The 40,643-nt window shown below is 68.0% G+C and carries 56 protein-coding genes; 22 read left to right on the top strand and 34 right to left on the bottom strand.

Annotated features, from left to right (window positions below):
* Positions 1–80: 80 nt before the first annotated feature.
* The 5 genes from OL599_RS22860 to OL599_RS22840 form a co-directional block, all read right to left on the bottom strand.
* Positions 81–1,889: a P-loop NTPase family protein gene (locus tag OL599_RS22860; RefSeq protein ID WP_264716356.1), complete on the bottom strand. Its 1,809-nt coding sequence runs from the start codon at positions 1,887–1,889 to the stop codon at positions 81–83.
* A complete protein-coding gene (locus OL599_RS22855; protein WP_264716355.1) occupies positions 1,886–2,446 on the bottom strand; it encodes a hypothetical protein in 561 nt (186 codons plus the stop codon). The genes OL599_RS22860 and OL599_RS22855 overlap by 4 nt, the downstream gene beginning before the upstream one ends.
* A 134-nt stretch (positions 2,447–2,580) precedes the next feature.
* Complete coding sequence (locus tag OL599_RS22850; protein WP_264716354.1) at positions 2,581–2,793, bottom strand: hypothetical protein; 213 nt, start codon at positions 2,791–2,793, stop codon at positions 2,581–2,583.
* Entirely contained in the window at positions 2,790–3,038 is a 249-nt protein-coding gene (locus OL599_RS22845) for a hypothetical protein (protein WP_264716353.1), read from the bottom strand. The genes OL599_RS22850 and OL599_RS22845 overlap by 4 nt, the downstream gene beginning before the upstream one ends.
* Positions 3,035–3,259 (bottom strand): helix-turn-helix domain-containing protein, encoded by a 225-nt coding sequence (locus tag OL599_RS22840; RefSeq protein ID WP_264716352.1) that lies wholly within the window; start codon positions 3,257–3,259, stop codon positions 3,035–3,037. The genes OL599_RS22845 and OL599_RS22840 overlap by 4 nt, the downstream gene beginning before the upstream one ends.
* Positions 3,260–3,342: 83 nt before the next feature.
* Here OL599_RS22840 and OL599_RS22835 point away from each other — a divergent pair, with 83 nt between their 5' ends.
* From OL599_RS22835 to OL599_RS22730, 22 genes are all read left to right on the top strand, one after another.
* Positions 3,343–3,714: a helix-turn-helix domain-containing protein gene (locus OL599_RS22835; protein WP_264716351.1), complete on the top strand. Its 372-nt coding sequence runs from the start codon at positions 3,343–3,345 to the stop codon at positions 3,712–3,714.
* Positions 3,715–3,792: 78 nt separating this feature from the next.
* Complete coding sequence (locus OL599_RS22830; RefSeq protein WP_264716350.1) at positions 3,793–4,125, top strand: hypothetical protein; 333 nt, start codon at positions 3,793–3,795, stop codon at positions 4,123–4,125.
* Complete coding sequence (locus OL599_RS22825) at positions 4,125–4,352, top strand: hypothetical protein (protein WP_264716349.1); 228 nt, start codon at positions 4,125–4,127, stop codon at positions 4,350–4,352. Before OL599_RS22830 ends, OL599_RS22825 begins: the two co-directional genes overlap by 1 nt.
* Entirely contained in the window at positions 4,336–4,569 is a 234-nt protein-coding gene (locus tag OL599_RS22820) for a hypothetical protein (RefSeq protein WP_264716348.1), read from the top strand. The genes OL599_RS22825 and OL599_RS22820 overlap by 17 nt, the downstream gene beginning before the upstream one ends.
* Positions 4,570–4,586: 17 nt before the next feature.
* Positions 4,587–5,228: a hypothetical protein gene (locus OL599_RS22815; RefSeq protein WP_264716347.1), complete on the top strand. Its 642-nt coding sequence runs from the start codon at positions 4,587–4,589 to the stop codon at positions 5,226–5,228.
* Positions 5,225–5,509: a hypothetical protein gene (locus OL599_RS22810; RefSeq protein WP_264716346.1), complete on the top strand. Its 285-nt coding sequence runs from the start codon at positions 5,225–5,227 to the stop codon at positions 5,507–5,509. Before OL599_RS22815 ends, OL599_RS22810 begins: the two co-directional genes overlap by 4 nt.
* Before the next feature lie 29 nt (positions 5,510–5,538).
* Positions 5,539–5,808, top strand: coding sequence for a hypothetical protein (locus OL599_RS22805; protein ID WP_264716345.1), 270 nt, complete (start codon positions 5,539–5,541; stop codon positions 5,806–5,808).
* On the top strand, positions 5,801–6,067 hold the full coding sequence (locus tag OL599_RS22800) for a hypothetical protein (RefSeq protein WP_264716343.1): 267 nt from the start codon (positions 5,801–5,803) through the stop codon (positions 6,065–6,067). The genes OL599_RS22805 and OL599_RS22800 overlap by 8 nt, the downstream gene beginning before the upstream one ends.
* A 64-nt stretch (positions 6,068–6,131) precedes the next feature.
* Positions 6,132–7,775, top strand: a complete 1,644-nt coding sequence (locus OL599_RS22795; protein ID WP_264716342.1) for a ParB/RepB/Spo0J family partition protein — start codon at positions 6,132–6,134, stop codon at positions 7,773–7,775.
* A 157-nt stretch (positions 7,776–7,932) separates the two neighbouring features.
* Positions 7,933–8,247 carry a hypothetical protein gene (locus tag OL599_RS22790; RefSeq protein ID WP_264716341.1) on the top strand — a complete coding sequence of 105 codons (315 nt, stop codon included), beginning with the start codon at positions 7,933–7,935 and terminating at the stop codon, positions 8,245–8,247.
* Between the two features lie 198 nt (positions 8,248–8,445).
* Positions 8,446–8,748, top strand: a complete 303-nt coding sequence (locus OL599_RS22785; protein WP_264716340.1) for a hypothetical protein — start codon at positions 8,446–8,448, stop codon at positions 8,746–8,748.
* Positions 8,738–8,971, top strand: a complete 234-nt coding sequence (locus tag OL599_RS22780; protein WP_264716339.1) for a hypothetical protein — start codon at positions 8,738–8,740, stop codon at positions 8,969–8,971. Before OL599_RS22785 ends, OL599_RS22780 begins: the two co-directional genes overlap by 11 nt.
* The gene (locus OL599_RS22775) at positions 8,946–9,308 is read left to right on the top strand and encodes a hypothetical protein (protein ID WP_264716338.1); all 363 of its coding nucleotides are present in this window, start codon (positions 8,946–8,948) and stop codon (positions 9,306–9,308) included. The genes OL599_RS22780 and OL599_RS22775 overlap by 26 nt, the downstream gene beginning before the upstream one ends.
* 178 nt (positions 9,309–9,486) lie before the next feature.
* Positions 9,487–9,720, top strand: coding sequence for a hypothetical protein (locus tag OL599_RS22770; protein WP_264716337.1), 234 nt, complete (start codon positions 9,487–9,489; stop codon positions 9,718–9,720).
* Positions 9,717–10,043: a hypothetical protein gene (locus tag OL599_RS22765; RefSeq protein ID WP_264716336.1), complete on the top strand. Its 327-nt coding sequence runs from the start codon at positions 9,717–9,719 to the stop codon at positions 10,041–10,043. The genes OL599_RS22770 and OL599_RS22765 overlap by 4 nt, the downstream gene beginning before the upstream one ends.
* Before the next feature lie 33 nt (positions 10,044–10,076).
* Complete coding sequence (locus OL599_RS22760; RefSeq protein WP_264716335.1) at positions 10,077–10,343, top strand: hypothetical protein; 267 nt, start codon at positions 10,077–10,079, stop codon at positions 10,341–10,343.
* A 193-nt stretch (positions 10,344–10,536) separates the two neighbouring features.
* Positions 10,537–11,010 carry a helix-turn-helix domain-containing protein gene (locus OL599_RS22755; protein WP_264716334.1) on the top strand — a complete coding sequence of 158 codons (474 nt, stop codon included), beginning with the start codon at positions 10,537–10,539 and terminating at the stop codon, positions 11,008–11,010.
* Positions 11,011–11,083: 73 nt separating this feature from the next.
* Positions 11,084–11,731, top strand: coding sequence for a ParA family protein (locus OL599_RS22750; RefSeq protein WP_264716333.1), 648 nt, complete (start codon positions 11,084–11,086; stop codon positions 11,729–11,731).
* Positions 11,728–12,000, top strand: a complete 273-nt coding sequence (locus tag OL599_RS22745; protein WP_264716332.1) for a ribbon-helix-helix domain-containing protein — start codon at positions 11,728–11,730, stop codon at positions 11,998–12,000. Before OL599_RS22750 ends, OL599_RS22745 begins: the two co-directional genes overlap by 4 nt.
* Positions 12,001–12,382: 382 nt before the next feature.
* Positions 12,383–12,919: a hypothetical protein gene (locus OL599_RS22740; RefSeq protein WP_264716331.1), complete on the top strand. Its 537-nt coding sequence runs from the start codon at positions 12,383–12,385 to the stop codon at positions 12,917–12,919.
* A gap of 75 nt (positions 12,920–12,994) precedes the next feature.
* Positions 12,995–13,291, top strand: a complete 297-nt coding sequence (locus OL599_RS22735; RefSeq protein ID WP_264716330.1) for a hypothetical protein — start codon at positions 12,995–12,997, stop codon at positions 13,289–13,291.
* Positions 13,288–14,067 (top strand): glycosyltransferase family 2 protein, encoded by a 780-nt coding sequence (locus tag OL599_RS22730; protein ID WP_264716328.1) that lies wholly within the window; start codon positions 13,288–13,290, stop codon positions 14,065–14,067. Before OL599_RS22735 ends, OL599_RS22730 begins: the two co-directional genes overlap by 4 nt.
* 105 nt (positions 14,068–14,172) lie before the next feature.
* Here OL599_RS22730 and OL599_RS22725 read toward each other — a convergent pair whose 3' ends face one another.
* The 29 genes from OL599_RS22725 to OL599_RS22585 all read right to left on the bottom strand — a co-directional run bounded on the left by OL599_RS22725 (position 14,173) and on the right by OL599_RS22585 (position 40,612).
* The gene (locus OL599_RS22725; protein WP_264716327.1) at positions 14,173–14,421 is read right to left on the bottom strand and encodes a hypothetical protein; all 249 of its coding nucleotides are present in this window, start codon (positions 14,419–14,421) and stop codon (positions 14,173–14,175) included.
* 114 nt (positions 14,422–14,535) lie between these two features.
* Entirely contained in the window at positions 14,536–15,108 is a 573-nt protein-coding gene (locus OL599_RS22720) for a hypothetical protein (RefSeq protein ID WP_264716325.1), read from the bottom strand.
* A 31-nt stretch (positions 15,109–15,139) separates the two neighbouring features.
* Entirely contained in the window at positions 15,140–15,664 is a 525-nt protein-coding gene (locus tag OL599_RS22715; RefSeq protein WP_264716324.1) for a glycosyl hydrolase 108 family protein, read from the bottom strand.
* Between the two features lie 195 nt (positions 15,665–15,859).
* Positions 15,860–16,147 carry a hypothetical protein gene (locus OL599_RS22710; RefSeq protein ID WP_264716323.1) on the bottom strand — a complete coding sequence of 96 codons (288 nt, stop codon included), beginning with the start codon at positions 16,145–16,147 and terminating at the stop codon, positions 15,860–15,862.
* 5 nt (positions 16,148–16,152) lie between these two features.
* A complete protein-coding gene (locus OL599_RS22705) occupies positions 16,153–17,127 on the bottom strand; it encodes a hypothetical protein (protein ID WP_264716322.1) in 975 nt (324 codons plus the stop codon).
* A gap of 434 nt (positions 17,128–17,561) precedes the next feature.
* Positions 17,562–17,903 (bottom strand): phage fiber-tail adaptor protein, encoded by a 342-nt coding sequence (locus OL599_RS22700; protein WP_264716321.1) that lies wholly within the window; start codon positions 17,901–17,903, stop codon positions 17,562–17,564.
* A 43-nt stretch (positions 17,904–17,946) separates the two neighbouring features.
* Positions 17,947–20,844: a right-handed parallel beta-helix repeat-containing protein gene (locus OL599_RS22695; protein WP_264716320.1), complete on the bottom strand. Its 2,898-nt coding sequence runs from the start codon at positions 20,842–20,844 to the stop codon at positions 17,947–17,949.
* Complete coding sequence (locus OL599_RS22690; protein ID WP_264716319.1) at positions 20,832–21,125, bottom strand: hypothetical protein; 294 nt, start codon at positions 21,123–21,125, stop codon at positions 20,832–20,834. The genes OL599_RS22695 and OL599_RS22690 overlap by 13 nt, the downstream gene beginning before the upstream one ends.
* A gap of 30 nt (positions 21,126–21,155) precedes the next feature.
* Positions 21,156–21,395 (bottom strand): hypothetical protein, encoded by a 240-nt coding sequence (locus tag OL599_RS22685; RefSeq protein ID WP_264716318.1) that lies wholly within the window; start codon positions 21,393–21,395, stop codon positions 21,156–21,158.
* Positions 21,395–21,616, bottom strand: coding sequence for a hypothetical protein (locus tag OL599_RS22680; protein WP_264716317.1), 222 nt, complete (start codon positions 21,614–21,616; stop codon positions 21,395–21,397). Before OL599_RS22680 ends, OL599_RS22685 begins: the two co-directional genes overlap by 1 nt.
* Positions 21,613–24,012, bottom strand: coding sequence for a phage tail protein (locus OL599_RS22675; RefSeq protein WP_264716316.1), 2,400 nt, complete (start codon positions 24,010–24,012; stop codon positions 21,613–21,615). The genes OL599_RS22680 and OL599_RS22675 overlap by 4 nt, the downstream gene beginning before the upstream one ends.
* Positions 24,012–24,443, bottom strand: coding sequence for a DUF6950 family protein (locus tag OL599_RS22670; RefSeq protein WP_264716315.1), 432 nt, complete (start codon positions 24,441–24,443; stop codon positions 24,012–24,014). Before OL599_RS22670 ends, OL599_RS22675 begins: the two co-directional genes overlap by 1 nt.
* Positions 24,443–25,039 carry a hypothetical protein gene (locus OL599_RS22665; protein WP_264716314.1) on the bottom strand — a complete coding sequence of 199 codons (597 nt, stop codon included), beginning with the start codon at positions 25,037–25,039 and terminating at the stop codon, positions 24,443–24,445. Before OL599_RS22665 ends, OL599_RS22670 begins: the two co-directional genes overlap by 1 nt.
* On the bottom strand, positions 25,036–25,692 hold the full coding sequence (locus OL599_RS22660; RefSeq protein ID WP_264716313.1) for a hypothetical protein: 657 nt from the start codon (positions 25,690–25,692) through the stop codon (positions 25,036–25,038). The genes OL599_RS22665 and OL599_RS22660 overlap by 4 nt, the downstream gene beginning before the upstream one ends.
* Complete coding sequence (locus tag OL599_RS22655; RefSeq protein ID WP_264716312.1) at positions 25,689–28,910, bottom strand: tape measure protein; 3,222 nt, start codon at positions 28,908–28,910, stop codon at positions 25,689–25,691. Before OL599_RS22655 ends, OL599_RS22660 begins: the two co-directional genes overlap by 4 nt.
* Before the next feature lies 1 nt (position 28,911).
* Entirely contained in the window at positions 28,912–29,613 is a 702-nt protein-coding gene (locus tag OL599_RS22650) for a DUF6441 family protein (RefSeq protein ID WP_264716311.1), read from the bottom strand.
* A complete protein-coding gene (locus tag OL599_RS22645) occupies positions 29,603–29,779 on the bottom strand; it encodes a DUF7697 family protein (protein WP_264716310.1) in 177 nt (58 codons plus the stop codon). The genes OL599_RS22650 and OL599_RS22645 overlap by 11 nt, the downstream gene beginning before the upstream one ends.
* A 44-nt stretch (positions 29,780–29,823) precedes the next feature.
* On the bottom strand, positions 29,824–30,333 hold the full coding sequence (locus tag OL599_RS22640; protein ID WP_264716309.1) for a hypothetical protein: 510 nt from the start codon (positions 30,331–30,333) through the stop codon (positions 29,824–29,826).
* On the bottom strand, positions 30,333–31,283 hold the full coding sequence (locus OL599_RS22635; protein WP_264716308.1) for a phage tail tube protein: 951 nt from the start codon (positions 31,281–31,283) through the stop codon (positions 30,333–30,335). The genes OL599_RS22640 and OL599_RS22635 overlap by 1 nt, the downstream gene beginning before the upstream one ends.
* Positions 31,284–31,294: 11 nt before the next feature.
* Entirely contained in the window at positions 31,295–31,714 is a 420-nt protein-coding gene (locus OL599_RS22630) for a hypothetical protein (protein ID WP_264716307.1), read from the bottom strand.
* Positions 31,711–32,037 (bottom strand): head-tail joining protein, encoded by a 327-nt coding sequence (locus OL599_RS22625; protein WP_264716306.1) that lies wholly within the window; start codon positions 32,035–32,037, stop codon positions 31,711–31,713. Before OL599_RS22625 ends, OL599_RS22630 begins: the two co-directional genes overlap by 4 nt.
* Position 32,038: 1 nt before the next feature.
* Complete coding sequence (locus tag OL599_RS22620; protein ID WP_264716305.1) at positions 32,039–32,809, bottom strand: hypothetical protein; 771 nt, start codon at positions 32,807–32,809, stop codon at positions 32,039–32,041.
* Between the two features lie 13 nt (positions 32,810–32,822).
* Positions 32,823–33,164, bottom strand: coding sequence for a DUF2190 family protein (locus tag OL599_RS22615; protein WP_264716304.1), 342 nt, complete (start codon positions 33,162–33,164; stop codon positions 32,823–32,825).
* 77 nt (positions 33,165–33,241) lie between these two features.
* Positions 33,242–35,164: a phage major capsid protein gene (locus tag OL599_RS22610; RefSeq protein ID WP_264716303.1), complete on the bottom strand. Its 1,923-nt coding sequence runs from the start codon at positions 35,162–35,164 to the stop codon at positions 33,242–33,244.
* Between the two features lie 35 nt (positions 35,165–35,199).
* Entirely contained in the window at positions 35,200–36,726 is a 1,527-nt protein-coding gene (locus tag OL599_RS22605; protein WP_264716302.1) for a phage portal protein, read from the bottom strand.
* Positions 36,723–36,953: a phage head-tail joining protein gene (locus OL599_RS22600; RefSeq protein ID WP_264716301.1), complete on the bottom strand. Its 231-nt coding sequence runs from the start codon at positions 36,951–36,953 to the stop codon at positions 36,723–36,725. The genes OL599_RS22605 and OL599_RS22600 overlap by 4 nt, the downstream gene beginning before the upstream one ends.
* 9 nt (positions 36,954–36,962) lie before the next feature.
* On the bottom strand, positions 36,963–39,002 hold the full coding sequence (locus OL599_RS22595) for a phage terminase large subunit family protein (RefSeq protein ID WP_264716300.1): 2,040 nt from the start codon (positions 39,000–39,002) through the stop codon (positions 36,963–36,965).
* Positions 38,989–39,525, bottom strand: coding sequence for a hypothetical protein (locus OL599_RS22590; RefSeq protein ID WP_264716299.1), 537 nt, complete (start codon positions 39,523–39,525; stop codon positions 38,989–38,991). The genes OL599_RS22595 and OL599_RS22590 overlap by 14 nt, the downstream gene beginning before the upstream one ends.
* Before the next feature lie 340 nt (positions 39,526–39,865).
* On the bottom strand, positions 39,866–40,612 hold the full coding sequence (locus OL599_RS22585; RefSeq protein WP_264716297.1) for a hypothetical protein: 747 nt from the start codon (positions 40,610–40,612) through the stop codon (positions 39,866–39,868).
* Positions 40,613–40,643 lie beyond the last annotated feature (31 nt).

Here is a 40,643-nt window from a genome sequence, read left to right as displayed (position 1 = left end):
CTGTCCGGTCCCTTTCCCGTCAATGGGTTAGGGCGGGACAAAAGCCGGACGAACCGGACGGGCGCGGGCGCATCAATGGGTTAGAAGACGGCATCGGCGTCATCCGGAGGAGGCGGTTCGCCTTCGCCGAAGGCCGGCAAAGCGTCCGACGGCACGACGATGCAGCGCGGCTTGAACTGCCCACCGAAGAAAATCGGCCCCATCGGCTCGGAGGCGCCAGGTAGACGCGCCAGGTCAAAGCCCCAGCGCCGACCCGCCCATTGCGTTCCGCGAAAGATCGCCTCGAGGCGCGGATGGGCGTTCGCGACGTAGAGGCAGGGCGGACCCGCGGCTTTCTTCGGATAGGGTGCCAACATCAGCCCGTGGTCGACGAGCTGGCGGCGCGCGTCGTCGCCAGCCTCGCGCGCCCCACGTTCCACCAGCCGGCCGAGTGTCGGACGCTCTCCGGAATTCATCACTTCTGCAGAACTGGACAGCAGATGTTGCAGACACTGGTACGGTCCCGCGACCGCCGCCTGTTCCTGGCGGGTGACGATCAGCCAGGCGACCGCATCGACCTCCGCACAGGCGCGGGCGGCGTCGAGCGGGCGATCGTCGATCATCATCGCGCGCGCGGCCACGATAGTTCCGAGCTGGTCGGCGAGCCGCGGCTCGCAGCCGCGGCCGAGCAGATCATCGCGCACCAGGCGCAGGTTACCGCGCATGCGCGGCAGGCCCTCAAGCGCGCGACCCCACAGATCTGCGGCATGCTCGCGCGCCCATACGATCAAATCATCGGGCGCGACTCGCACCACCGAGTCGTCTGGGCGCGGGCGCAGCTCGAGTCGCGTCAGCCGCGATTCGTCTTGCGGCAGTAGCGGCGGCGGCAGCACCGACCCGAAAACGGCGCAGGATATGACCTCGAAACGCTGCGCGTGACCGTCGTTGCCGGTCTTGATCACCACCGCGCCATCACCCGAGCTGGCGCGGCGAAACAGGCCGATCACGCGCTGCAGGCGGCCGAGCGCCTCCGGGTCCTCGTCCGCCTCGTCGAGGATGAGCGGGCCCGAGCGGCCATCGGCCTCGCGCCGGAGGCCAGGCTCGGAATAATCGTTGACCAGCACTGCCATCGGTGAAAGCGCGGCGTAGTAGCGCAGCAACGTCGACTTGCCGGACCCGGGCGGGCCGATCAGCAGGCCGTGCGGCCGCCAGTCGATCGCCGCGCCCAGCAGGCCGGCCACCCACAGCCCGAAAAACACGCGCGCCGCTTCCTCGTGTTCCCAATGCCAAGACCGCATGTGCAGCTCGACCTGGCGCGCGCGGCCAGCATCGCAGGCTTCACCAGGCGGGGTGATCGGCGCATCCGCAGGCCACAGCGCGCCGGCGTCGCGAAAGCCCGCCTTGCGTTCCTCCCGCGTGTCCGGCCACAGGATATGGTCGCCGCAATGCACGACGATGCGGCCGTCGGCGAGCCAGACGCCGACGGCCCGCTTACGCGCCGACCGGTCGAACAGCGGCAGGTCGTGGCAGGCTCGCACCAGCCAGGCGCCGGCGTTGCGGGCCGAGAACCAGTTTGTCGGATGCCCCTCTCGGTCGTACTGCACGAAATTGCCCAGCAGCCAGCCGGGATTGCCGCCGAACAGCGACACGATTTCCGACGACTGGCCGAGCGATTTGGCCGCGAACTTGCGCAGCTGGCCCGCCGTATCGAAAAAAAAGTATTGTCCGTCGCGGTGGCCAAGAGGCACGACGGGACACTCGCCGCTGACCAGCCAGGCGGCTGGGTGATCGTGGTCACCGCCGCCGCCATCAGCTGGTGGCGGCGATGCGGCCGGCGCCGCGGCGGCCTTGCGCCGGCTTTTCTCGGCACGCTCCGCTTCCTTGAACGGCACGATTTTCGGCGACGTCATGCGGCCTCGCTTCGGTCGCTGTCGGCGACAAAAATCGGCGGCGCCGCAGGATGCGGCCGCTCGATCAGTTTTTTCAGGGCGCGGGCATGCGCGACGTCGCTGCCCACCACACCGGACTGGCAGCGCAGCAGGGCGGCCTGGTGCGCGCCGGTGTCGGCGCCGATCAGCACCAGGCCGCGGCAGAAATCGCCGAGCCAGTCACGCACGTTGCGATGGATGCGCATCGGCACGGCACGATCCTCGCCCCATTCCGGCGGGTCGCCGAGTACGTCGGCGAATCCCGTCAGGCGCAGCGGCGGCTTGGTCAGGCTGATATCGACGGCGAGGCAATCGACGATCGACCCACCGAAGATGGCGACCGGTATGGCGCGCTCCGCAGCGGACGGCAGCAGGTGCAGCTGGCGCATCGCGTCGCCTGGTTCCTGCGGATCATAGAGGCCGACGGCATCGAAGCGCGGCACCGGACCCTGCCGCACCGCGATCACCCAGCGCCAGGCGCCGAGCGGTGCGCGGTGCGGATGCGGATGCGGCTGCCAGTAGCCAGGGCCGTCAGCCATGACGGGCAGAAGGCCGATCACAAGGCGTGCCATCCCAGCGATGCGGCCCCACGGGACCACCGCCTGCCAATCGAACCGCGTCGGCACCAGGCGCGATGCGGCCTGAAAAACATCGGCGGCGTAGCCGGCTGACGTCATGCCTCGGCGACAACCGGCGCGCGTGCGCGCTTCCGGGCGCGCGGGGCGGTGCGCGTGCCGAGCGGCAGCGACGAGGGCAGCAGGGGCGCGGTCGGCAGGCCGCTGGGCGTCGGCCACCCGCTTGTATATCCCCCGCTGCTGCGCACCTGCGCCAGCAGGAGCGCCGCGTTACTGCCGGGCGGCCAGTCCGGTCGATAGCGGGTTTTCATGGGCGCGCACCTCCGGAGGAACGGACAACACGATTTATTTCCTCGAAATCGCCACAAAATCGGGACAGGATCGCCCGATTAACGATGGATTCACGACGATGAGAGGGTTTTTGATCGCCATCGGATGGCCGTTCACGCTCGCCGGACTCGGCGGTGCGGCTGACCAGATCAACCGTGAGCGGCACCGCCGCACCTTGCGGCGAATGGCGCGAGGGCTCGAACGACAGAGGCCCGCGCGCGATCACGCCGCCTCCGCCAGCACGCGCACGAGTGCGTAGTCGCGGTAATCCGCCGGTCGCCAGTCAATACCAGCCTCAACCGCGAGGGCCCACAGCGCCAGCACCCGGCCCGCCGGGATCTGGTCGCTGGCGATCCAGTTGCAGACGGCCGCCGCTGACACGCCAAGCCGGCGGGCCACTGCAGCGCCGCCGCCCAGCCGGGCAATGAGGTCGCGGGTCGAGATCATCCCGCGAGGATATTCAGCCGGCCTTAATGCCGTCAATCGTGGAGTTTAATACCATGGCACGACACGCTGCGGGATGGTGCGACATGGACGCAAAGCACCCCGACCCGATCATGTCGCACGTATTGGCAGGATTCGGCGCGCGGCTGCGCGATGCGCGCGTGGCAGCCGGATACAACAACCAAGCGGCTTTTGCGCGGTTACTTGGAATTTCCGCCTACCGCTACAATAATTGGGAACAAGAGCGTCACCCTCCGCCGCCCGCTTACCTTGCCATACTTAAGCAAAGGTTTGGCATCGGCGCGGACTGGATACTATCTGGCGATTACGATGCGCTGTCTTCTCGGACGCGCGACGCTTTGATGCAGAACGTTATTAAACCGCCTGGTCCGATGCGAGTCGGTGACGACACCGACGCACCGGCCAGCGTGCGCACCATACCATCGCCAGACGTATAGGATGGCTGAACATCTGCATTGACGACATTAAGCCCAGCTGAATAGGCTGGCGGCCTCACCCTTCAGGGAGGCCGCCGGATGCCCCGTCTCACCCCGCCCGCCGCCGAGCCAGACGCGGGCGCGCCGATCGTCGCGCGCGAGCTCGACGCGCTCAGGGACGCGCTGCTCGACATCGCCCACGCCTACCCGAACGAGCACGCCGACGCCGTGTTGATCGCGGCCGATCGGCTCGATCGGATCGCCGCGGATCTGCTGACCCAGCCCGAGCGGGTGATCTCGGTCCTGCCCGCCATCCACCCACGCCACGAGGCCGCCGCGACCGAGCTGCGCCTCGCCGCCGCGGCCCTGCGCGCCCTGGTGCCGACGCGCCAGCTCGAGGATGACCGAGCCCCGGCGCAGGACGGCGCGTAGTGGCATTTCCTTCCGTCGCAGGCCCGGCCACGGACCTGCTGTACCGCGAGGCGCGCCCGGCGCGCGTCGTGTTCGTGCGTGGACGCGGGCGGCCGGCGCTGCTGCTCGGTCACTGGACCGATGTCCGCGGCCGACCGATCTGGGCCGACGTCGTGACCGGCTCGACCTTTGTCAATCCCGATGATGTCGCAGAAATCGAGGACAGCCAACATGCTGATCACGTCTAGGACCGTGCCGCCGCGGCCGGTTTTTGTTGCTGACCCGGCGCGGGGCGGCGTGACCGTCGGGTTCGCCCGCATGACGTGCCTGTTTAGTCTCGCCGATCACGACTATGCCGCCGGCGTCGAGCTCGACAGCGGCGCCTGGCGCCGCGTGGATCTGGCGTGGGTGCATGAACTGACGCAGGTCGGCGACGTGCTGCGCCGGCAGGCGGTGCCGGCATGAGGGACATTGCGCCCTGGATGCAGACCGTCAGCGGCCAGGCATTTGATCTGGTGTATCCGCGCGCCGACATGGTCCGCCTGATGGATATCGCCGCCGGCCTGTCCCGGCTGCCGCGCTTTTGCGGGCAGACCACGGGGCCGGTCGCCTGGAACGTCGCGGAGCATTCGCTGCTGGTCGAGCGTCTCGTCGAGATCGCCGGCGGATCGGCCGAGCTGCGCCTTGCTGCACTGATCCATGATGCCCACGAGGCATACATTGGCGACGTGATATCGCCGCTGAAATCGGCGATTCGCATCCTACTCGATATCGAGGGCCGAGCCGTTTTCGATCCGATCGCGGAGATCTCCGCGCGCATCTCCGGCGCGGTGCATGCCGCCTTTGCCGTGCCTTGGCCGCTGTCCGAGGCATACGCAGTGGCGATCAAGCGCGCCGACCTGCAGGCCCTGCGGATAGAACACGAACGGTTCCAAGGCCCGGCGCCGCACCCGTGGACCGATCTGCCGGATGCGCCGGAGATCGGTGACCTGGCGCCGCAAAACGAGACATTCAGCCGCGAACGGTGGAATCGTCGCGTGCTCACGCTGCTGGCGCAGCGCGCCGGGCCGTATCCGCACTTCGCACTGCTGTCCGTCCTGGACGCCGAGGCACCGCCAGGATGACGGACACACCGATCACCGACACCGGCGACCTGCTCGAGCACGTGCGCGCCGGCGACGTGCTGACCTGCACCAGCGGCGCCTGGTCGCTGGTCAAGGCGCAGCGGTCCGTCACCAAGGAAGCGGTCTGGCCGCTGCTGTTCCAGTCCCGCAAGAGCCGGACACCGGACACACCGCCGGGACGCCTGGTGCCATCCGGCGACGCCCTGCCCGGCTTCCCCCCGCAAATGTCGCAGTCCTGGCGCTGGAAGCCAGGGAGCGTGCGTCCGGCGCGCACGAAATGACGCGCCCCGCAACCACCAGGAGCCCACCCATGGACCGAGCCACACAGGCGGACATCGCGGACATGATCGGCGACGCCAATCCGGCCGCGATGGTCGAGCTCGCCGACGCGATCGCCGGAGCGCTGCTGCTGTCGGGCACGCAGCCGAAGGCGGTCACGCTGTGCGCCCTCGCCGGCACTCTCGCCGATACGCTACGCGCGGAATCGACGGACCCCGAGGCGCATGAGCGTGACCTCGCCGTGTTCATCGAGCTGGTGCGCATGAGCATCGCGGCGCCGGAGGTGGTCGGACATGCCTGATCCGATCGGGACACTGCAGGGCGTGCCGCCCTACTACGCCGACCAGGCGGACAGCGGCACATGGTCCGTCAAAGACCAGCTCGGCGCGATCGCGTGGCGCGGCGAGGACGGGCGGGCCGGCCTGATCGGCCGCGACGACGCGGAAATGATCATCCGCTCGCACGGACACACGCCAGGGCCGGCACGGCCGAGCCAAGCCTACGGCCTGGCGCACGGCAAGCCGAAGCGGGCGAAGAAGGCGAAGACGGCCGCGCGATAGCGCCGGCCCCTCCCCTTCCCGGCTGACACCATCACCACCGACTGCAACAGGGAGAGCGAGAATCATGCCGATGATTGCCATCGACGACATCGACCCGCCAATCGAAAGCGTTCGCAAGCGCCCACCGACCCGGGAGGCCGAGGCGCAGCTCGAAGACAGCATCCGCCATCGCGGCGTGCTGCAGCCAATCCTGGTGCGCAAGGCCGGCAACCGTTACGTGACCGTCGCCGGCAGTCGCCGCCTGGCCGCGGCGCGGGCCGTCGGCCTCAGCCACATCCCGGCCGCGGTCAGCGAATACCTCGCGACATTCGACGCCGCCGACCAGGCCGTCGAGAACATGGTGCGGGCGCCCCTCGAGCCGATCGACCAGTGGCGCGCGATCGTGCGGCTGCAGGATCAGGGCTACACGCTGCAGCAGGCCGCGCAATGCCTTGGCCTGTCCGACCGACGCACCCGCCAGCTCGACAAGCTCGGCCGGCTGCATCCCGACGTGCTGGCGCAGCTCGAGCGGCATGGCATGCCGGACGACCCGCAAGAGACGATCTATGTCATCGCCATGGTGCCGCCGGAGGTGCAGGCCAAGGCACTGCGGGACGTCCTGAAAGCGGGTCATCAGGCCCTCGACGACGAGCCAGACTGGTGGCGTGTCACCACGCTATGCACCACTGGACGGATCTCGCGCGAGGACGCCATTTTCGACGCCGATAAGGCAGGGATCGTGTTCGAGGAGGATCTGTTCGCCCAGCCCGGCGATCACTACCAGTTCACGACGCGCGACGTTGCCGGCTTCATCGCCGCGCAGAAGGCGGCGCTGGAAGCGGAGGCGAAAAAGGCGAAGAAGCGCCTGCAGATCGGCAAATGGGACCCCCGCGGTAATTCGGTCGTGCTGCCGGCCGGCTGGGTCCGCACACATGGCGACCACGAGAAGCCGCGGAAGGACGAAGCGATCTTCGCAGTCGTTGCCGAGTCCGGATATTCTCCGGGCCGGGTCGCGCGCGTGCTCGCGCGGAAGGTGGCGGCGAAGGACGCCCATGCGGACGCGCCGGCGACGGCCGACGAGGCCGACGACGACACGGACTTTGCCGATCCCGAACCCACGGCACCCGAACCCGCGCCGCCGCGCGATCCGATCAGCCGCGCCGGGCATGCGGCGATCGCCAGCGCCAAGACCGAGGCGTTGCGCCAGCACATCATCGCCACCGTGCGCAGGGGGATGCTGCGCACGGATGAGCTGCTCACGCTGCTGGTGCTAGCACTCGGCGCCCGCACGGTGCGGGTCAGCGCCGAGGCCCACAAATACGACGCCACCGGCATGCGCGACCTGGCGTTGCGCCTGGTGCCGCGGGACAACGTCGACGGCATCCTGCCGGAGCCGGAGAACATCGCCGAGATCGCGGCCGAAGCGCTCGCACGTCTGCTGCTGATCACCACCGCGGACGACGAGCGCCACGACCACGTGCCGGAATGGATCGGCCAGGCGATCGGCGCCGACGCCGCCCTGCCCCGCTTCGACACCCCGGAATTTCTCGCCCAGGTATCGACCGCCGAGCTGAGGCGCGTTGCCATGGAAGCCGGCATCAAGGCGCCGGCGAAGGCCGGCGACCTGCGCGCCCGTCTGGCCGGCAATCTGCCCGACTGGCGCCCCTGCCGCTTCGGCGCGCCCGCCCCGAAGGCGGACGTCCGGATCGAGGAGGAGGAGGATGCTTGACCAGCTCGACCTGTTCTCCGCCCCGCCGGCGGCCGCAACCAGGCCGGCGCCGGCTGCACCGGCACCAGCGCCAGCGCGGTCCGATCCGCTTGCCCTGCTGCCGCCACGTCCGATCCACTGGCAGCGCCTACTCGAGCGCGCCGGCGACGTTCCGGTCGTGCTGCTCGTGTCGACGAATTGGACTGGCGTGATTGCGGAAACCGTGTCGTCGCCGGCCACCGGACGTGTCGGCCTGATCGCCGCTGATGGAAGGATCCAGACATATCCGCCAGACTCGGTTGCGGTGCGGTGCGTCTTCCTGACGCCCGCAACCGCACGCGCGATCGCCGAGCGCACCGAGCTGACCGTGCTCTGCGGCGGATCGATAAGCGTGCAGCTTGCTTTCGCAGCACCGGGTGCAGGAGACGCGAAGGCGATCATCGCCGAATGGCTCGATGGCATCGAGGTCGCGGCGGAGAGCATCAATGGCTGACCAGAAAACCCCCCGCTACATCGCCATACCGTCCAAAGCCTGGCTGTCCGCGCACTACACGCCCGAGAGCCTTCCGACTTGCACGGTGTGGGAAAGCGACCCCACCCCAAAGCCCACCGGGCTCCTTGATGCGTCGGGGACGCCGCTCTACCGCGTGGAAGAGCGCGGGCCGCTTGGGTTCCGGGGGAGGGGAAGTCGATGAGCGCTCAGCACGACGCATCGAACACCACGGCCGAGCCTCGCGGGCTTCGCTTCTGGCGTTGGGTCCGTGCCAGGGCAGAGGCAAAAATTCGAGAGCACCATATGCGCACGTTCAAGCACGACCGGCGCTGCGCGAACTGCGGGCAATGGGGCGCGATCGTCGGGATGGACTGGGCGAACATCCGCGAAATCGACCCGATGCATGAAGGGCTGACGTGCCTCGGCTGCGGGCACGAAACGAAGTGGTTCGTGCACAGTATGGTGCCCATTATCGCGGAGGATGTGAGGCATGTCGGCTGACCAGAAAACCACCAACGTGAACGCGCAGTTCGAGGCGGACATGCCGTTTTTGCGACTCCGCATATGCCAGACCGATGTCATCAAGGCAGCCAAGCGTTTTGATGCATGCATGACGGAATTCGCAGGTGACCTGGCAGCCTGCCACGAATACCAAGGCGCACTGTTCAGTGCCGTAGAACGGCTTCGCAGAGAAGAAGATGCAATCAATGCCCGCGTCAACTGAAACCAAAGCCGAGCCGGCCACCTATTTGAAGCCGAAGCACGGTTGGACCTGCTTCCATTGCGGCGAGACGTTCACCACGCCGGGTTCTGCCCGCGATCACTTCGGCGCCGATCCGCTGGCCGAGGCGGGTTGTCAGATCAAGGCTGGCGAGGAGCGCGGGCTGCTAATGGCACTCCGTCGCGCTGAGAAGGAACTGGAACGCTACCGGGCCGAGGACAGCGCCGCGGACCGGCAATTCCATGCCATGCGGGCCGCCCATGCACGGGCGCTGATCCGTGCCGAGGAGGCCGGTTATGAGAAGGGCTTGAAGGACGGGAGATCGCTCGATGTCGCGTGAACACACCACGAAGTGCAGCTGCGGGTGCATCTACAGCAAATCGATGCACCAGCCCTACCCGCGGAAATGCATAAACTGCGGCACGCCAGAAGCGCCACGCGAGCCGATCGGAGAGCCTCCGCACCAGGGCACGAGCGGCAAGCCGCCGGGGGCCGCTCCGGCGCCGGCCACGATGCCGATGCAGATTGCCAGCTACCGCCGCGAGCCCGGTCGCTTACCCCTGTGCATCGCGGAGAAGGCTTACGAAGTCTACTCGGCCTTGCACGGCGATCGGCAGTCGCTTTCCCGCCTTGGCGAACGGGGGGGATTTTCTGCCGGAGAGGTCATCGCGTTCCTCTACGCGCGACAGTTCCCGCGGCCGCAATGGTCCGACCGGGTGCATGAGGCGTTCCGAGGCATGGTGGCGTCGTGACCGTCGATCGGAAAACCACGATGCCCAAGGTCGATCTGCCGCCAGAAACGCAGGGGTTGCGGCTGTGCAAGGTGATCCACGGGCGCCTCGCGATGTGCGAGGGAGTTCGATTCCCCGGCGGCGCTCCAGCGGTCGATACCGTCCTGCGCCGCGCCGCGATCTCGGGCAGGGTCGGGCCCGTCGGCGAAACAGGAGACTATTGGGCCGATCTGCTGGATGCGAACGGCGATTGGTTCGACACGGTCGCTCTGGGCCGCGACGCTTGGAATAGCCTGAAAAATCACTGGATGCGGTGCAAGGTGGAGAGTGCGGATGGTCGATAATCAAACCGCCCATCGCAAGCGCACCTCCGCCGCATGACGTCCCTGCAGCTCGGCCTGCCCGGCCTGGACCAGCCACCCCTGACCGACGTCGTGCTCGCCGACATCATCCGGGCGGCCGAGCACGAGCGGGGGATCTACCGACCAGGCGGCAGCCGGCACGCGCTGCTCGGCCTGGTGCTGCACCTGGCGCACGAGCTGCAGCGGGCCAGGCTGAATGCCATGGACGCGGCGCCGACCGGCGAGGCATGCTTGCCGGCCGCGCATCGAGTCTGCGCGGATGATGGAGTCACCATGACCTAAACAGCAGAGAGGCCGCCCGAAGGCGGCCCCCATGTCCGGCAGAGCCGGGGATGATCGTGTCTGGTAAACCGATCCTCCCCTCTCTCAGCGATTTTTGCAAGCGGCGTCTTGCATGGGGGATTTGCGCCCTTTTTCCGGCCGGCCTCTCCGCATGGGGAGATCGACGATGCTTGAGTCCGACCACCTGTTCGCCGTGAAGTTGCGCATCCGCCAGGAATGGCAAGCGGGCAATCTTACGCGCACCGAGAAAGACGCCCTGCTCGCCCTGGTCTGCTACGACGGCCCGGCCGGCCTGTTTCCGTCCGACGCCACGGTCGCCGGCCTGGCGTCCTGTTCGGACCGCACCGTGCGGCGCGCGAGGGCCAAGGCCCGCACGCTCGGCCTGCTGACCTGGTCGCACACGTCCCAGCTCGTGCGCGGCCGCCGGCGCCAGGGTCCGAACCAGTATGAGGCCCGCGTGCCGGCCGAGCCGGTGCGGCCGGCACCAGGCGGACAGGCAGGCCGACGAATCAAGAAAGTAAGAAAGAAAGAGCCGAGGACGATCCTGGCGCTGCTGCCACTGGAGGCCGCGCGGGCGGCATTGGCCGCATCCGTCGAGCGCCGACAGCACGCAATCGTCGCTGCATGGCAGGCGCGGCGCCCACATGTCGGCATGTTGACGCGATGACAGGCTGACGATCCTTGTTTCCGACATGTCCGCGTGTCATCGTGCCGGCAATACAACACGAGGGATATCCAGCATGCTGACAGTTGCGGTCGTCAGCCAGAAAGGCGGGGCCGGAAAGTCAACGCTCGCCCTGCATCTGGCGGCTGAGGGTGCGGCGCGCGGCGTGCAGACGCTGCTCATCGATCTGGACCCGCAGGGCAACCTTGCGGGATGGGGCACGCGCCGCGGCGACCTGCCGCCGGACGTGACCGCCGAGCATCCTGCGAACCTGGACCAGACGCTCGCCGGCGCCCAGGAGGACGGTTACGGCCTGGTCGTGCTCGACACCGCGCCGCACGCCGACCGGGCCTCGCTGCGCGCTGCGAAGGCAGCCGACCTGATTCTGGTGCCGTGCCGACCGGCCACGTTCGACCTCGAGGCGATCCGCGCGACGCTGGACGTGTGCGAGCTGGTCAAGCGCCCGGGCATCGTGATCCTCAATGCGGCGCCGATCCGCTCGCGCGTGGTCGACGAGGCACGAGCAGCAGTGACAGGGCAGGGCGGCACGGTGATGCAGATCGTGATCCGCCAGCGCGTGGCTTTCCAGCACTGCCTGATCGACGGCCGGGTCGCGTCCGAGTTCGAGCCGGGCGGCGCGGCCGCCGCCGAAATCACTGCCCTCTATGACGACGTGATGACACGTCTACATGCCGACGCGACGACAAGGACGCCCGCCCTATGACCATTCGCCCTCGCCCCACGCTGACCATGCCGCCGGCCACCCGCGCGGCCGAGCCACCGGCCGCCGCTCCCGAGGCCGCCCCGGCGCGGCCGGCGAAGCCCCCCGCACGCGCCGGCAAGGTGCAGCTCGCCGGCTACATCGACCGCGACGCCAAGCGCCAGCTCGACATCTTCGCCGCGCGCGAGGGGCGCACGATGCAGGATATCGTCGAGGAGATGGTCGATTTGTTCGCGCATCAGCACCAGCTCACCCGGCTGGTGCGGGAGTAGGGTAGATGGCGCCCTGTCCAATGTCAGACGTCACTAACAGCCGCCCGTATGAGCATGATGTCGGAGCTTTTGGACAGCCTAGATCACCGCCTGAAACTGGCGGTTTCCTGCGGCTCTTGGCGTCATTCGGTCGTGCGGGTCGCCACCAAGCACGCCGCAGTGACGTTGAAAGCATCGGGAATTCGGGGGCCGGGCAAATCGCCCGACATGCGGGCGGACCCGCTGCTGTTGCTTCCGATACGGCTCGATCACGCCGGAAACTCAAAGGGTTAGGTCGTTCGTCACTGGTCGGTCGAGGCACCGTTCACAGCGTGGCGAAGGGGATTACAAAGGCAATAACGAACCGGCGTCCTCGCGGTTTTTCAGGGGCAGGAGACAGACCATGGCGAACCATCCGAACCGCAGCAGCCGCACCGCCGGCAGCGCTTTCATCCCCCAGCGCCTGATCGAGCTGTCCGATCTGCTCCGCCGGGCCGATCTCGGCAATTTCGACGCGGCGCATCCCCGCGAACACGAGGCCGCCTGGCGTCGGGCATTTCTTCCGCTGTTCGACGCCACCGCAGCGCAGGGAATCCCCGGCCACTGTCGCCCTCTCGGTGCGGAGGCGCTCGGTGTAGTGCTGGACGTGTGCCAGATCACGGCGGACGCAGTGCCCGAATGGGCATCGCTGAGCGGGACCCAATTGGAAATCACCCTGCCGGGCGAAAGCGACGGTGACGCGCTCGTTATTGTCCTGGCACGCGAGGATGGCGGCTGGAATGCGGCCGAGGCATGGACGCAGCCCAGTGAAGCGCGGCACCTGAGCGCGATCGTGCAGATAGCGGCGGGCGCACGCTACCGCGTCGCTCGCCGCACCGAGTGGAAGCGCGGGGAACCGCAGCACGAGCTGCTAGCCCTGCCGCTCGCCGCGCAGTTCTAAAAGCACACCTAAACCTCGGTTTACCCGCGCCAGATAGCAGCACTACACCAACACCCCGACATAGATGAGACAGACATGCCGACACACAGAGACCAGATTCTTGCCCTTCTGCGCCTAGCCCTGGAGCCCGGCGGCGCGACGCTGCACAGCGTCATGAAGATCGGCCCTGTCGCGGCGGTTGCACTCGGCCTCGATCCCTCGCCTGAGGCCTCGTGGATCACGAATCCCGGTGCGCCTGTGGCGGACGCGCACATCATCGCCGCGGCCGAACGGCTATTGGCAGCTACAGATCTCGCCGGGCGGGATGCCGATGCGGAAATCGACTGGAACCCACCGCAGATCCACGTCGACGTGGACGGCAATCCGACGTGAGGACCGCGGTCGTCGCCGTCGTGAAAGACGAGGAGCGATATATCGCCGAGTGGATCGCCTATCAGTTTGCGATCCGCTTTGACGCCGTAATCCTACTCGACAACAAGTCGACCGACGGGACCAAGGCTGCCGCTGAGCGCTTCAAGCAGCATTTCGACGTGCGCGTGTTCGACTGGACCCTGACGACGCCGGACTACCAGCGGAAGGGATATGAATTCGCCCTCGAGCTGTTCCGCAACGAATTTGCCTGGATGGCATGTCTCGACGCGGATGAATTTCTGGTGCTGGACCGGCCGCTCGGCGACATGCTCGCGCGACATAGTGACGCCGCCGCTATCGCGGTGCCGTGGGCAATGTTCGGATCGTCCGGACATGCTGAGCGGCCGGCCGGCCTGGTGATCGAGTCCTACACGCAGCGCGCACCCGCGACGTTCGGCCCGAACCGCCACATCAAGTCGATTGTGCGTCCGAAACAAGTTCGGACGTGCCGCGTATCGCACTGGTTCGAGGTTGACGGACCCTACGTGGACCTCGCCGGGCGGGCGATTGTGGATGTGAAGGCCCGTCTGGATGATGCTCCGGACTACGCGGCGGGCCAGCTCAACCACTATTTCACCCGGTCGAGGGCAGACTGGGATGCGAAGCTCGCGCGTGGATACCATGACCTGCAGCGCCAGCCGCAGGAGTTCGATTTCTACGACCGGAACGACGTGCGCGACGACAGTGCAGCTCGTTGGGCGCCGAAGGTGCGTGAGCTGCTCGCCACTGTTTTCTAAGACGCAAAACAGCAGCGCCGCCGGCGCCCAGCAGGGCACCGGCGGCGCTTGGACGTCTGGATGGTGAAGGAAGGTGCCGCCACTCGCGGCGGCCGCCTGGCGGGCCTATTTGGCCTGGCAGGCGCGCACCTGGTCGCGCAGGCCGGCGGCGTCGACCACCACGCGCGGCCAGACGGCCGAGGACGGGGCGGCGGCCAGCTCGTCGGCCAGGCGCTGCCGATCCGCGGGCGGGTAGTCCCTCAGCACCAGGCTGTCACAGGACCCCGCCACCGCGCAGCCGGTCAGCCAGGGCAGCAGGATCGCCAGGAGCGGCAGCGATCGCGTCCGCCACCCGGCGTGCGGCGGCTTGGTCACTGGCGAGATCCGCGGTGCGCACGGCCGCGGCGCCCGCCCGCCAGCCGCAGTACCACACCGCCGCCAGGCCACCGAGCACGGCACCGATGAGCGCGACATAGGACCAGGCGCCCATCACGCCGCCGCCGCGGCAGCCGGCGCCTCGGCAGCGGCCAGCCCGGCGGTGGCAGGCGACAGCATCGGCATCGGCGCGATCGTGACCGCAGGATCGACGCCCAGCAGGCGGCCCAGCTCGGCCTGGACCATGGCCTCGATCCGGTCCGGTGTGACGCCCAGCGCGCGCAATGTGTCGGGGAATGCGGCGGTCACGTAGCTGACCCCCTTCGCCACCGCGACGTTGTGGATCTGCGCATCGGCGATGGTAGCGCCGGCGGCGGCGATGAATCCGTACGCGATGCCGGCGCCGCGCTGCGCCGCCCCCGTGATGAGTGTCACCGCAGCCTCATGCTGGTCGATCTTGAACCGCTGCAGCAGAGCGCGCGCCAGGATCGCGGCCACAGCCAGCAGGACGGGCTGGACGAGCTGCAGCACGGCGTCGACCAGCGGGCCGAACGGACCCGTCGTCGGCGACGCGACGCCAGCCGGCGCGAGCTGCGCCAGCGCCGGCGACACCAGCGCCACAGCCGGGCCGAATATCACCACGCATGCCAGGATGGCAGGCGCGCACAGACGAGATGCAAAACGCATCAGACGACTCCGGTTATTTGATTGTTGGTGACTAGGCACGAAAGGCGGCGCGGGCGGCCGCCGCGAGGCGGCGGGACCATCCGAGCCCGAAGATCGGGAACGTGTCGGCACGCGCGTATCGGACCGCACGACGCGCCACCAGCTCGACCGCCAGGTCGTCGAGCTGGTTGCCTTTGCGGCGCACAGCCGCGACCGTCACCGGGCCAACCACGCCATCGGCCGGCACGCCGACGGCATCCTGCAGGTCGCGCGACGCGGCGCCGACGCCCTGGTTGACCGCGCCGTCGCCGACCACCAGCGCCACGGGCGGCGGCAGATCGTCGCCGGCGATCCGGCGCCAGTAGTCGACGCGATAGATCGCCGCGATCTGCCCGTCGGTCAGGCCAGCGATATCGAGGGTCGGATAGGCGGCCGCGGAAATGCCGCGCCTCGAGCCGCGCAGCAGGCCGGCGCCGACACGGCCTCCGGTCCAGTTTCCCCGATCTGACGGCGTGAGATCGAGGCGGCTTCCCTCGTGCGCGAAGACAAACGCCAGAAAAATATCAAATGCAGACACGGCGCACGCTCCATGAACCCTGTATATTCGCTCGGCGTTTGCATTCACGGTAAGTCATGAATAAATCACGATGCAGGAATCGACCCACGGTTATTGAGGAAAGTCTGCGCAATAACGGGATCATGTCTTGTTATGAACGGTGAGGTTCAATCTTTTATTGTGATTATTGCGGAGAGAGCGCTTCGCGCCGCACGATCAATGCGAGCGGAATATGTTGATCCCCAGCGCCACCGCGGCGACTGCGGCGCCAAATGCACTGAACAGCCAGTGCAGCACGGACCCAGATCCCGCCTTTTCGCCAGACCTGGCGGACGCATCCCGCGCGATCGCGATCTCCAGCCTTTGCACTGCCTGCAGCGTGTCGCGCGTCAATCCCTTCAACTCGTCCAGCGCCTCACGGTCGAGCGCGCGCTGCGTCTCGAGGCGCGTCAGGCGGATGTCGAGGCCGTCCAGCTTCGCCCGCAGATCGACCGCGTCCTGCATCGCGGCTACCACTCGAGCGCCACGCCGTAACCGTCGCCACCCCTGCCGCCGGGGCCGCCGCCCGTGGACCCGGCGCCGCCGCCACCGCCGCCGCCGCATGGCGATTGCCCAGCACCCCCGGCCCCACCGGCGCCGGCGGCATTGCCGCCGCCACCGCCGCCACCCACCCCTGGCAGGCCAAAGGGCCAGGTGGATGCTGCGAACGTGCCGCCAGGGGCACCCGTCGCGGCGCCGCCGCTCGTGCCGGTTGGGCCGTTCAGGCCGCCGCCCCCACCAGTCTGCGCAACGCCCACATTCCACCCGCCGCCGGCGCCGCCGCCAGTGCAGGAGAATATAAAGCCGCCTCCATTGCTTCCTGCCCCCGTCGCCGACGACCCGCCGCCAGATGCCCCAAGCCCGAAGCCAGAATTGACGTTGCTCTGACCGGCGGCCCCAATGCCGCCGGTCAGAGCAAAGTTGCCCGCGCTGCCGATCGATGCGCCGTTCGAGCTACCAGCTGAAACGTTCGCCGCAGAACTATTTCCGCCAGCAGACACCGCGCCATTTGCGCCGAACCCGCCGCCACCGCCGCCATACACCGTGAGCAGCGAGCCGATCGACGTCGCCCCGCCAGCGCCGCCATTGGCGCCAGGCGCGCCCGCAGCTCCTCCGACGCCGATCGTGACCGCCTGCGGACCAGAGACCTGCGACGGCAGCACCCACACGCACCGGGCCCCACCGGCGCCGCCGCCACCGCCACCGCTACCCGACTGGCTGCCGGATAGTGTCGGACCGCCAGCGCCACCGCCGGCGCCGCCAGCGGCGCAGAGCTGCGCGACGCGCGTCGTTGGCGCCATCGTCCATACGCCGGACGACCCAAATTCCGTGACTTTCGCCGCGTATGGAACAGGCCCGATATGCGCCGGCGCCGGCGCCAGGAAGCTGAGGACAAGCCCGGCGACGAGCGCGCCGCGCATCAGCAGCGGCCGAAGCGCCCGCATCAGTTGTACTCCACATATAACGGCGATGCGGCGGCCGACGCGACACAGTTGAGCGGACCGGACGGGAGCCAGCCGGTGCCGCCACCCCAGGACGCGGACTGGCCCGGCTGCAGCAGGAAACTACCCGCCGCATTCAACGCCGCCGGCCCGCTGAACGTGCAAGCGATGGCGGCGGCGGCCGAGACGTTCTGAACCTGCAGATGCGTTCTCGCGAGAGAACCCGCGAGACATTGTGCGGACGCGATGCCAACGCTGCAGCCGGCAATCGTGCCGGCTGTGTTTGGAGGTCTCACCGTCACATAGGCCGGGTCGGAGGGCACCGCTCCTGCGGCCCACACCCCGGTCGGAACCGGGAGTAGGCACAGCAGAGCGATCGCGGCCAGAGCTCGCCGCGCACGAGCACAGATTTTCATGGTCTGTCTTTTCCCCCGCCGTCAGGGCACAGAGATGGGCACGTAGATCCGCCACGTTTGCTGCTCGGTGCGCAGCGCGGTCGCATAGGTGACGGCCACCGCATAATCCTGGCCCTCCACCCCGTCGGTCAGGATCACGACGACGCCGGTCGAGGTGACCTTCGGCTCCGACACCCGCAGGCCACCGGACACCGCCGGAACGACCGTGACTGATGCCGTCTGCAACGGATCGGCGTCGACCTCTGCGACCCAGGCCGTAAGATCCAGCTCCACACGACGACGTGCAATGCGTGGCTTATCCGCGAATCGCTGGATCTGCGGCGTGATGATGCGGCCCAGCGGGCGCAAGAAAGCGGTTGTCATGTGGCCTCCGTGTTGTGTGGCGAGAGGCGGAGAGCGGCGACTCTCAGCTGCTGGTACTGTAGACAGGCGTCCAGTCGGTGTTGGTGACGTGGCCGTTGCCGGTGGTCAGCCGCAGCCATCCCATCAGGATCTTGCCACCCGCGGCGGTGACCGCCGAGTTGGCGACAAACTGACCAACGATCCAATATCCGGTCGTCGGCTGCGCGCTCGCTGTGTGGACGCGCGCTTGCAACATCTGCCCAAACGCCGCGCTGGTCGGGTCGCTTTCCTCGATGATGTAGTCCCAGCCTACACCTGCCGCGTATGTGGTCCCGACGCCCTGGTTCGAGGCGCTGTAGCCAATGGCCGCCGGGCGGCCATAGACGAGATTTCCGATCGCCGTGTATGTGCCAGATCCCGTGATCGGCGCGACCATGTGGCGGAAGTGGTTGCGCGCGATCAGGAGACCCGACGTACCGTTAAGCACGATCCCTGTAGGACCGCTTGACAGCCAGGTATTCGAGCCAGCAGGGGAGCGGGCCGCGCTGGTGAAATAAGGGTCGGCCTCGATGATGTTGCCCTCGACCAGTATGCGCTGCTGCGTGGCGATGTTCACCGGGAACGCTATGCCGGCATTACCGAACCCAACGATGGTGTTGTTGCGGATTTTTAAGCCGTCAAGCGCCAGGTCCTGAATATTCGGGTCGAACTGGATGCCGTTGCTGCCCGCATCGACAATGGATTCGCCCGTCGACATTCCGATCTGGATAATATTGTCCGAAATCTCCGAATTGCGCATCGCGCCGGCAATATAGATTCCCGCCATATTCAAGAAGCGATTGGTGACGGCCGTCTTAAACGAACCATATTGCCCGGCCTCGCGGGTGGTGCCGTATCCCCACTGGCTGAGAGAAGTAACGTCCGGGAGTGTCCGCGTCAGCTTGTTCCCGCGCACGGTGATCCAGTAGGCGCCAGGAGATGGCATGTTGGCGCCGATATTCTGCGGGTAGACGTTTTGCGTGTTGAACTGACGCGTGCGATGGAATTGACCGGGTCCGTTCGAGCCCCATAGCGGCGTGAAGGTTCCGGGTGCGGCCGGGCCCGTGTAGGCCCACACGACGTCACCATCTACGATCCCGGTTCCCGTTCCGGTCGGACCACCGGACGAGGCTGTGAAAGCCTTGATGACGACGGCCTGGTAGCTATTTGCGCCTTGGGTGATCTTATCGCCGAGATAGTAACGGTCGCCGGTTACATAGGCCTGGTTCCCGATCCCGGACACCCATATCCATGTAATGTTTCCATCGACCAGAGACGTGCCGCTTCCGCCGACAAAGAACGTCGCGGGAGATGCCTGCGCGCCGAGCGCGCTGACGCTTTTGACGATGTAGGCGTTGCCGCCGTTGCTGGCGGTCTGGCCGTAAAATGTCTGCTTACTAGCGACCCAAGGCGGGATCGGCGTGCCTGGAGCGGAAATGCCGGGATCGGTCCAGGCCGGGCCGAGATAGGTCCACGCCGTCGTGCCGTCCACGATCCCGTTATTCCGCAGAGTCGCGACCGGTCCATTGCCGCTAGACGCCGACGTGCCATTGGCGAACGCCAGATACAAATTCTGGCCGGCGCTATTGTTCGTCGAGACGATCGTGCCAGCGGTGTACGGAGTGCTCTGCGCCCATGCCGGGAATACCGCAGTGCCCGCCTGCTTCGCAGACCCGAAGATTTTAATGTAGGACGTGAGCGGAACGCCGCCCGGGGCCGTGTTGAGAACCGGAGCAAGCGAGTAGATATCTTCAACGATGTTGTCGGCGATATCGACCCCATAGACCGGGCTGTTGCCGCCACCCTGCCCGAATGCGACGGTGATCCCGGTATTCATGCGCTGCAGCTTATTGCCGCGGATCGACGCGCTGCGGGCACCGTTGATTTTGATTCCCCCGGTCCCGTCCGTGACGCGGTTGTTTGTAATGATGACGTTCGTGCGGACCGGAGCGGCGTCGCCATCGCCTTCGCTGGCCGAAATGGAGTCATCGCCGGACTGCTCGATCTGGTTGCCGTCGATCAAGACATTCGACGAGTTCCACACTGCGATGCTGTCGAGATTGGACCGCGCGACACGATTGTCCCGCACGCGGATATTGTTGCTCCCGTCCTTGCTGATCAGCAGTGACACGTTGTTGCTGTCCAGAAATTCGCAGCCGTAGACGTCGATGTTGGTAGACGCCTGGATATTAACCAGCGTCGCCTTTAGCGGCACCACCAGATTGTTGCCGGACGCCACGACGCCCTGCGGGCGCCGGCCTTGGAACGTGATCCCGGAGACGCGGATATTGGTGCGCTGCGGATTGGCGATCACCCCAATGGAGTTGAGAGTTCCGTTGGTGTCGTCGATATCGATGATCGTCTTGCCCGCACCCGCGCCGCGCAGATGGACATTGGATTTCAGGATGATGTTCTGGACCGACACGTCAACATGATACTTGCCGGCCGGCAGGTAGACCTCGCCGCCGAACGGCATGGCGTTGGCGGCGGTAATGGCCGCATTGATGGTCGTCGCAGCCAGCGTGGTGCCGTTGTTGATCGAAGGGCTGAGGTTCAGCACGTTGATGACATCGCCGGCCATCGCCGCAGTGGTCCGCGCGACGCCACCCGGAGCCGTGACAGTGCTTGTCGAGACATCCGCCCCCGGCTGGATCGGAATGTATCCCAGCGCCCCGGTGATCATGCCGCTCGTCAACGCCGACGGCAGCACATCGCCCAGCACGAGCGAGAGAGGCGCCTTGCGCGTGGTGCCGGGCGATCCCTGGATTACCCACAGGGAGTCTGCGCCAGCCACCGACGAAGCGGCCGGCAAGCCGTTCGCGGTGATCCCTCCAGTAACAGTCAACGACTGAAACGTGGGGGACTGCGCCCGCGCGCCCGCCGCGAACGATAGCGCAGCCACGAAGACGATCAGGCGATGCACGGCACGCCTCCATTGTTCCAGAGCTGCCCAGGCATCAGACCGTCCGGTGCCGTTGGCAGATTCGACAAAGTCACTGAGCCGACGAAGGCGGTGTCGCCGGCGGTGACCGGCAGCGTGCGGGCGAGGAGCGGCGCCACCAGCTGCGCGAGCAGCTGCAGCGGCACGCCGCGCGTGACGTATCCCCCGTCGCCGTCATACTGATCGACGGCGATCAGGTCGCTTTCCCCGACCGAGCCGGCGAGCGGCAGCTGCGAGGGGCTGTTCGAGACAGTGCCAGCCATGGTGCCTCTTCGAGTGATCTGGGATTAGGGTCAGGCCGCGGTCAGCGTGCCGTCCTGCAGGACCCAGGCGCCGCCGGCGCGCAATATAACGAGCTGATCCGAAGTAATCGCGACGACGCCCGGAAGAGCGAGATGGGTTGCCAGGGCGGCGGGCTGGACGATGCCGTAGGCGGTCACCAGGCCGGAGCCTTCGATCTGCGCCCAGCAGGGCGGCGGCGGGGGTGGCGGCGGGTCCGCCGGCGGGGTCGGCAGAGGCGGGAACGCCGGCATCAGCGCTTGGCCACCAGGGCCACGAGCCGACGCAAATTGATGCCAGCGCCGGACAGTAGAAACGGGTCCTTGACCTGCAGCTTATAAACATAGGTGGACCCGCCGGCCGGCGTGTCGACGATACTGTCCGTGATGCTGGCCGACCCGCCCTGCGAATTTATAACGGTTTCCTGGCCGCCTCCGGGCGACACGCGCACGACGCGTACAAGTAGGGTGCTCATCCTGGACCCTCTCCACCTTCGCCACCGCCGCCAGCCTCGAGAGTGCCCCCGTTCCAGACCTCGAGGCTGGCCTTCATGTCCAACATCACCTTGCCGGCAACGGGCACGAACACACTCAGCGTCAGCGCATCCTCCCAAGTGTCTATCGCCGTCGCCACCTGGCGGGTGGTGCTGGTGGCGACCGGCATATCGGACAGGGCGTCGATGACGATGTCCGCGGTGGCGGCTTGCTGGGCGGTCACGAAGCCCACGAATGTGGCGTCACCCCTGTTGCCGCTGGTGTCACGCGGAATCACGGCGACGCCCCGGCTGATATAGTCGCCGCTACCGAGTTTCACGACCGCGCCGCCGCCCTTGCTTTCCCCGACGTAGTAATAGGTGCCGGTATAGGGTGCCGGGATTTCGTAGATCTCGATCGCGTCCAGATCGGCATCGGGCGGCTTGATCCACGACACGCTGTAGCCACCCAGGATGCTCGTGACCGTCGCCCCTGTGGGGCTGGCCGGCGCGCCGGACTTGCCGGCGCCTGCGGTGCTGGCGATGCTGGACCAGGGCCCGCGCACCAGGCCGGCGATGCCCCGGCAGCGGACCTGATAGGTGGCGCCGACGATCACCGGCATGATTGTGTGTTGCGTGGCTGGCAACGGCACCAGCGCGGACAGCCAGACCACATCCGTGGATTTCTTCCACTGGATCTCGACTGCGGTGATGAATGGATGCGCCGGCGCGATGAAGCTGACGACGATATCCGGCACCACGGTGCCATCGTTGTTGATGCCGAATCCCGTCGCGAGCGTCGGGGTGGCGACGGCGGGCAGCACCAGCGGGGATACCAGGTCGGTGGACTGGCTGAGGATCGGCGGCTGTGCGTCCACAGCGTTCCATGTGTAGGCCGCCGCGTCCTCGCTATGCATCACCGCAGTGACTTCGCATTTCACCGGATCGTATTTCCACGAGGCGACGCGGAACACCATGTTGGTCCAGCCGACATCCGGCAGCGTGACGCTCACCGTGTCCCATGCGGCAATGCGCAGGGCGCCGTATTTGAGCGGCGCCGTCATCTGGATCTGGCCGGCCCGCGATGTCAGCAACTTCAGCCGCGCCAGGCGCTGGGCGTGATAGGCGTCGATCGCGAAGGGCAGCTCGATGCTCGCCGGAACCACCTCGCCATCCTCCGCCACAAGGTCCGCCACCTGGACCTGCGGGAATGCCACCGCGGACCAGAGCTGCGCCGGATCGATATAGGTGCCGTGGACCGTGTTGAACTGGCTCCGGATCGGGTTTTTGGTCAGGATAGCTACCTTACCCGCGAAATCCGACGGCCCCAGCGCGACGGTCGGCGCGTCGTACGCGCCGACATGCAGGCGATACCTGCCCATGACATAGGTCAGCGCGCCGGCGCAGGACGAGAGCAGCTGCTCCATGATCTGCAGCGGCGCCTGGTCCAGCGTGAAGGACCCGTCGATGGTGTAGCGCGGCTGGTAGACCGTGCCGGCGACGTCGATGGCAACGCTCTCGTCGCAAAGGTTCGCTGCCGCGATCCAGTAGTCGAGGTCGATCTCGTCCAGCGTGGCGCCAAGGCCATCCGACGACATCAGGTAGTCGAGGATGCAGAGCGCGGCATTGTTGCGGAAGGCCGTGCTGCCGTCGCGCGGATCATATACCTTCTTGCCGCGCACCTGCGCACGCAGCGACTGGAAGCCGCCCGGGAAACAGTCCTGCGAATAGGTCACGCGGGCATAGATGTAGGGCAGGCCTAGCAGTTTGTAATTTGCATTCCAGCGCGCCGGCAACTCAGCGGACAGGTCTGGATCGGCGGCGACCTGGGTGCCGTCGTAGCAACTGAACCGCGCGTAGCCATCACGGTCCGACCCGGACGGAAATCCTGATGTCGAGACGTTAGCGACGTTGACAGGCCCAGATCCGGAGTTCGCCTGGACCAGCGCAAAAACCTGCGCGTAGCGGCCGGCACTGCCGACGCCGCCGATCGCGGCGTTGACGTCGATCACGTAGTTGTTGAGGTGCACCGTGTCGATGGCGGCGATGGCATGGCCGGCGAGGGGAACGACCAGGTGGATGTACTCGTTGTTGGCGCCGGAGCTGTCCATGAACACCACCGGCCCGCTCACCAGCGACGTGCCGTAGATGATGCGCTTCGGCGCCACGCCGCTTCGCAACGTTTGTTTGCGGTCGCGGGCGACGTCCGGCACGGATGCCTTTGGCGTGCTGACCGGAAACAACATCGACAGGCCCAGCGCCACGATTGACCCGGTGACAGCGCCGATGGCCACCGCCGCGAACGACGTCATGGATGCGGCAATGCCGATCTCGACGGCCAATGCGGCGCCGCCCCAGGAGGCGATCGCGGCAGCCACGGCGACGATGAGCTGGGGCATCAGACCGCCCAGGCGCGGCGAATCATCGCGCGCTTGACGAAATGAAGGCCATCCGCGCCAGGGACCGCGACATGGACGTCCGTCACGACACCGAGCAGCATCTGGTTGCCGACCTCGACCAGCACGACGTCGCCGCGCTGCGCGTAGCCTGGCGGGCAGTCCGGCAGGCCGGCGGCGGCGAAAGTGGCGCACGCAAGCTGCTCCAGGCCGCCATGCGGCGCGAGCATCGCCTCGTATTCGTCCTCGGACGCATAGGACCCACGCAGGCTCGCAAGCGGGTCGATGCCGGCCAGCATCTGCACGGCGTCGCAGGCCAGCGTGCCGCAGTCCTGCTGCCCCCAGGCGAACGGGATTTCGCGCCGCGAATCAATGAAGCGGTGGAGGCGCTCGGGCCAGTCCGCGGGGCGAACATATCGCGACGGGACGCGCATCAGCCGTGCCGCCGCGCGAAGTCGCGGAACCATTCGGAGGCAGGCCAGTTGATCTCGACGTTCTCCATCGCGGTGGCGTAGGACAGGCCGAGGTCCCCGGGATGCACGCGCTGCTGCTCCTCGTCGGAGAACAGACGGGTGCGCTGGCGTTCCCAGTCCGCGAGCCTGTTGGTAACGGCGACCGTGCAGGTGGCGAAGGTCTTGTCCAGCTCGACCGCCATCGTGTCCATGCGCCCGCGAAAGATGCAGATCGGATCTGCGATCGGCTTCATCGTGTCCGGGTCCAGCGGCACCTCCCATATCGTGGCCGGACGGCCCTGGTAGTCGGCCGACAGCGCGATGGCGATGGCGTCGCGCGGGATGCCGGCGAGCTGGATCGTCATGGAGTAGGCCTGCAGATCGGCGCCCTCCTCCGCCGTGCTGATGCGGCCGAGCGCGCCCACGCCGGTGAATGTGTGGCCGAGCACCTCAATGTCGAACGGGGTGCCGGCCATGCGCACGACACCGAGATCGTAATCGAGCTCGACGGCCACGGCGCGGGTCACGACCTCGCCGGAGACGGCGGCGAGGACGCCGGAGGTCAGGTTGCGGGTCATACCAGTGCCTCGATGATTTCCAGGCTGACCGAGGCGCGGGCGCCGCCGCTCGCGGCCATCTGGCCGAAATCGCCCTGGTCGTCGGACGCCAACATCCACACCGCTTTCGGCGCGGCGCATTCGATTGCGACGCCGCTGGCCGGCGGCGTGCGCAGCGGCGGCGCGATTGATAGTGTGGCCGCTCCGCTGCCATTCGACGACACGTCCGCCAGAACCTGGTGCAGGCGGTCACGCCCCGCCGGATCGACGAAGCTGCAGAAGTCGCCCGCCTTGAACAGCGCCGTGCTGGCGGTCCAGCCGGCGGTGACCAGGGTGGCGCCGCTCTGCCCACCGCCCGAAACCACCGGCGCGCCGAGGCTGAGGACAGGCGTGGGGCTGCGCCGCCACGTCATTGGGTGGGTGTAGCGGAACCGGCCGGCACGGCCGCCCAGGCGCGTCACGAACGCCTGCAGGACGCGCCAGACGTCCGGCGGCATGGGCGGCCACGTCAGCACCGCATGCCATTTCGCGCCGGGCATGGCGATGGTCTGCACCGAGCCGTCGAACGGCGACTCACTCGACTGCGTCGCGGCCATCAGGCGCAGCGTGGCCGAGCTGGGCAGGCGCTGCAGGCCGTTCGGCATCGGTAGGCTGGGGAAGGTGACGATGGTCATCCGCGGCGCCGCCCCACCTGGCGCGCTACGGTGCCGCCGCGCTCGATCTCCGCCAGCAGCTCGGCGCGCGAGCGGGCAGATGCCATGGAGACCATCTGGGCGATCTGCTCAGGACTGGAGCTGCTATTGGCCACGTGCACGTTGGTGTCGCCCTGAACGATGGTGAGGCCGCCGCCACCCTGCATCGCCACCGGGATGCGCCTGCCGTCCGGCAGCGGCACATAGGCCTCCGGGCGGTCGCCCTCGCCGAACATGGCGAGCTGCGGCCGGTCCGCGACACCGCCGCCGGCATAGCGATGCAGCGGCAGTGCGCCGCGCGAGGTCATGATCCCGCCATCGGCGAACGCGGCGACCCGGCCGAGCGTGCCGACGTGGATGGCGCCCGCGGCCGGCGCCGCATTGCCCCCAGCGGCCAGCACATTCGTCAGCTGCTCCCTGACCGTTTCGCGCACGAGATCGACGATCTGCGGCGCGCTGCCGTCGCGGTCAGCAAGATGCACGTGGGTGTCGCCCTGGACGATCGTGGTGGCACCGGCACCCTGCATCGCCACCGGGATGCGTCTGCCGTCCGGCAGCGGCACGTAAGCCTCCGGGCGGTCGCCCTCGCCGAACATCGCCAGTTGCGGCCGGTCCGCGACACCGCCGCCGGCATAGCGGCGTAGTGGCAGCGGACCATGCTCGGTCATGATCCCGCCATCCGCGAACGCGGCAACCCGGCCGAGCGTGCCGACGTGGATGGCGCCCGCGGCCGGCGCCGCATTGCCCCCAGCGGCCAGCACATTCGTCAGCTGCTCCATGACCGTCTCGCGCACGAGATGGACGATCTGCGGCGCCTTGGCGCTGCCCTCAGCCACGTGCACGTGGGTGTCGCCCTGGACGATCGTGGTGGCACCACCCCCCTGCATCGCCACCGGGATACGCCTGCCGTCCGGCAGCGGCACATAGGCCTCCGGGCGGTCGCCCTCGCCGTACAGCGCCAGCTGCGGCCGGTCCGCGACGCCGCCGCCGGCATAGCGATGCAAAGGCAGTGCGCCGCGCGAGGTCATGATCCCGCCGTTTGCGAACGGGACGATGCTGCCGAGCGTGCCGATGCCCGGGCCGCCGATACTTCCAACGTAGGGCGTGGACACGCCGGCGCCGAGGCTGAACGATCCGGACGCGGGGCCCACGCCGGGGCCGAAGAAAGCATTGAACGCACTGCCGAGCAGGCCCTTGATGCCGCCCGCGCCAGCCAGCGCGCTGGTCAGCGGGCCCGTGACCGCCTCGCGCATGATCAGCCGCGCCAGGTCACGCTCGAGGCCCTGCAGCACGTCGCTGAATTTCTTGCCGCTGGCGATCGCGTCCTCGAAACCCGAGGTGGCACGGGCGAAAAACTGATCGAAGGACTGCGTGGAGGATTTCGCCTTGTCGTCGATCTTCTCCAGCGTGCCGTAGAAGTTCTTGTAGGCCGTGTCGGTAAGGGCCGAGACGCGCTCAGGCGAAAGGCCCAGCGGGCCGCCTTCGCGGTCGATGGTGCGGGCGTAGAGATCCTGCGCGGCATTGAGCTTTTCGATTTCCTCGCGCAGCTTGGCCGCCGCCGCGGCGGCCGGGTCCAGCGCGGTCTCGATCTGGCGGGCGGCGGCTTCCTGGTGCTCGGTGATCCGGTCCAGGATCGACTGCACATCCTTGTTGCCGAGGCCGAAATCGGGGTCATGGCCGGAGCCAGCGAGTTTGGCGATGGCATCGCTGTAGGATTTGTCAGCAAGATCCTTAAGGCGGGTGAATTCCGCCGGGTCGATGGCGCCGGCGCCCTTCGACTCCGTGAGCGTCTTGATCCGCTCTTCATGTTCCTTCTGCAGCTTGTAGCGCTGGTCGAGCGCGTCCCGCAGCTTCTCGGTTTCTTCTGTGAGGCGGGATTTGGTCGCGGTCGCGCGGCGTGTCTGCGCCTGCTCCTGTTCCGCCGAAACCTTATCGATCTGCCCCTGCACTTCAGTGATCAGCGTGGCGGAAATGGCGGCCCGCTGCGCGACCAGCGCGTCGACCTCGCGCTTTACCGTCTGGACCGCCGGATCCTTCTCGCTGTCCTGAAACACCGAGGTGAACCGCAGATCGTTCAGATTTCGCTTGGTGAATGCGATCCTGGCGTCCAGCGTGGCGAGGTCGCTCAGCGCCTTAGTCTGCTGCTCGGTCGCGGTCCTGAAGCCAAGAAACTGCCGCCACGCGTCCATGGCGCGCGCGACCTGGTCGAAATTGGCGGCGATCTTGCCGGAAATGTCCCAAGCGCGATCCAACTGGGCAAGGAACTGCTCGCCAGCCGCCGCGGCCGCTTTCTGCGAGCGGGCGATGTTCGACGGCATCTTCTCAAACTGCTTGTCGACGTCTTGCACGACGCGAAGCAGCGCGGGGAAGACGGTGTCGGCGGTGAGCCGGCCTTCCTCGCCCATCTTGCGCAAGTTGCCGATGGACGTGCCAAGCTGGGCCGCCAGCGCGGCGCCGAGCTGCGGCATGTCTTCCAGGGTCGCCCGCAGATCCTGGCCCTGCAGGCGGCCGGCGGCGAGGCCTTGCGCCAGCTGCCGCGTGCCGTTGACCAGCTCGGTGGTGGACAGGCCCGAGATGATGCCGAATTTCTGGATGCCGGCGACCAGCTGCACCACCTGGTCGCTGGTGGCGCCGACATCCTTGGCCGCGACGGCGAACCGCGTGAACGACTCGGCGCTGTCCTGCACGCTGATGCCGGTCTGGCGCGACACCAGCAGCAACTTCTCATAGACGGCGGTCGCCAGCGTCGCGGTGCCGGTGGCAGCTTCCAGACGGGCCGAGATCAGCTTGTACGCGTCGCCGGCTTCCGGGATCGCGACCACCGCCTGCTTCAGCGTTTCGGTCAGTTTCTCCAGAGCCAGCGTGCCTGCCTTGATGCCGACACCAAACACGCCGCCTGTAAGGAACGCGCTGGCGAGGCTGCCTACAGGCCCCTGAGCGTTCTGCGTCGCCGCGGCGAGGCGCTGCATCACACCTGGCGCGTCCGCACCTTTCTCCTTCACGTCGCGCAACGCGTTGGCAGCGCCGGTGACCTTGGCCTGTGCGGCGTCCATCGCCGAGGCGAGCTGCGGCGACGAGCGCGTCAGCGTCTGGATCACCCGCTCGGCGTCGCCGCCCTGGCCGGCGATCGCGCGCAGATCGGCACTGAACTGCCCGAAGCCATCGGCCGAGAGGCGGAAGCTGAAAGTTTTCTGAGCCATCTCAGGCGTCCAGGATCTCGGCGGCGCGCGCGGCCAGATCCGGCATCCGGTCGGCCCAGGTGTTCAGCACGTCGTCCAGGCTCAAGATCTTCGGCATGCGCGCGACGGACACCAGGAGGAATTGCGGGATCAGCGAAGATGCAAGTTGACGGCTGAAGGAACGGCGTGCGCGGCTGTTGCGCGACCAGCGCGCGCCGGTGCTGTAGGCGTCAATCTTGCTGGCTAGGATGCCGATCTTGGCGCCGCCCAGGCTGGTACCGGAGGCGGCACGATCATATCCGGCGGCCGGGATGAAGATGAGCCGTCCGCCCCAGAACGACGAATTCGGGCCGACCAGCCGCCGGTCGAAACCGCGGAAATCATGCAGCGGGATGGCCAGCGCGCGGCCGCGCTTCGGTGTGACGACGGCGCCGGTGGCAAAGGCGGACAGAAACCGATCGGCGCTGTCGCCGGCGGCGAATACGGTGGCGGCGGCGCTGGGCGAGTGTGCGGGCGGCCTCGGGTAGACGGTGCTGCGGACGGCGTTGACGGCGCGGCCGAAGCGGTAGCCGCTGCCCTGCAGCTGCTTGCGCAGATCGGTTTTCGCCCCTTCCGCCGCGGCGGCGACGCCGACGGCGACCGCCTTCGACAACGTGGTGCCGACGGCGCCGATGGCGGTTGCGAGGTCGCCACCGGACCGCGTGATGCGGAAGCTATGCGCCATCGCCGTTCGCCCCTCTCCGTTCTTCCGTGCCAGCCGCCATGCCGGCGTGGAAGGCGCTCAGCAGTTGCGCCGCGACGGGCGCGGGAACGCCGCCGGCGGCGGCGATCGCGACGGCGGCGGCGATGTCCAGCTCGAGGCCCGCGAAGCCGCCACGCAGGCAGGCCATGGCCGCATCCCACACCACCCAGCCCTGCTCGGTATGCGGCTCTGTCAGGCGTCCCGGGCATTCGGCGCAGTCAGACCGGCAGCCGCTGCAGTATTGGCGCCCACGCCCGAAGCACCATTCGGCATGGGCGCCGATCCGTTTCCCTCCGCGGCGACCTCAGCCTGCAGGCGCTGGTATTTGACCAGGAAGTCCAGGCCGAGGGCGGAACGGCCGAACAGCGCCGCATTGTCCTTCGTGCACGGGGCCGGCCTGTCGCTGCCGTCCGCGGCACCCACGCCCTCCCAGTCCAGGATGCCGTGGCGGGCGAGGCCGGCGGCGGTGAGCTCGTCCACCAGGCCGCGCCGGACGTCGTCGTCGACGACGTCCGGCAGGTCGTCGGCCGGCATGCCGGCGGCCAGGCGGTCGGCGTGCTCGCGGACGATGTCCAGCATCTTGCGGTTGGCGTAGGCGGTGGCGGCGCTGATGACGGCGCTGCCGAGCGGGCGCACCTGCACCCGCACGCCCATCTGCAGCGTGAGCCAGTAGGGCTCGGTCGGGATGTGCAACGAGAACATCAGGTGTGCGTCATCGTTACGGTGAAGGCCGCGGCGGCGGTGGCGTCGTATGCGGCCTTGATGTTGATGGTCTGCTCGATGCCGCCGGGACCCGCGATCGGGACCGAGGGCGTCTCGATAAAGCAGCGTGGGAAGTTGAAACTCAGCAGGTATCCGCCGGTGAGCGGCCATTGCAGCGACAGCGTATGCGGCGCGTTCGCCAGCGCCGCCGTTGTCATGCTGCGGCTGTCGTAGCGCAGCGACAGCTTGCCATCGAGCTTCAGCTCGCCGGCATCGTAGCCGGCCGGCGCGCCCGTCGTGTCGCCGCGGACGGTGCGGACTTCCTCCAGATTGTTGCTGATGGACAGGGTGCCGCCGGTGACGTTGGCCACTGCCGTGCTGTCAAGCAGGACCGACGCGGACTTGTTGAGCAGGCGCCCGTATGTGGCGCGGGTTGGCGTGCCGCCGATACTGGCATTCGCGACCGGCTGCTGCGTCAGCGCCGCGAGGCCGACCGTCATGGTCGCGGTGCCGGATGGCGCGATATCGATGCCGAGCGTGTCGGCGAAGACGCCGTCGAATTCGTAGAAATCGACGGTGTCAAGCAGGCCTTTCTCGAACGTGGCCGACGGCAGGGCGCCGCCGGCAGTCCAGGTGTCCGTCTTGGTCGTGGTGCCGGTGGTGACCTTCGTGCCGAACAGCAGCGTGAGCCAGAAATCGATGTTGCCGGTCTCCAGCGGCACTTTCGCGTTGCCTTTCAGCGTCAGCGCATCGGGAAACGGGTCCATCGGGTTGCGGCCGATGCCATAGGACAGCACCGGATCCTCGACCTGCGGCTGCTGCGCGGACATGTCGAAGCTGTAGCAGGGCAGCTGCGCATAGGCGCCGGTGGCCTTGGTGCCGACGGTGGTCTCGGCCTTGGCCAGCAGCTGCAGGCGAGTGCCACGCGCGCGCGCGGGAATGAGGGCCATTTCGGGTTCCTTCAGGACAGGACTGTGTCTGTTGAGACGTAGCTCAGCGCGACGGAGAACCGGGCGGACTTGGCCGCGCCGTCGATCTCGGCCGGCTGGAAGGTGGGCGCGCCAGGCTCGGCCCAGTCGACGACGCCGCCGAGGGTGCGATCCACGGCGATCAGGCCGGCGATCCGCTGCAGCAGCGCGTCCATGGCGGCGTCGCGAGCATATTCATCCGCAGCCGCGACCGAGACGACGACCTCGGCGTGCTGCTCGATCTCCCAGGCCAACGGGGACAGCAGGGGCGTGTCGGTCGAATCGCCCTCGCTGACCTCGATCAACCCCTCCGGCACCATCTCGCGCGCCAGATCCGTCCCGCGCCAGACCTCAGCGCCGGTCTGGCGCAGCAGGTCCGCCAGGGCGGAGATCGCGGCCTCGCGCTTGCTCATGCGCGCCGCACCGTGGCCGTCCAGGTCAGGCCTTCGTGGTCGAGATTCGCTTCCAGGACCACCACCAGCTCGGGACCCGGGCGGGTCGGATCGTAGAGAGTGAGCGTGTCGGCCTTCGCCAGCGCCGGGGCGTCGATACGGCGGATCGAGAGGTCCTCGCCGTGCTGCTTCACCGGTTGGAACGCGTCGAACCGTGCCTCGCGCGTCACGCGCGTGACGCGGATCGAGGTCGCCGGACCCTGCCCTCCCGGCTGGTAGTCAGCCGGCACGGACAGGTTCGGATCGGCGTGCAGCGTCCTGAGCGCGGCCTCGAAGACGGTCATGTCAGACGCCGCCCTTGCGGCGCCGCGGAGACTGCGCCGCCGTCGCCACGCTCGTGAAGCTGGTGGCGGGGTCGCCGGTGAAGACCGACGTGCCGCTGTGCTCCAGGATGATGGCGGGGTCCAGCCAGATCTTGCCGCCCAGATCCCGCCAGCGGCGCGAGAACGCATAGTCCTCGGTCCAGTAGGTGCGGCTCTGCGGGCAGATCATGGTGCCGAACAGGTTGTAGAGATGGTGCTCCCACGGCTCGCCCTTCAGCTCCTGCGGCGCCTTGACGTAGCGCAGGTCGCGATAGGCGCCGGTCATCTCCAGGACCGCATCCCGGCGGATGCAGAAGAAGCCGCCGGGGAGGGCCGCGACTTCCACCAGGCCGGAGGCCAGGCGGGGCGCCCGGTCCAGCGGCACGTAGGCGAAATCGACCGCGTGCGGATTTTTCTTCGCGTAGGTGGCGCCGACGAGGTCCTGGCCGTGCGCGATCAGCCTCAGCACGTCGGTCCCGCGGAAGCCGATGTCGCTGTCGATGAACACCAGATGCGAACAGGACGATGCGACGAATTCCGCGAGGATGTGGTTGCGGGCGCGCACGATGTCGCTCTCGTTGCGGGTCGTCATGACGTGGCACGGCAACCCGCGGGCCAGGCATTCGGCCCGCAGGTCCAGCATGCCGTGCAGATAGCTGTCGTAGCACTGGCCGCCATACATCGGCGTGCCGACCAGCACGCCGGTCACCGGGACATTCGCCGCGATGACCGGCGCGCCGTCTTTCACCGACATGACAGATCCCGGGCTAGAAGTTGCCGTTGAAGCGGGTCACCACGCTGGTGTCGGCATTCGCCGCGGCCGCCAGCGCCACGCCGATGCGGGTGTTGGAGGTGGCGCTGTTGGTGACGGCGTTGCCGGCGGCGTCCCAGTAGACGTTGCCGCCGGCGGCGATGGAGGTGCTGGCGCCCGAGGCCTTCGGGAAGGTGAAGGTGCCGAGCGTTCGGATCGCGACGTTCGCGCCGGAGGCGGCATTGCTGAGGGCCACGCCGGCGAGCTGGCCCTGGACCAGGACGCGGCCGGACACGGCGCCGCCGGAGGGCGCCACCGTTTCGACGATGGTGCCGTCGTTGATGTAGTTACGAGCCACGGGCTGTCCCCTTGGTGCTTGTTGGCGAAGTGGGTGGGAGGCCCGGCGCCGAAGCGCCGGGCCAGGGAAGCGGCGGCTCAGCCGCCGACGTTGGAGGCGCCGCTGCGCCAGGTCACCGCCTTGGCGCCGAAGTTGAACGTCACCCGCCAGGTCATGCCGGTGAATTCGATCTCGGACTCGCTGGTGAGCACGGGCACGCGGCCGTCGCCCTGCAGATAGGCGATGTCGATGACCGGCACGTCCTTGCGCATCAGGAAATACGGGTCGTTGCCGGTGCGCAGGAACGGCTCCATCACGACCTCGGTCATCTGCTTGTACTCGGTGGGCAGCGTGGCGCCGATCGCGGTCGGCACGATGAGTGCCGAAGTGATCTCTAGGGCGGTCCGCTGCTTGCTGGGCGGCACCAGCAGGGCGACGGAGGTCGGCGGTGGCATAGGCTGGCCGCTGACGTCGTTCATCTGCATCAGCAACTGCAGCAGCTCGCTGTAGGTGGTGGCGGTCAGCGTGCCGGCCGTTCCCAGGTTGCCGTGAGTGGCGTGGAACAGGGCGATTCCGTCCTGCATCGCCGCATTGGTGGTCAGGATGCCGAAGACCACCCGGCGCAGCGCCGTGTAGCCGGCCAGCGCGGCACTCTGAACGGCGCGATCGATCGCCCGCATGTCGTCGTTGACGATGGCGACGCGGGAAAGCGAGACCACGCGCCCCCGCTCGGCGACGGCGAAGGTCTCGCCCTCGTCCGACAGCACTCCGCCGGGCACCGCAGCGCCTTCGGCGAAGGGGATCGGCTCGGGGAAGTTGCCCATCCCGGCGCTGGTGATGGTCTTGAAGTCCGCGACGTCGTACTCGGTCGTCCAGCCCTTCCAGGTCTGCGGGAAGCCGCCATAGACGGAGCGCAGATACTTGTTGGTCGAGTTGGTCAGGATGGCGGCGAAGTCCGACGAGGTCAGGCCAGCGCCGTCGCGGCGGGACAGTGCCAGGTCGGCGAGCTGCGAGCCGGTCATCCGGTGCACGCCCTTGACGCCGTGGCGCAGGGCGATCTCACGGATCACGCCATGCATGCCCAGCCCCATGAACTCGCGCGCGTGGTCCGGCGGGGCGGTGTTGGTGCGCGCGGCCGTCAGCGCATCGGCCATGCGGGTGATGATCGTCTCGCGCTCGTCGCGGCGGGCATCCGCCGCCTCGGCCGGGATGCGCGACGTGGCGCGGCTGGCGACCCGTTCCAGCGCCACGGCACGGATCTGGTCGACCGTGGCATCGCCGGCGATCTGGGTCTGCACCCAATCCTGATCGAGATCCGCCTGGCGGGCGATGATGGCGATATCGGCATGCCGGGCGCGCTCGGCGGCGCGCGCCTCGGCACGAGCGGCCTCGGTGGCCGCGGTGATTTCTTCGGGGGTCATCGTGGGCTCCTGGGATGCGGCGCGGGCCGCCTGGGGGGTGGGAGGGGGCGGCACGGCGCCCGGCTGCGGCTGGGCCCGCACTTGCGCGCCCGCATCGGCCGGGATCGGCACGAGGGAGATCTCATAGGGAGTCCAGGCCGAGGCCGTGCGGATCTCGGGCGAGTCGGCGGTGGCCTCGGCGATCGTCCATTTCTGCACCGTGTAGCCGACGGAGATGTTGCGGATGATGCCGGCCGCGACATCGGCGACGATGCCGGCGACCTCGTCGCGCTCGCTGAAGCGCACCTGCGCACGCCCCACGCCGCCCGACACCGTCGCCGAACCGTCGACGACGACGCCGACGATGTCGGACAGGTCCCAGCTGCTGTGCGTGTTGAGCAGCGGGGCGCCGGCATTGAGGCGCCCGAGATCCACCGCGGCGGCGGACACATCCAGCTTCTCGGTCCAGCTCTTGCCGGTCCAGTAATCGCGGCGCTGGACGGCGGCGCCGGTGCTCCACACCACATCGACGGTGCGGGTTTCGGGGTTCCAGGTCTCGGGGGCGAAGCTGGCACGGATCCCCTGGGCGCCGGCCGGCCGCGTGATGAGATCGTTTGGCATTCAGGCACGCTCCTTGCGCGGTGCGCTCAGCGACCTCATGGCTTGTCTCCTGCTTTTGCATCGAGCTCGATCTTCGCGAGCTGCTTCGGATCGTTCGGTGTGCCGGGGCCGCTGATGCGGCGCGGGTCGGTGTCGAGAATCACGCCGGCGGCATCGACCAGCTCGTTGAAGGCCTTGATCTCGGCGACCTGCTTTTCCGGGTCCCAGCCCATCTCGGCGATGGCCTGCGGCATCGTCATCAGGCCGGCGCGCACCTGGGCGATGATGGCGAGCGTGTCGCGGCTGGGATCGACCAGCTCAAAGCGCGGCGGCGTCCATAGCGCGGTGGCGCCCGCGGCGGCGGTGGGCAGCGCACCGGACAGCACGGCCTGGCTGATGAAGGCGTTCCAGATCGGGACGCAGAGCAGCGGGATCAGCATCAGCCACTGGTCCTGCTCCACGTTGCGGCGGAATTCGATGTTGCCGGCGCGCAGACTGGAATAATTCGCGTCGCGCAGATCGCCGGTCAGCAAGTGGTAGGTGAGGCCGACGCCCATCGCGATCGCGTGCAGCGCGGCGCGCGTGTATTCGGCGAACGGGCCGCTCGCCTGCGGGGCGAGGAATTTGACGTCCTCGCCGGGCCGCAGATACCCGATCATGCCGGGCATCAGCTCTTCCAGCCGGCCCAGCTCGTCGTTCGATGCGGCGCCGAGGGGGCTGGCCGTCGGGCCGCCGGTCTGGGTGACGAACACGCCCAGAACGGCCTGCACCTTGGCCATCATCAGAGCGGCGTCGTGGTAGTCGTCGAGGTCGCGCAGCCGGCCCATGACCGAGGCGAGGTCGGACACGCCGCGGAGCTGGCCCGGCCGCTCGATGCGGTACAGATGCACGACGTCGCGAGCCGGCACTTCGCGGAAATTCGCCAGGCCGGACTGCCAGATGTCGTTCGGGTTGGCATCGTAGAGCTGGTAGGCGATGCGCCGCCCGTTCGCGTCGAAGCGGATGCCCTCGCGCACCGGCGATTGCGGCAGCGCGGCCGAGGTATGATCCTCGACCAGCCAGTCGGTTTCCAGCACCTGCAGCGTCAGTGGCACGCGCGCGCTGTTCTCCCCGCGGCGGCTCATCAACACCAGGCCCTCGCCCGACTCCGACCGGGTGCGCGCCGCCAGGGCCTGGATGCCGTAGATGTCGAGGCCGGTGGAGGGATCGCAGCCTGCGCCCCACTCCTCCCACAACTCGTCGATGCGCTTGTTCAGGTCCTTGCTGGACGTGTTCGCGCGCGGGCGGATGCCGGTGCCGATCTGGTTGCTGACCTGGACGTGGACGGCGCGGCGCCCCCACGGGTTGTTGCGCACCAGGTCGCGCGCCCGGTCGCGGATCAGCGCGCGGGCGGTCTGCACCTCGAGCACCGCGCCGCGGGCCGGCGTTCGCCAGTTCTGGGTGCGGCGGCCGCGGGAAGCGGCATCGTAGCCGCGCTTCACCCCCCCCAGCTTGCCGATCAGCTCGAGCTGCGTGCGCGCCTGGACGCGGCTCAGCGCCAGTTTCGGCGCCACGGCTGCGATGGCACGGTCGAGCAGGTTCACCGGGCGCGGCCCTGGGAGAAGTCGCCGCGGTTGTGGATGACGCGGGTCATGCGCGACGGCGGGGCGGCGGCCTGGCCGGCCAGGACCTGGCTGATTGCGTCGCGGGCGCGAAGCAGCTCCGTCGTCGTCTGATAGAAGACCTCTCGCCCGTCGGCGAACTTGCACTTGAGCGCGCCCGTGGCGATGGCCTGCTCGATCGTGTCCAGGTCTGCGGCGGTGAATGCCATGATCGGGTCCTAGAGCCAGCCGCCGCTGGGGCGGATCCAACCGCCTGACTTCGGCGTCGGGATGAACGGGGGAGCGCGGTCGCCCTGGCCCGGTGACGCCAACTGCGGCGGCATCACCGGGCCCGTGGTCGGGTGCGCTGGCGGGGGCATGGGTGGCACCGCGCTGGCCGCGGCGAGATCGGATTGCATCAGGGTCACGAGATCGGCGGCATGGCCGATCCGCCGGGCGGCCAGTCGATCCCAATCGGCCTCGGTGAAGCGCAGCGTGTCGTGATGCGCGAGGGCGCGGGTGTAGACGGCCAGGTCCAGCTGTTCGTTGCGGGCGCGCAGCTTGATCCATTCGCGGATCTCGTAGCCGGAGCGCGTGGCGCGCACCTGGCACACCTCGGCGGTCAGCTGCTCGAAGAACCCGATGTCCAGGCGGTCCGGAAAGCGCATGCAGCCGCGTGGCCACATGCCGTCGGTATCCGGGCCCTGCTCGGTGAGGCGGAGGGCTGCCGTCACCTCAGTCTTCAGGTCCCAGGTGCCGACCGGCCAGAGCTGGACGGAGCCGATCTTGCGGCCGGCGAAGTCGACCTCGACGGCCTTCGGCGTGCCGATCGGCGGCTCGCCCCATTTGGCGCGGCCGTCGAGCGCCAGGATGCGCGGCGAGCCCCGGTGCGCGTTGCGGCGGGCATAGGCGTAGACCCGCTGTGACAGGTAGCCGGAGTCGATGCCCCAGCTTTCGCACGGCCAGTCGCGGCCCCAGGCATCGCGGTAGCGCCGCTCGAGCAGGGCGTCATGGGCTTCCCACACGTCTTTGCGCATCGGGTCGCCCATCAGCATGCCGCCGTCGACATACCAGGCCGTCAGGTGGCGATCCCATGCGTAGACGGCCCATTCCAACCGGTCGCCCTGGACGTCGGTTGCCCCCGTCAAGAACAGGCAGCCGGCGGGGATACGTCCCGCTGCGTAGGGTGTGCGGCGTTCCCACAGCGCTTGGTGCGGCACGACGTCGTGGCGCTGTTCGTAGGCCTGGCCCAGCACCTGCTGCTGGAAGACCTTCTCCAGCGATGGATCCTGCACGCTGGCTTCGTATCGCTCGACCACCCAGGCCCAGCTGACGGCCGGGCTGTAGAGCGCGCTGAGGTGATAGCCGGCGTGGACGTAGATCAGGTCGGGCCGTCCGTGCACCCAGGCGCCGGCGGCGATCATGCCGGTCTTCTGGTGGTGCTGGATCGCGGCGCCGCAGGCCGCGCAGTAATAGGCCGCGGTGGACGGGTGGCCTTTGGTCCAGCGGAGCTGCGTGAACAGCAGCGGCTGGCGGTGGCCGCAGTGGGGGCACGGCACGTGGTAGACGCCGCGGCTGCTCTCCTCGTAGCGCTTGGTGATGCGGCAGGAGCCAAGCGTGCCAGGGGTGGAGACCGCGACGTCCTTCTCGCGGCCGGTGAAGGCGGTGTAGCGGGCCTGCGCCATGGCGAGGGGGTCGCCTCGACCATCGACATCGAACGGGAACTCCGACACCTCGTCGCAGATCAGCACGCGGACCGTGCGAGACTGGAGTGCCTTCGAGGCGTTCGCCCCGACGAGCGCGATGCGGCCGCCGGCGAAGATCTTGTTCATCGTGGTCGACGATTTCTCGTCGCGGCTGGTGATCTCCAGCACCCGGCTTCGGATCGCCGGCGTGTTGGCGATCATCGGATCGAGCTTCTCGCGGTTCCAGGTCCGGGCTTCCTCGATCGACGGCAGCACGACGAGGACGGATGTCGGCGTCTCGGTGGCGATCTGGCCCAGCAGGTTGAGCGGGACCTGCGTCTTGCCGGTCTGCGCGCTGAACTTCAGCGTCAGCTTGGCGGCCGGGTGGGAGAGGCTGGCGACCTCTAACGGTTCGCGCAGATAGGGCGTGCGGCTGGTCTGCCACTTGCCGGGGAAGGGCCCCTCCTCGGTGCCGAGAATCCGCGTGGCATCGGCCCATTCGGCAACGGTGCGCTCGGGGTCCGGACGGATCGCGCGGGCAAACGCCTGGCGGGCCGCGCGGCGGCTTTGCGGTAGCGCGTCAAACGGCAGCATCCTCCGGCGACTCCGTTTCGTCGGCGGCCTCCGTGAGGGCAGCCTTCAGGGCCAGCGTGATCCGGGCCTCGATGGCGCGCTCATCGGTCATGGTGGCGACGCTGGCGGCGATATCGCGCGGCACATTGAGGACACGGTCGCGGAGGCTTCGGACCATCTCCTCGACCTCGCGCTGAACAGCGGCACGGTCGACCAGGCGGCCCTCAAGCTCGGCCAGCTCCAGCTCAGCACGTTTCGCGTTGGTCGCTTCACGTCGCGCTCGGCTGGAGGCATAGGCTTCGGCGTCCGCGTCGCCGTCAGGGTCAGGCCTCGGCGCTGGATCGCGACCGGCACTCAGCTGGGGCGATGCCGGGCCCAGCATGGCGTCGGCGAGGGCGACATCGATCAGTCCGTCTGGCGTAACCGCCGGCGGCGCCAGTTTTCCGAGCCGGATCAGCTTCGAGATGTAGGCCGCCGAGCAGCCACGATGCTCCGCGTAGCTGCCCTTCTTGACCACGTTCGGCTGTTCACTGCGTGCGTTCACGGGGCTGAACCGGTTAACCCTTTGTAAATTAACCGACTAGCGATCTTAAGCGCCTCTGCGCGCCGTATTAGCGCGGAGGCTGGAAGGACCCGAAGGGGGGCATGCATAGCTAATGCCATCCCCATGCATTTCGCGCATGACATGCACAAATCGCATGCCTTCCGGCCATTTTCGGCCATCCCATGCACCATATGCATGGCATAGCTGAGAGACGACCTATGCGCCTGATGCATATCAGGTCAGGGCCGCCAGACCCCAACGAAAACGCCCGCCGCGGCGGTGCCGGGCGGGCGTGACTCTGCGAGAGTGGCAATTTGTAGGCTCGAAACCCGGCGTCGAGTCAAGCGATGAGTTTTGCGCGGGCACCGGCGAGCTGCTCGGGCGTGTAGCTCGGCGCCTTCCAGGCCGTGCCGCGAACGTGGTCCGGCGGCGTTTCCGGCCGGGCTTTCCGCTGTTTCGGCTGCGGTGCTGCGGCCCGATGCGCCACCAGCGCGAGCGCCTCGGCGCGCCCCTTGTCGTCGAGCCAGTCCGCCTGCTCGACGTAGCGGTAGAGCGAAAACTGGAGGTGTCGCAGCACCGTGCGCTCATCCATCCCGAGTCGCTTGCCGACCTGATAGACGCCGTGATTGTCGACCACGATCGAGAACACCAGGTCGGCGAGGCTGTAGCGGTGACGCAAGGTCACGAGCGCGGCCTCGTCGCGCCAGGGCGCATAGCGCGCGGAATAGGCCACCCGGAGGCTGGGCGACCAGTCCTCGGCCGGCGCGCCGCGCGGCTGCTTGTCGAGTCGCATCGCCTTCGCGAACAAGCCCGTGCAAATCGCCTCCCAGCAGCGGCAGATTTCGGACGCGGCGCGGATCTGCAGGGCGGACAGGCGCCCGGCCTCGAACAACTTCTCGGTGACACTGCGGCGCAGCTTGCGGATCGTCGGCTCGGTGGCGGCGAGCTCGAGCTCGGCCTGGCGCGCGCTTTCCTCGGCAGCCTGGCGCGCCTCGACCTGCGCGCGGCAATGCGCGAGCCAGTCGGCCCGCTCGACGCCGTCCGCAGCGGGCGGGGTTTGCAGGCTAGAGCGTTGATTTACGTTCATCTGTCCGTTCCGTCCTGTCTACTGTCCGGTC

It is taken from the genome of Limobrevibacterium gyesilva, assembly GCF_025989185.1.
Classification (GTDB): Bacteria; Pseudomonadota; Alphaproteobacteria; order Acetobacterales; family Acetobacteraceae; genus Limobrevibacterium; species Limobrevibacterium gyesilva.
This window is presented reverse-complemented; position numbering and strand designations above follow the sequence as displayed.

Excerpts from the sequence above, each read along its gene's own strand:
- OL599_RS22860 (WP_264716356.1), bottom strand. The coding sequence starts at position 1,889 with ATGACGTCGCCGAAAATCGTGCCGTTCAAGGAAGCGGAGCGTGCCGAG.
- OL599_RS22855 (WP_264716355.1), bottom strand. The coding sequence starts at position 2,446 with ATGGCTGACGGCCCTGGCTACTGGCAGCCGCATCCGCATCCGCACCGC.
- OL599_RS22850 (WP_264716354.1), bottom strand. The coding sequence starts at position 2,793 with ATGAAAACCCGCTATCGACCGGACTGGCCGCCCGGCAGTAACGCGGCG.
- OL599_RS22840 (WP_264716352.1), bottom strand. The coding sequence starts at position 3,259 with ATGATCTCGACCCGCGACCTCATTGCCCGGCTGGGCGGCGGCGCTGCA.
- OL599_RS22835 (WP_264716351.1), top strand. The coding sequence starts at position 3,343 with ATGGACGCAAAGCACCCCGACCCGATCATGTCGCACGTATTGGCAGGA.
- OL599_RS22830 (WP_264716350.1), top strand. The coding sequence starts at position 3,793 with ATGCCCCGTCTCACCCCGCCCGCCGCCGAGCCAGACGCGGGCGCGCCG.
- OL599_RS22820 (WP_264716348.1), top strand. The coding sequence starts at position 4,336 with ATGCTGATCACGTCTAGGACCGTGCCGCCGCGGCCGGTTTTTGTTGCT.
- OL599_RS22815 (WP_264716347.1), top strand. The coding sequence starts at position 4,587 with ATGCAGACCGTCAGCGGCCAGGCATTTGATCTGGTGTATCCGCGCGCC.
- OL599_RS22810 (WP_264716346.1), top strand. The coding sequence starts at position 5,225 with ATGACGGACACACCGATCACCGACACCGGCGACCTGCTCGAGCACGTG.
- OL599_RS22805 (WP_264716345.1), top strand. The coding sequence starts at position 5,539 with ATGGACCGAGCCACACAGGCGGACATCGCGGACATGATCGGCGACGCC.
- OL599_RS22800 (WP_264716343.1), top strand. The coding sequence starts at position 5,801 with ATGCCTGATCCGATCGGGACACTGCAGGGCGTGCCGCCCTACTACGCC.
- OL599_RS22795 (WP_264716342.1), top strand. The coding sequence starts at position 6,132 with ATGCCGATGATTGCCATCGACGACATCGACCCGCCAATCGAAAGCGTT.
- OL599_RS22785 (WP_264716340.1), top strand. The coding sequence starts at position 8,446 with ATGAGCGCTCAGCACGACGCATCGAACACCACGGCCGAGCCTCGCGGG.
- OL599_RS22780 (WP_264716339.1), top strand. The coding sequence starts at position 8,738 with ATGTCGGCTGACCAGAAAACCACCAACGTGAACGCGCAGTTCGAGGCG.
- OL599_RS22775 (WP_264716338.1), top strand. The coding sequence starts at position 8,946 with ATGCAATCAATGCCCGCGTCAACTGAAACCAAAGCCGAGCCGGCCACC.
- OL599_RS22770 (WP_264716337.1), top strand. The coding sequence starts at position 9,487 with ATGCAGATTGCCAGCTACCGCCGCGAGCCCGGTCGCTTACCCCTGTGC.
- OL599_RS22760 (WP_264716335.1), top strand. The coding sequence starts at position 10,077 with ATGACGTCCCTGCAGCTCGGCCTGCCCGGCCTGGACCAGCCACCCCTG.
- OL599_RS22750 (WP_264716333.1), top strand. The coding sequence starts at position 11,084 with ATGCTGACAGTTGCGGTCGTCAGCCAGAAAGGCGGGGCCGGAAAGTCA.
- OL599_RS22745 (WP_264716332.1), top strand. The coding sequence starts at position 11,728 with ATGACCATTCGCCCTCGCCCCACGCTGACCATGCCGCCGGCCACCCGC.
- OL599_RS22740 (WP_264716331.1), top strand. The coding sequence starts at position 12,383 with ATGGCGAACCATCCGAACCGCAGCAGCCGCACCGCCGGCAGCGCTTTC.
- OL599_RS22735 (WP_264716330.1), top strand. The coding sequence starts at position 12,995 with ATGCCGACACACAGAGACCAGATTCTTGCCCTTCTGCGCCTAGCCCTG.
- OL599_RS22720 (WP_264716325.1), bottom strand. The coding sequence starts at position 15,108 with ATGCGTTTTGCATCTCGTCTGTGCGCGCCTGCCATCCTGGCATGCGTG.
- OL599_RS22710 (WP_264716323.1), bottom strand. The coding sequence starts at position 16,147 with ATGCAGGACGCGGTCGATCTGCGGGCGAAGCTGGACGGCCTCGACATC.
- OL599_RS22705 (WP_264716322.1), bottom strand. The coding sequence starts at position 17,127 with ATGCGGGCGCTTCGGCCGCTGCTGATGCGCGGCGCGCTCGTCGCCGGG.
- OL599_RS22700 (WP_264716321.1), bottom strand. The coding sequence starts at position 17,903 with ATGACAACCGCTTTCTTGCGCCCGCTGGGCCGCATCATCACGCCGCAG.
- OL599_RS22690 (WP_264716319.1), bottom strand. The coding sequence starts at position 21,125 with ATGGCTGGCACTGTCTCGAACAGCCCCTCGCAGCTGCCGCTCGCCGGC.
- OL599_RS22685 (WP_264716318.1), bottom strand. The coding sequence starts at position 21,395 with ATGCCGGCGTTCCCGCCTCTGCCGACCCCGCCGGCGGACCCGCCGCCA.
- OL599_RS22680 (WP_264716317.1), bottom strand. The coding sequence starts at position 21,616 with ATGAGCACCCTACTTGTACGCGTCGTGCGCGTGTCGCCCGGAGGCGGC.
- OL599_RS22675 (WP_264716316.1), bottom strand. The coding sequence starts at position 24,012 with ATGCCCCAGCTCATCGTCGCCGTGGCTGCCGCGATCGCCTCCTGGGGC.
- OL599_RS22670 (WP_264716315.1), bottom strand. The coding sequence starts at position 24,443 with ATGCGCGTCCCGTCGCGATATGTTCGCCCCGCGGACTGGCCCGAGCGC.
- OL599_RS22665 (WP_264716314.1), bottom strand. The coding sequence starts at position 25,039 with ATGACCCGCAACCTGACCTCCGGCGTCCTCGCCGCCGTCTCCGGCGAG.
- OL599_RS22660 (WP_264716313.1), bottom strand. The coding sequence starts at position 25,692 with ATGACCATCGTCACCTTCCCCAGCCTACCGATGCCGAACGGCCTGCAG.
- OL599_RS22655 (WP_264716312.1), bottom strand. The coding sequence starts at position 28,910 with ATGGCTCAGAAAACTTTCAGCTTCCGCCTCTCGGCCGATGGCTTCGGG.
- OL599_RS22650 (WP_264716311.1), bottom strand. The coding sequence starts at position 29,613 with ATGGCGCATAGCTTCCGCATCACGCGGTCCGGTGGCGACCTCGCAACC.
- OL599_RS22645 (WP_264716310.1), bottom strand. The coding sequence starts at position 29,779 with ATGGCCTGCCTGCGTGGCGGCTTCGCGGGCCTCGAGCTGGACATCGCC.
- OL599_RS22640 (WP_264716309.1), bottom strand. The coding sequence starts at position 30,333 with ATGTTCTCGTTGCACATCCCGACCGAGCCCTACTGGCTCACGCTGCAG.
- OL599_RS22635 (WP_264716308.1), bottom strand. The coding sequence starts at position 31,283 with ATGGCCCTCATTCCCGCGCGCGCGCGTGGCACTCGCCTGCAGCTGCTG.
- OL599_RS22630 (WP_264716307.1), bottom strand. The coding sequence starts at position 31,714 with ATGAGCAAGCGCGAGGCCGCGATCTCCGCCCTGGCGGACCTGCTGCGC.
- OL599_RS22625 (WP_264716306.1), bottom strand. The coding sequence starts at position 32,037 with ATGACCGTCTTCGAGGCCGCGCTCAGGACGCTGCACGCCGATCCGAAC.
- OL599_RS22620 (WP_264716305.1), bottom strand. The coding sequence starts at position 32,809 with ATGTCGGTGAAAGACGGCGCGCCGGTCATCGCGGCGAATGTCCCGGTG.
- OL599_RS22610 (WP_264716303.1), bottom strand. The coding sequence starts at position 35,164 with ATGCCAAACGATCTCATCACGCGGCCGGCCGGCGCCCAGGGGATCCGT.
- OL599_RS22600 (WP_264716301.1), bottom strand. The coding sequence starts at position 36,953 with ATGGCATTCACCGCCGCAGACCTGGACACGATCGAGCAGGCCATCGCC.
- OL599_RS22595 (WP_264716300.1), bottom strand. The coding sequence starts at position 39,002 with ATGCTGCCGTTTGACGCGCTACCGCAAAGCCGCCGCGCGGCCCGCCAG.
- OL599_RS22585 (WP_264716297.1), bottom strand. The coding sequence starts at position 40,612 with ATGAACGTAAATCAACGCTCTAGCCTGCAAACCCCGCCCGCTGCGGAC.